48 protein-coding genes and 3 pseudogenes (2 of these 51 only partly in view) are annotated in these 57671 nt (G+C 66.7%); 29 read left to right on the top strand and 22 right to left on the bottom strand.

Annotation, left to right across the window (positions count from 1 at the left end; translation table 11 throughout):
• A protein-coding gene (locus ABID41_RS15935) for a helix-turn-helix transcriptional regulator (RefSeq protein WP_354298050.1) crosses the window boundary here: on the bottom strand, positions 1-793 show its 5' portion. Its footprint begins 338 nt before the window's first position; only the first 793 of its 1131 coding nucleotides appear in the window; the start codon lies at positions 791-793; its stop codon lies beyond the left edge, outside the window.
• Here ABID41_RS15935 and ABID41_RS15930 point away from each other — a divergent pair.
• The 3 genes from ABID41_RS15930 (at position 725) to ABID41_RS15920 (ending at position 4546) form a co-directional block, all read left to right on the top strand.
• Positions 725-4057 carry a TM0106 family RecB-like putative nuclease gene (locus ABID41_RS15930; RefSeq protein WP_354298049.1) on the top strand — a complete coding sequence of 1111 codons (3333 nt, stop codon included), beginning with the start codon at positions 725-727 and terminating at the stop codon, positions 4055-4057. The genes ABID41_RS15935 and ABID41_RS15930 overlap by 69 nt on opposite strands.
• A gap of 82 nt (positions 4058-4139) precedes the next feature.
• A complete protein-coding gene (locus tag ABID41_RS15925) occupies positions 4140-4328 on the top strand; it encodes a hypothetical protein (RefSeq protein WP_354298048.1) in 189 nt (62 codons plus the stop codon).
• Positions 4329-4348: 20 nt separating this feature from the next.
• Entirely contained in the window at positions 4349-4546 is a 198-nt protein-coding gene (locus ABID41_RS15920; RefSeq protein ID WP_354298047.1) for a hypothetical protein, read from the top strand.
• 605 nt (positions 4547-5151) lie between these two features.
• Here ABID41_RS15920 and ABID41_RS15915 read toward each other — a convergent pair.
• A complete protein-coding gene (locus ABID41_RS15915; protein ID WP_354298046.1) occupies positions 5152-5757 on the bottom strand; it encodes an HAD family hydrolase in 606 nt (201 codons plus the stop codon).
• Positions 5758-5910: 153 nt separating this feature from the next.
• Here ABID41_RS15915 and ABID41_RS15910 point away from each other — a divergent pair, with 153 nt between their 5' ends.
• The 3 genes from ABID41_RS15910 to ABID41_RS15900 all read left to right on the top strand — a co-directional run bounded on the left by ABID41_RS15910 (position 5911) and on the right by ABID41_RS15900 (position 7754).
• Positions 5911-6330: a cupin domain-containing protein gene (locus ABID41_RS15910; RefSeq protein ID WP_354298080.1), complete on the top strand. Its 420-nt coding sequence runs from the start codon at positions 5911-5913 to the stop codon at positions 6328-6330.
• 510 nt (positions 6331-6840) lie between these two features.
• Positions 6841-7209 (top strand): hypothetical protein, encoded by a 369-nt coding sequence (locus ABID41_RS15905; protein WP_354298045.1) that lies wholly within the window; start codon positions 6841-6843, stop codon positions 7207-7209.
• Positions 7209-7754 carry a DUF6036 family nucleotidyltransferase gene (locus ABID41_RS15900; protein WP_354298044.1) on the top strand — a complete coding sequence of 182 codons (546 nt, stop codon included), beginning with the start codon at positions 7209-7211 and terminating at the stop codon, positions 7752-7754. Before ABID41_RS15905 ends, ABID41_RS15900 begins: the two co-directional genes overlap by 1 nt.
• 353 nt (positions 7755-8107) lie before the next feature.
• Here ABID41_RS15900 and ABID41_RS15895 read toward each other — a convergent pair whose 3' ends face one another.
• Together ABID41_RS15895 and ABID41_RS15890 are read right to left on the bottom strand one after the other, a co-directional pair.
• Positions 8108-8560, bottom strand: coding sequence for a hypothetical protein (locus ABID41_RS15895; RefSeq protein WP_354298043.1), 453 nt, complete (start codon positions 8558-8560; stop codon positions 8108-8110).
• A gap of 237 nt (positions 8561-8797) precedes the next feature.
• Positions 8798-9331 (bottom strand): hypothetical protein, encoded by a 534-nt coding sequence (locus ABID41_RS15890; protein ID WP_354298042.1) that lies wholly within the window; start codon positions 9329-9331, stop codon positions 8798-8800.
• A gap of 235 nt (positions 9332-9566) precedes the next feature.
• Between ABID41_RS15890 and ABID41_RS15885 the strand changes: the two genes are divergently transcribed.
• A complete protein-coding gene (locus tag ABID41_RS15885) occupies positions 9567-9821 on the top strand; it encodes a type II toxin-antitoxin system ParD family antitoxin (protein ID WP_354298041.1) in 255 nt (84 codons plus the stop codon).
• Positions 9766-10106, top strand: a pseudogene (locus tag ABID41_RS15880) (type II toxin-antitoxin system RelE/ParE family toxin). The gene ABID41_RS15885 and the pseudogene ABID41_RS15880 overlap by 56 nt, the downstream one beginning before the upstream one ends.
• A 123-nt stretch (positions 10107-10229) precedes the next feature.
• Here the strand turns inward: ABID41_RS15880 and ABID41_RS15875 are convergent.
• Positions 10230-10697, bottom strand: coding sequence for a thioredoxin domain-containing protein (locus tag ABID41_RS15875; protein WP_354298040.1), 468 nt, complete (start codon positions 10695-10697; stop codon positions 10230-10232).
• Positions 10698-10896: 199 nt separating this feature from the next.
• The gene (locus tag ABID41_RS15870; RefSeq protein ID WP_354298039.1) at positions 10897-12009 is read right to left on the bottom strand and encodes a Fic family protein; all 1113 of its coding nucleotides are present in this window, start codon (positions 12007-12009) and stop codon (positions 10897-10899) included.
• Between the two features lie 640 nt (positions 12010-12649).
• Between ABID41_RS15870 and ABID41_RS15865 the strand changes: the two genes are divergently transcribed.
• From ABID41_RS15865 to pyrF, 8 genes and pseudogenes are all read left to right on the top strand, one after another.
• A complete protein-coding gene (locus ABID41_RS15865; RefSeq protein WP_354298038.1) occupies positions 12650-13063 on the top strand; it encodes an MbcA/ParS/Xre antitoxin family protein in 414 nt (137 codons plus the stop codon).
• Positions 13060-13785 carry an RES family NAD+ phosphorylase gene (locus ABID41_RS15860; protein WP_354298037.1) on the top strand — a complete coding sequence of 242 codons (726 nt, stop codon included), beginning with the start codon at positions 13060-13062 and terminating at the stop codon, positions 13783-13785. The genes ABID41_RS15865 and ABID41_RS15860 overlap by 4 nt, the downstream gene beginning before the upstream one ends.
• 536 nt (positions 13786-14321) lie before the next feature.
• A complete protein-coding gene (locus ABID41_RS15855) occupies positions 14322-14510 on the top strand; it encodes a hypothetical protein (protein ID WP_354298036.1) in 189 nt (62 codons plus the stop codon).
• A 292-nt stretch (positions 14511-14802) separates the two neighbouring features.
• A pseudogene (locus ABID41_RS15850) lies at positions 14803-15018 on the top strand (transposase); the annotation flags it as partial.
• A gap of 5 nt (positions 15019-15023) precedes the next feature.
• Positions 15024-16439, top strand: a complete 1416-nt coding sequence (locus tag ABID41_RS15845) for a tetratricopeptide repeat-containing sulfotransferase family protein (protein WP_354298035.1) — start codon at positions 15024-15026, stop codon at positions 16437-16439.
• 358 nt (positions 16440-16797) lie between these two features.
• A complete protein-coding gene (locus tag ABID41_RS15840; protein ID WP_354298034.1) occupies positions 16798-27201 on the top strand; it encodes an autotransporter-associated beta strand repeat-containing protein in 10404 nt (3467 codons plus the stop codon).
• Between the two features lie 394 nt (positions 27202-27595).
• A complete protein-coding gene (locus ABID41_RS15835) occupies positions 27596-28105 on the top strand; it encodes a transposase (RefSeq protein WP_354298033.1) in 510 nt (169 codons plus the stop codon).
• An 86-nt stretch (positions 28106-28191) separates the two neighbouring features.
• The gene (pyrF, locus tag ABID41_RS15830) at positions 28192-29031 is read left to right on the top strand and encodes an orotidine-5'-phosphate decarboxylase (RefSeq protein ID WP_354298032.1); all 840 of its coding nucleotides are present in this window, start codon (positions 28192-28194) and stop codon (positions 29029-29031) included.
• Positions 29032-29227: 196 nt separating this feature from the next.
• On the opposite strand, the gene ABID41_RS15825 is transcribed toward pyrF, so the two are convergent.
• The gene (locus ABID41_RS15825) at positions 29228-29446 is read right to left on the bottom strand and encodes a hypothetical protein (protein ID WP_354298031.1); all 219 of its coding nucleotides are present in this window, start codon (positions 29444-29446) and stop codon (positions 29228-29230) included.
• Between the two features lie 223 nt (positions 29447-29669).
• Here ABID41_RS15825 and ABID41_RS15820 point away from each other — a divergent pair, with 223 nt between their 5' ends.
• Together ABID41_RS15820 and ABID41_RS15815 are read left to right on the top strand one after the other, a co-directional pair.
• On the top strand, positions 29670-29945 hold the full coding sequence (locus tag ABID41_RS15820; protein ID WP_354298030.1) for a hypothetical protein: 276 nt from the start codon (positions 29670-29672) through the stop codon (positions 29943-29945).
• A 451-nt stretch (positions 29946-30396) separates the two neighbouring features.
• Positions 30397-30819, top strand: a pseudogene (locus ABID41_RS15815) (Na+/H+ antiporter NhaA); the annotation flags it as partial.
• Between the two features lie 38 nt (positions 30820-30857).
• On the opposite strand, the gene ABID41_RS15810 reads toward ABID41_RS15815, so the two are convergent.
• The 3 genes from ABID41_RS15810 to ABID41_RS15800 form a co-directional block, all read right to left on the bottom strand.
• A complete protein-coding gene (locus ABID41_RS15810; RefSeq protein ID WP_354298029.1) occupies positions 30858-31247 on the bottom strand; it encodes a DUF302 domain-containing protein in 390 nt (129 codons plus the stop codon).
• Between the two features lie 381 nt (positions 31248-31628).
• Positions 31629-33263, bottom strand: a complete 1635-nt coding sequence (locus ABID41_RS15805; RefSeq protein WP_354298028.1) for an amino acid ABC transporter ATP-binding/permease protein — start codon at positions 33261-33263, stop codon at positions 31629-31631.
• Positions 33260-34795, bottom strand: a complete 1536-nt coding sequence (locus tag ABID41_RS15800) for an ATP-binding cassette domain-containing protein (protein WP_354298027.1) — start codon at positions 34793-34795, stop codon at positions 33260-33262. The genes ABID41_RS15805 and ABID41_RS15800 overlap by 4 nt, the downstream gene beginning before the upstream one ends.
• A gap of 174 nt (positions 34796-34969) precedes the next feature.
• Between ABID41_RS15800 and ABID41_RS15795 the strand changes: the two genes are divergently transcribed.
• From ABID41_RS15795 to cydX, 3 genes are read left to right on the top strand one after another with little or no spacing between them, the layout of a single operon-like run.
• Positions 34970-36535 (top strand): cytochrome ubiquinol oxidase subunit I, encoded by a 1566-nt coding sequence (locus tag ABID41_RS15795; protein ID WP_354298026.1) that lies wholly within the window; start codon positions 34970-34972, stop codon positions 36533-36535.
• Between the two features lie 11 nt (positions 36536-36546).
• A complete protein-coding gene (gene cydB, locus ABID41_RS15790; protein WP_331927716.1) occupies positions 36547-37695 on the top strand; it encodes a cytochrome d ubiquinol oxidase subunit II in 1149 nt (382 codons plus the stop codon).
• 10 nt (positions 37696-37705) lie between these two features.
• Complete coding sequence (cydX, locus tag ABID41_RS15785; RefSeq protein WP_331927718.1) at positions 37706-37819, top strand: cytochrome bd-I oxidase subunit CydX; 114 nt, start codon at positions 37706-37708, stop codon at positions 37817-37819.
• A 281-nt stretch (positions 37820-38100) separates the two neighbouring features.
• Here cydX and ABID41_RS15780 read toward each other — a convergent pair whose 3' ends face one another.
• Genes ABID41_RS15780 through ABID41_RS15760 form a run of 5 tightly spaced genes read right to left on the bottom strand, consistent with a single transcriptional unit; the run spans position 38101 to position 43419 of the window.
• On the bottom strand, positions 38101-38433 hold the full coding sequence (locus tag ABID41_RS15780; RefSeq protein ID WP_354298025.1) for an ArsR/SmtB family transcription factor: 333 nt from the start codon (positions 38431-38433) through the stop codon (positions 38101-38103).
• 37 nt (positions 38434-38470) lie between these two features.
• Positions 38471-41680 (bottom strand): efflux RND transporter permease subunit, encoded by a 3210-nt coding sequence (locus ABID41_RS15775; protein WP_354298024.1) that lies wholly within the window; start codon positions 41678-41680, stop codon positions 38471-38473.
• On the bottom strand, positions 41677-42708 hold the full coding sequence (locus ABID41_RS15770) for an efflux RND transporter periplasmic adaptor subunit (protein WP_354298023.1): 1032 nt from the start codon (positions 42706-42708) through the stop codon (positions 41677-41679). The genes ABID41_RS15775 and ABID41_RS15770 overlap by 4 nt, the downstream gene beginning before the upstream one ends.
• 24 nt (positions 42709-42732) lie before the next feature.
• Positions 42733-43095 (bottom strand): rhodanese-like domain-containing protein, encoded by a 363-nt coding sequence (locus ABID41_RS15765; RefSeq protein WP_354298022.1) that lies wholly within the window; start codon positions 43093-43095, stop codon positions 42733-42735.
• Positions 43096-43104: 9 nt separating this feature from the next.
• A complete protein-coding gene (locus ABID41_RS15760) occupies positions 43105-43419 on the bottom strand; it encodes an ArsR/SmtB family transcription factor (RefSeq protein ID WP_354298021.1) in 315 nt (104 codons plus the stop codon).
• 149 nt (positions 43420-43568) lie between these two features.
• Between ABID41_RS15760 and ABID41_RS15755 the strand changes: the two genes are divergently transcribed.
• The 5 genes from ABID41_RS15755 to ABID41_RS15735 are packed head-to-tail and all read left to right on the top strand — an operon-like array spanning position 43569 to position 47054.
• The gene (locus ABID41_RS15755; RefSeq protein ID WP_354298020.1) at positions 43569-44849 is read left to right on the top strand and encodes an NAD(P)/FAD-dependent oxidoreductase; all 1281 of its coding nucleotides are present in this window, start codon (positions 43569-43571) and stop codon (positions 44847-44849) included.
• A gap of 4 nt (positions 44850-44853) precedes the next feature.
• Positions 44854-45321 carry a thioredoxin domain-containing protein gene (locus ABID41_RS15750; protein ID WP_354298019.1) on the top strand — a complete coding sequence of 156 codons (468 nt, stop codon included), beginning with the start codon at positions 44854-44856 and terminating at the stop codon, positions 45319-45321.
• Positions 45318-45521, top strand: coding sequence for a YgaP family membrane protein (locus ABID41_RS15745; protein ID WP_354298018.1), 204 nt, complete (start codon positions 45318-45320; stop codon positions 45519-45521). The genes ABID41_RS15750 and ABID41_RS15745 overlap by 4 nt, the downstream gene beginning before the upstream one ends.
• Positions 45518-46783 carry a TolC family outer membrane protein gene (locus ABID41_RS15740; protein ID WP_354298017.1) on the top strand — a complete coding sequence of 422 codons (1266 nt, stop codon included), beginning with the start codon at positions 45518-45520 and terminating at the stop codon, positions 46781-46783. The genes ABID41_RS15745 and ABID41_RS15740 overlap by 4 nt, the downstream gene beginning before the upstream one ends.
• Positions 46773-47054, top strand: coding sequence for an ArsR/SmtB family transcription factor (locus ABID41_RS15735; RefSeq protein WP_331929517.1), 282 nt, complete (start codon positions 46773-46775; stop codon positions 47052-47054). The genes ABID41_RS15740 and ABID41_RS15735 overlap by 11 nt, the downstream gene beginning before the upstream one ends.
• 579 nt (positions 47055-47633) lie before the next feature.
• On the opposite strand, the gene ABID41_RS15730 is transcribed toward ABID41_RS15735, so the two are convergent.
• The 3 genes from ABID41_RS15730 to ABID41_RS15720 form a co-directional block, all read right to left on the bottom strand.
• Positions 47634-48293, bottom strand: coding sequence for an RES family NAD+ phosphorylase (locus ABID41_RS15730; RefSeq protein WP_354298016.1), 660 nt, complete (start codon positions 48291-48293; stop codon positions 47634-47636).
• Positions 48223-48447 (bottom strand): antitoxin Xre-like helix-turn-helix domain-containing protein, encoded by a 225-nt coding sequence (locus ABID41_RS15725; protein WP_354298015.1) that lies wholly within the window; start codon positions 48445-48447, stop codon positions 48223-48225. Before ABID41_RS15725 ends, ABID41_RS15730 begins: the two co-directional genes overlap by 71 nt.
• Positions 48448-48533: 86 nt before the next feature.
• Entirely contained in the window at positions 48534-48710 is a 177-nt protein-coding gene (locus tag ABID41_RS15720) for a hypothetical protein (protein ID WP_331929511.1), read from the bottom strand.
• Between the two features lie 63 nt (positions 48711-48773).
• Here ABID41_RS15720 and ABID41_RS15715 point away from each other — a divergent pair, with 63 nt between their 5' ends.
• Positions 48774-49439: an XRE family transcriptional regulator gene (locus ABID41_RS15715; protein ID WP_354298014.1), complete on the top strand. Its 666-nt coding sequence runs from the start codon at positions 48774-48776 to the stop codon at positions 49437-49439.
• A 349-nt stretch (positions 49440-49788) separates the two neighbouring features.
• Here the strand turns inward: ABID41_RS15715 and ABID41_RS15710 are convergent, their stop codons facing one another.
• Together ABID41_RS15710 and selD are read right to left on the bottom strand one after the other, a co-directional pair.
• A complete protein-coding gene (locus tag ABID41_RS15710; protein ID WP_354298013.1) occupies positions 49789-52785 on the bottom strand; it encodes a TonB-dependent receptor domain-containing protein in 2997 nt (998 codons plus the stop codon).
• 230 nt (positions 52786-53015) lie between these two features.
• Positions 53016-54089 (bottom strand): selenide, water dikinase SelD, encoded by a 1074-nt coding sequence (selD, locus tag ABID41_RS15705; protein WP_354298012.1) that lies wholly within the window; start codon positions 54087-54089, stop codon positions 53016-53018.
• Between the two features lie 65 nt (positions 54090-54154).
• Between selD and mnmH the strand changes: the two genes are divergently transcribed.
• Both mnmH and ABID41_RS15695 read left to right on the top strand, forming a co-directional pair.
• Entirely contained in the window at positions 54155-55216 is a 1062-nt protein-coding gene (mnmH, locus tag ABID41_RS15700; protein ID WP_354298011.1) for a tRNA 2-selenouridine(34) synthase MnmH, read from the top strand.
• 69 nt (positions 55217-55285) lie between these two features.
• Positions 55286-56335, top strand: coding sequence for a permease (locus ABID41_RS15695; RefSeq protein WP_354298010.1), 1050 nt, complete (start codon positions 55286-55288; stop codon positions 56333-56335).
• Positions 56336-56392: 57 nt separating this feature from the next.
• Here ABID41_RS15695 and ABID41_RS15690 read toward each other — a convergent pair whose 3' ends face one another.
• Positions 56393-56794 (bottom strand): hypothetical protein, encoded by a 402-nt coding sequence (locus ABID41_RS15690; protein WP_331932690.1) that lies wholly within the window; start codon positions 56792-56794, stop codon positions 56393-56395.
• Between the two features lie 401 nt (positions 56795-57195).
• Positions 57196-57671 carry the 3' portion of a thermonuclease family protein gene (locus ABID41_RS15685; RefSeq protein ID WP_354298009.1) on the bottom strand. Its footprint extends 217 nt past the window's final position, so 476 of the gene's 693 nt are visible here — the last part of the coding sequence; its start codon lies off the right edge, out of view — the gene reads right to left on this strand; it ends in the stop codon at positions 57196-57198.

Raw genomic sequence — 57671 nt, 5'->3', positions numbered from 1 at the left:
CCTCGGCCTGCTCGATATCCTCTACGCGGAAGTGCCGCATCGCCGACCCGGGCTTCTGCACGTCCAGCGCCACGAGGTAGCGGCGCGCGCCCAGGAGCAGGCCATGCGGAGCGAGCAGCCGCTCGCGGCTAATGTTGTCGCGATGACCTCGATAGACGACCCGCAGGCGGTAGGGCCCCTTCAACGCTTCGAAGATCGCTGAATCGACCACCGCGTTCTCGACAAGCCGGGGCCCCGGACGCACGGCGTGGCCGAGCGCCTCCATTAGGGCTTCCTCGTCGACGTCAAGACGCATCTCCTGCTCCGCAGGGATCAGAGCGCGGACCTTGGCCTCCAGACGCCGGACGAGGTCGGCCTCGGAGGCCATGTTCTCGCGCTTCAGCGCCGCGACGCCGGCCGAAAGAGCGACGAGTTCGTCGGCCGAGGCGCTGAGCAGCTGCATGTCGGGACGCTGCGGCAGAATCCATCGCATGCGACGGTCTTCGTCCGGTCGCTGCTCGGTCGCCGGAAAGGCGCTCTCAAGCGCCACTGTCATACGCTGGGCTGTCCGGTGCGCGCAGCCGAACTCCTCACAGATTTCTGCGAGGGACACGCCGCGGCGGCGCGAGGCGAGGCAGGCAAGTTGGATGAGCTGTTGGGCCTTCGCAAACGACAAACGCAACCTCCGCATGACAGCTTTTGTCACTCCCGCCATAGTATAGCTTAAAAAGCTGAGGGATGTGACATGCAACGGATCGAAGGCGTGCTGCGCCTGTCGGCGTCGGACCTGATGCGCTTCAAGGGCTGCGCGCATGCGACCGCCCTGGACCTGCGACGCCTCGAGGTTGGAGACCTGAAGCCCGACGCCGACGGCGATGAGGCCGAGTTGCTCCAGAAGCAAGGCGACGCCCATGAGGCCGCGTTTCTCGCTAAGCTTAAGGCGGAAGGTCAGAGGGTGGCCGAGATCGCCAAGGAGGGGCTTGCCCTGGAGGCGTCTGTAGCGGCGACGCGTGAGGCGCTGGCGACCGGCGCGAATGTGATCTTCCAGGGTGCCTTTCTTGGCGGCGCCTGGGGCGGTTATTCCGATTTCCTCGAGCGGGTGGAGACGCCATCGCGGCTGGGGCCATTCTCGTATGAGGTGGTCGATACGAAGCTGAAACGCTCGCCGGACCCGAAGCATGTACTGCAGCTGGCGCTCTACTCGGATCTCCTGGCCGAGACGCAGGGCGTGGCACCGGAATTTGCGCATCTGGAACTCGGCGACGGCGCGCGCGCCAGTATTCGGATGTCCGACGTTTCGGCGTATGCCCGGCATGCCCGCGGAAGGCTTGAAGCGTTTCTGGAGGCGCGCCCCGAGACGCGGCCTGTTCCGGTTTCCGCCTGCGGTCTGTGCCGGTGGCGCTCCCATTGCCAGGGCGAATGGGAAGCCGCCGACAGCTTGAACCTGGTCGCCGGGATCAGCCGCAGCCAAGTGCAGAAGCTCGAGGCGGTAGGCGTCGCGACGCTGGGCGCGCTGGCGGCGCACGACGCGCGCGTGCCGCACCTGGCGGCGGAAACCCAGTCGCGCCTTCAGGTTCAGGCGCGACTGCAAGCGGCGCGCCGTGCTGGCGGCGGGCCCAGCTTCGAGCTGAGGCCTCCGGAGCTGGGGAAGGGGCTATCACTGCTGCCGGAGCCGAACGCGGGCGACATCTTCTACGACATTGAGGGGGACCCGTATTTTCCAGGCGGCCTTGAGTATCTCCACGGCGTGTGGATCCACGACGGCGGCGCATGGCGCTTCCAGGCGTTCTGGGCGCACGACCGGCAGGCCGAGGGGGAGGCTGTGGCGGGCCTTATCGCGTTCATCGTTGATCGTCTGCGCGTCTATCCCGGCGCACATGTCTATCACTACGCCAACTACGAACTGGCCGCCCTGCGCCGCCTTACGGCGGCCCATCGGGTCGGCGAGGCGGCGATGGACCAGCTCCAGCGTGAGGGCCGGTTCGTCGATCTGTTCCGCGTCGTGTCGGGCGGGATGGTCGCGTCCGAGCCAGGCTATTCGATCAAGGACCTAGAAGTCTTCTACATGGAGAAGCGGGCTGGCGAGGTGGCGACCGCTGGCGCGAGCGTCGTTGTTTACGAGCGCTGGCGGGAGACGCGAGCGCCCGAACTGCTTGAGGAAATCCGCGCTTATAACGAGACCGATTGCCGATCTACGCAGCTGCTGCGTGACTGGCTGGTCGCCTCAGTCAGGCCGCCGAAGATGGCATGGCGAGCCCCTGCAGCCGCGCCTGGGGCCGGCGCCCTGGCCAATGTCGCCGAGGAAGACGCTGAGGAGGCTGCCCTGCGCCTCCGTCTGGCACCGCTTGCAGCGCGGCTCGGACCCGAAGTCGGCGAACTGGTCGCCGACCTGCATGGATTCCACAAGCGCGAGGACAAGCCGGCGTGGTGGTCGATCTTTGATCGGCTGTCCGGCGAGGGAGAGGACCTGATTGACGACCTCGATTGCCTCGTCGGTCTCGAGGCGCTTGGGCCGGCGGAGAAGGTCAACGCCAAGTCCTACGAGCGCATCTACAGTTATCCGGCCCAGGAGACTAAGCTTAGGGCTGGGAAGAAGCCGTGTGTCAGGCCGGCGGCCCAGCCAGCGTCGGTTGATCTTCGCGAGCTCGATCCCGTCGCCCGCACGGTCCGCCTGCGCCGCACGCTCGAGAAGGGGGCGTTGCCGGATCGGCTGGACCTCATTCCGCCGATGCCGATCCAGAACGCCGTGCTACGCAATGCGATCGCGGCGGTGGGCACGGCGTTGGTCAACGCGCCAGGCACGCTACGCGCGGTGGAAGATCTCTTGGCGCGGCGTCCCCCGAGGTTCGTCGACGGCCCGCGACCCGGAGGAATCGCGACGCCCGGTGTCGACCTGCCCTCGGAAGTCAGCCGCGCCGTCTGCGACCTCAACTCATCGGTCATCGCGATCCAGGGACCGCCCGGCACTGGGAAGACCTACGTGAGCGCGCTGGCGATCGTCGACCTCGTCCGCGAAGGGCGTCGGATCGCCGTCGCGTCGAATAGCCACAAGGCGATCGGCAATCTCCTTAAGGCGACGGTCGCCAGGGCGCGCGACGTGGGTGTGTCCGTTCGGCTAGTTCAGAAGGCGTCTGACGACGGCGACGACGAAACCGATGGCGGGATCGTACTGGTCAGCGACAACGATGCGCCGGAGATCGGCCAGGCCCAGGTTGTCGGCGCCACCGCCTGGCATTTCGCGCGATACGCCGAGCCGGCGTTCGATGTGCTGGTGGTGGATGAGGCCGGACAGGTCTCCTTGGCCAATCTGCTGGCTATGGCCCGCTGCGCGCGCAGCATCGTCCTGGTTGGCGACCCGATGCAGTTGCCGCAGCCGCTGCAAGGCGTACATCCCGGTCAGAGTGGACAGTCCTGCCTCGAATATCTGATAGGCGACCATCGTGTCGTGCCGGCCGACCGTGGAATCTTCATGCCGGTTAGCCGCCGGATGCATCCTCGAGTGTGTCGTTTCATCTCCGAGACGGTCTATCAGGGACAACTGGAGAGCGACGACGGCGCGAGCGCCCAGTCGCTGGCCAGCGGCCCGGCGGATCTGCTCGGCGCGCGCCTGCAGCCCGTGTCGCACGTGGGCCGCGCCCAGACGAGCTCCGAGGAGGTGGCGGCGATTGTCGAGGCGGTGGGACATCTAACGACGGCGAACTATCGAAATCGTGAGGGCGCATCGCGGCGTGTCGGATTGGAAGACATCCTCGTGGTCGCGCCGTACAACGCCCAGGTGAACGCATTGCGGGCGGCGCTGCCGGCCGCGGTGCGGGTGGGTACGGTCGACCGCTTTCAGGGCCAAGAAGCGCTTGTCTGCCTCGTGTCGATGACCACCTCAAGCGGCGAGGAACTGCCGCGGGACATCGCCTTCCTGTTCTCATTGAACCGCATCAATGTGGCGGTGTCGCGGGCGCAAGCCGCGGCGATCGTCTTCGCCAGTCCGGCGCTGCTCGAGACCCCGTGCCGGACGATCGAAGAGATGACCCTGGTAAACGCGCTCTGCGCTTTGGACGCCTATGGCCGCCTTGGCAGATGACCACGACCGATTCTGACACCCTCAGGGGGTAGACCTTTCCAGGCGGCCAGCGGGTCGTGGCAAATACGAAAGGATCGCCGCCATGGCGAAGAATACGGGTGATGGTTTCCGTCGCGGGTCGGTGACAGGCCGGACGCAGTTCCAGCGGGCCGATGGCCTCTATCAGAAGCGCGACGAGCGAACGGGCACCTTTATGGAGGTCAAGCAGAGCCCGGGCAAGTTCAAGGGCGTGGCGTCCGAGCCGGATGGCCGCGACACGGATAACTCCTAAGAACTCGGCGGACTCATTCGATGCGCAAGCAGATCGAAGATGAATGGGAAGGGTGGGACGGCGACACGATCGTCCGGCTTACCGATGGATCTGTGTGGCGGCAGGCGGAGTACTACTACGAATACCGTTACGCCTACCGGCCGCAGGCGATTCTGGACGGCGACGCGATGTACGTCGATGGCATGCGCCGTGCCGTCCGCGTTCGCCGCATTGACTAGGAGGCGCGGATGCAGTCGCGGATTGCTGGGACATGGACGGCGATCCTGAAGCTCCCGTAGATGCACCTCGACCGGCCCGGTCCAAGCTTCTTCGACAAGCACCATGAGGCATGCGTCGAGCGCCTCGTCGAACGCTATGAAATTGACCGTAACCTCGCTCATGGCGGGAGATTGCACAGATACCAGCGGGTCGCCAAACCTGGCTCCAGAGGCTGCACAGAGGCGCGAAGCAGCTCAGACTCCTGGCATGACGCGGTATCGGAGGTCTATGTTTCGACGCTCTCGGGATCGCGTGCAGGTTACGGCTACCTGCTACTTCTCCGACGCGATCTCGAAGGGAGCTGGACGGGGGCATCCTTGATGGGTGTTTGGCTTTCCTAAAGCCGGTCCCGCGCCAGTGCATACCTGAAAACAGACCCACGCAACGTCGCCTACGGGTCGGATCCGGTTGATCGCGACTCTCCTGCTAGCAGACCTTCAAGGGAGTCCGCTTTCAGCCCCGCGGCCTATGTCTCCAACTGGCGCCGAGCGGTCGCTTCGGCGCGGACTAGGCGTCCTGCGGCGAAGCGGACACACCGAATGGCTCTGGGGGTTGGAACGCGGACCTAGAGGGACTCCTCGAAAGCCCTAATCATAGCCCTTAGTGCATTGCCTTTTTCCGCGTGCTCCTCTGCCACGAAGTGTAGCGTGTGAATCCCGAGGGCGCTTGCTGCAGCCAAATTGGCAGCGCGGTCGTCTACGAACAGCATGCGGGAAGGCTCGAACCCACACCGTTCAACGACGCGATGAAAGTAAGCTCCCATCGGCTTTTTGAGGCCGAGATCGCAGGAGTAGAACTCGGCATCGAACTTCTCGCGGTAGGAGAGTCCGACGGACATAGCCCTTGCTCTTCGGGCCTGTTGATTAGATGCGATAGCGCAATATTGCCCAGTCGCTCGTAAATCCTCGACCACGTCAAGCACCTCGGAATGGACATCGATCTGATGCCAAAGGTGGTTGAAAGGCTCTATTCCACCTTCAATCGACCAACGCGTGAGGACAGGTTCGGCACAAGCAAGGACGTCATTCTCACCGGTCAGCGCCATGGCTTCCGCCGCAAACAATTCCAGGATGAACGTGTCTGCGTGGTGCGGCGCAACACCTAATGCGTGTGCAAGTTGATTGGCGAGATCGATCGGAGGGCGTTGAAAGACGCCATCGGCATCGAACAAGATAGCGTCAATGCCGGGCAGCCTAGCCTCCGTCCGCAATGCCTGCGCTTTGATTCTTGGGGAAACCAAGTGACAGCACGCCCGCCCTTCATAGCTCATTGGTCCGAGTTGGAGTCACCTGAGCCGCATAGATACCAGGGCAGCGAAGAGCCGATGGGTTTGGACGCTTCACTCGGCCGCCGACTTGGCCTGACACGCATTGGCATACATCACGTTCGACTTCCGCCCGGCCGGCGTACCTCGTATCCTCACGCCGAGAGCGCCGAGGAAGAGTTCGTCTTTGTCGTGCAGGGACGACCGGATGCTTGGATCGACGGGGAACTCCACCCGCTGATGCCGGGTGACAGCGTCGCATTCCCGGCGGGCACAGGTATCTGCCACACCTTCCTGAATAACACCGAGGAGGAAGTCAGACTCATAGTTGTCGGGGAAAAGCGGAAACCCGAGAACCGTGGTCGGTATCCTCTGAATCCTGAGGTCGAGCGAGACAGTCCATATGCTTGGCATGACGCGCCAGCACGGCCGCTTGGCACGCACGACGGCCGGGCGCGATCGCCGTGCTCGGGCCAGTAGCGCTATACGCGCAACTGGCCCGTCTTGATCGAGCCGATCGTCCGCTAGGGGTCGGTAATGGCCGAGAAGTAGGTGCCAAATAGCGGACCTCAGCCAGAGCCCGCTTCTCGGCCTCGCGTCAATTTCCGCTGCTGGCGCCGAACCGACATCCTGCGCCGCGTCGGGCACGGGTCCCGGAAGCGGACCCCACGAACGACTGTGCGGGGTGGAAGGCGGAGCTCGCCGGGTTTAGCTTGGCCTTATGAAGCACCTTCCAGCCGCTTTTCTGACGATCGCGCTGTTGGCGGGGTGTGCTAGCGGCCCGCCCGGCTATGGAGAGACGCGTCACGAAGCGGACCCTACCGTCTGCGGCAAGCGGAATGGCGCTGAACGGAAAGTCTAGGGCATCGCCGGCGTGACGGCGGTTTTCTTGCATCTGTTCCCCGGAACCAAGCTTGTGCGGTCGGCGCCCCGTCGATGGTCTATGCGCTGCAATAGAGGGCGTTCATCAGTTCATGCTATGGTGCTCGCATGTGGACCCATTCGACAGATCTTGCTCAGATGGCGGGGCTCCAGGGTGTTCCCACGCCTAAGCACGACTTCCGAGACAGGTCGGAACTTCGCAGCTATGCGCGCGCGGTCCTTCTGGCAAAGCGCCTATTGGATGACCCAGGCCTGATTTCGAAAGGCCAGTCGTTCCTGGAACGCTTCGTTGCGACCGACCCGCAGCAGCGCCGCATCTACGATCTCTGGAGCAACGCAATGCAGTTGCCCATCATTGTCCTCATTAGCGATCTCCTATCCGACGATGAACGCGGCGCCTATCTGCGTGAAACAGCGCCGGTATTCACCGTTATTCCTGCTGAGGAGGTTCGTGGCCTGCTCGATCGGGCCGCCTGATGAAGCGTCAAGACCTTGATCACATATTGCGGGCCGCGGGTGACCTGACCGGTCACACCGAGTTCGTGTTGGTCGGTTCGAACGCGATCTTCGCGTGGCACGACAAGGTGCCTTCGCCGATGATGCTCAGCCGCGAGGCCGATCTATATGCGGCCGACGTAAGCGACGAGGAAGCGGAGGAAATCGCCGACCGCCTTGAGGACATAGGGCAGCTCTCGAACTTTGACGACACCCATGGCTATTACGTGGACGGTGTCGGGCCCCAGACAGCGGTCCTTCCGCCGGAATGGCGGGCGCGGAGTAAGAAATATCGCTCAAACGCAACGAATGGCGTCACCGCCATCGTACCTCATCCCCAAGACATCGCTGCGTCCAAGCTCTATGCTGGGCGCGAGAAGGACCATGATTGGGTAAGCGCTGCGCTTCAGGCCGGGTTCGTCGACGCGGCATCGCTTGCCGAGGTGATCCGCAACTGGGGTGAGCTTGCTGAAGATCGGCGTCAGCACATGCTCCAAGCCATCGTGCGCCTCCGCCGGGAACGCTAACGTCCAGTCGACCATGTGGGAGGGCCGCCAAGGCTTGCTCATAGCGCCGTCAGCCTATCATGGTCGTCGCTCGCTGTCGGATGCGCGTGCGGCTTCAAGGTTGAGGAAAGGCGTTCCTGGGGCCTCAGAATCTGTCGCTAGCCTCGACCTGGTGGACAGCGCCGGCTTAACGGCGACAGCGAAGCGGACAAGCTGAATGTCCGACATGGGGCGGATTCGGTCGAAGGCGATGTTCTCGCAAGCGGATGACCACCAGAGTCCGCTTTGGGCTCAGGAGCTTTGGTCTCCCTGTGGCGCCAGACCGTCATTCACCGACCGTCAGGCCTCCGACCCGATAGCTGACCGGTTGGACATCACTTTCCGGTGGGAGGCGGAAATCCGCCGGCGGCCGCGTAGCTGACGTTGACCCGCCCCACCTCTTCTTCAAAATCAATGCTCAGCGCGGCCTCGTCGCGGATGAGCACAAAGCCGTCTGGATAAACCGCCCGCAAATCCTTCTCCGATGCCGACAGCGACCGGGGGGGCACAAGCAGCGCTGGCTCTTCGTTGACGTCGAAATCGATCACTACGACGACGGATAGGTCATCGAGAAATTCAAGAATGACGCTTCGGAAATCGGTGATCGGGCGGTACTCCGAGTGACCCCAAGTTCTTAGCTGGGTGAGCAACTCGTGCTGACGCTCGTCCGAAAGCGGTGAAGCCGAAACTCCTCGCGTAGCCCATTTGTGGACGATGCCAGGTACGAGCCCTTTGCGGCGGTTCTTCCGAAGCAAATCGGCCGTGCGCTGTTTGTCAGCTTCGTTCATGCGCGGAGCTTAGCCGCGCGATGACTGGCCGCAAGCGGCCCCTGCCATTGTCGCCTCAGGGGCGGATCCGGTCGACCTTCCCGCGAGCGGACCTCATCTAGTGTCTGCTTCTCGGCTGTGGCCCAACTTCCGTTTCTGGCGCATTCGCCACCTGACACGTGAGGTTTGCCAATGACTGCGAGGGAGCGGTCGCGCTAGGCGTCCGCCAAGTTGAGAGGCCGTGCGTTACCAGCTCGCCTACTTCCGCATCTCCGAGACTGCGATGTACGGACCGTCGGTGTAGTGACAGTACCCCATGACCATCAGCGCACCGCGCGACAGCGTCTCGCAGTCGCCTACCACCCCAACTGCCGTCGCGCTTCGACCATGGGCGGGCGCGCTCTCCAGCAACTCATCTGGCAGGTAGAGGCCGACGCGACGAGGGCCAAGCTTGTCGTCGGACTGCGGATATCTGGCACGATTGAGATCGCCTGCGTTCAGGAAAAGCGCGCGTCCCGACCAAACCCCGTCAACTTTCACGCACCTTCCGATCCACTTTTCCCCGCCCCTTGTGAGGCTCTCGAGCTTGACGCGAGAAGCCGACTGAAGGTTGCAGTCCGATGGGTTGGCGGTGACGTTCAGGACTATCTTCGGCTCTTCCATGGCTCGATCTGCGGGCTGAGCTAAGGCTTCGGCAGCGACCTGCGCAAGCCCAGCAGCAAGGATGATCCGACCAAGAAGCAAGTAGCCTTTCATGCCGACACCCTCGCGCATCTGCTCAACTTCCGCCACGGGTAGGATCTGGTAGAAGACGACGTTCCCGCTAGCGGACGTTCAAGCGAGTCCGCTTTCAGCCCCGCTGCCAATGTCACCAACTGGCACCAGGCGGTCATTCCCGTTGAACGGCGGCGCGAGCCGATGAGCGGACTCCAGGCGACGTGCTTAGCCCTCGTTGAAGCACCGGGGAAGATGGCAAATATTGACAATCTTTGCCATCATTAGGGAGTATTGAGGCTGGAGGTGCCATATGGCGACCATGAATGTTTCGCTGCCAGACGCGATGAAGGACTGGGTGGAAGGCCGCGCGGAAACGGGCCGTTACAGCAACGCCAGTGACTATGTGCGCGATCTGATCCGCAAGGATCAGGAGCGGGAAGGAAAAGTCGCGGCGCTGCGTCTACTCATTGAAGAGGGCGAGGCCAGCGGCGTTAGCGCGCTGTCCGCAGATGACATCTGGGCGAACGCGCTCAAGCGCGCCGATACGCGCAAACGTGACTTATAGATTTAGCCGGAAAGCCGCCGAGGACCTTGAGGCCATGACGGCGTATGGGATCGAGGCGTTCGGAGTCGAACAGGCTAGGCGCTACTATACCGGACTCATCGACGTGCTGGCATTCCTCGCAGAGTACCCGCACGCGGCGAGAGCGAGGCCCGAATTGGGACCAATAACGCGCGGCCCCCTTACAAAGCCTATATGATTTTTTACCGCCCCGATGGCGCGGACATTCTCGTCCAGCGCATCCGCCATGGTAGTGAAGATTGGTTGGCTGGCGGCGCCGTGGAGTAGCGCAGCGTCACAACAAGGGGCGAGCGGTATCACCTTTGAAGACCGCTTGGTGCGCGTTGCGGAAACATCTCCGTCAGTTGACCGGAATGATCCATTCGAGCGCCGGCCAAAAATCAGCACCGATCACGGCTGAGCAGACTTTCTGAAGGTCGCACATCGGGCAAGGCCTGAAGCTTCCGCAAGCGGGTCTTTCCTATGTCCCCTAAGGGCGGATCGGCGCGATCGCGATGTCCCGGGAAGCGGACCCACAGAGGAGTCTGCTTCGCGCCTCGATCCCAATGGCTCCTGCTGGCGCAATCGCGACTGCGGCCAGTGTTGGGGAGTTCCTGTCACGTGCAAACGTTGGGAGCGTTCAGGAGGGTGGTTGTCCGTCTTCAGCGCAGCGGCTAGGACCGGCTCCATGCGCTTGCAGTAGCCGCAGTTGTAATCGGCATACATGACGATGATGACGTCGGCGTCCGATGCGCCCGCCAGCGGTGTGCCAGGATTGCGCAGCAAATCCCTAAAACCTAACTCGGCAGCATTGACCGGCGTGCAGAGGAGGAGGGCGAGGAGGCCGACCGCAAGGGCGGCGGCGCGGCGGAAAAGCATGAGGTACTCCAGGACGGAGGCTCAAAAGTCAGATTGAGGCTGCAACGGCAAGCGCCGAGCTGACCCCTGGAGGCCCGTCCTCGATGGCGGGGCGAGGCTTAGAGTCGTTGCAAAGCGGGCTGGAGTGCGGAACGTATCGTGAACCGTGGCCGTGTCCAGGAAGGCCACATGCGTATATTTGGACCGCGCTTCTCCGCGATCAGAAAACCGGACGGCCCTCGGCGATGTTAATCAGGCCGGGAAGTGCGTAGACCGAAGGGGTCTGGCCAGACCCTTCACGCACGCGCCGGATCAGACCGGCCCCCTCGAGCTGGCGCAGCATGTTGTTGGCGGTGACGCGGGTGTTGAAGCCCGCGACCTCGCGGAAATCTGGCGCTCGGATGATCGGGCGCGCGAAGAAAGCGTCGACGGCGTTGCCGGCGTACTGCGAATGGGTGACCTCCACGAACTCCCGCCGCATCCGCTCATAGAGGTCTCGCATCTGTTTGACCTTGGCGAGGTTGCTCTCGGCTTGCGCGATCACCGCGCCGACAAAGAACTCCGCCCAAGACTGCCAGTCGCCATGATTGGTGATCGCCAGCAAGTGGTCGTAATAGACGTCTCGATGCGCCTCCAGATATTCGGAGAGGTAGAACATCGGGCTTGAGAGCGCGCCGCGCTTGTAGAGCAGCAGGGGGATGAGCATGCGGCCGATCCGGCCATTGCCGTCCTTGAATGGGTGAAGGATCTCAAACTGCGCATGGGCGATGGCCGTCTGCAGGATCGGATCCTCATCCTCTGTCTGCAGGTAGGCTTCCCACTCCCCGAGCTTCTGGGTGAGGATCAACGGGCTGGGCGGAATGAAGCGCGCCTTCTCGATGGGATCGCCCTGGCGACCGATCCAGTTCTGATCTTCTCGGAAGGCCCCCGGCGCCTTGTCGCGACCTCGCACGCCGTGCATCAGCCGCTGGTGCACGCTCTTGATCAGGGAGAGAGAGATCGGGCGGTGGATGAGTTCAGCTTCGGCGTTTCCGACCGCGACCCGATAGTTGCTGATCTCCTCGATGTCGCCGCGGCGGCTCTCCGGTCCCTCGATGCCGGCGTCGCGCTCGAACACTTCCTCAAGCGTTGCTTGGGTGCCTTCGATGCGGGATGAAAGAACCGCTTCGTTGACCGTGATCGGGGAGAGCAGGACCGCCGGGTTCGGCAAGGTCTGCAGCATGCCGTCATAACGCGCGAGTGCGCCATTGGCGCGACCAGCGAGGGGCAGCAGCCTACGCCAGTCGAGATCGACGAGCGGAAGAGTTTCCGGGATGCAGGGTGTTTTCGACACGTTGCGCCTCTTTCGCGAGGCCTACGCGATATCGACTTTTTCCGGTTTATGAAAGGCGCATCGCATTATACTTTACACTATCACGTTCGTGATAAGCGAACTTTCCACTGATGATTTTGTGAGTCCTGGAAGTGCATTTCGCATTCCGATAGTGAATTTGTGAAACGCAAGCCTTCCGTTCCTGAGCGAACGTAACGCAATGACCGATGATGGATTTCACTACGGCGAACTGAACGCGGCTACAAATGCACTCATATGAGATGTGAGGTCGCTGACGTCCGCAATCGGCAAACCCGGCGCGGTTCACCTTTGGAAAGGGCTTAACTGGGCTTCCTTCAGCAAGTCGAACGTCCAGTCTTCGAGCCTCGCTCGCTTGCACGCTTTGGACTCCTGGCTGCAGCGGCGTCTTTGCGGCAATCTCATCGGACGTCGGGCGCCAGCAGCCAGACACCACCCCGTCGACGAGCCGCGCCTCATACGCTTCCCTGGCGTTCAACACCGCGCCGAAGCCCACCAAGTCGGCGGCGACGGCCAATCCCGAGCCGCGTGCGACATGCTCCAATCCGCCGTTGTATCTAGAGTTCCGGCCGCATTGCCATATGGCCGTGTTTTCTGTACATGTTGCCATGTGGAGATTGAGATGACGCTTCTACTTCCCATAGATACGGCGGTCCACGCCTTCCGGCCCGATCCGGTATCGGACGAGGAGGCGGCCGCTATGTTCCGCGCGGCGGTCAATCTTTTCGGGTGCTGGGAGATCACCGACGAGCAGGCCGCGACCTTGCTGGATATGCCCTTGCGCTCCTATCGGCGCTGGAAGGCCGGGGACCAGGGCCGCATCGACAGGGACGGAAGGGCCAGGCTCTCCAACCTGATGGGCGTGCACAAGGCCCTGAGGATTATCTTCCGCGAGCCCGAGCGGGGCTATGCCTGGATCAATGCGCCCAATTCGGCCTTTGGCGGCCGCTCGGCCCTGGAGGTGATGCTTGGCGGGGAGCTGACCGACCTCATGCGGGTCAGGCGCTATCTCGACGCCGAGCGCGGCGGCTGGTGATCGAGGCCGCCTCGATCTCCGGCGCCCAGGTTGCGTGGCGCGGGGCGGTGCGGATCATCCGCAGCGTCTTCCCACCGATCGATCTCTTCGAGGACATCGCCGATCCGGCCGACTGGGGCCTGCTGCTATCGGCCGAGCAGAAGACCAATCCGCGGCTCATGGAGAACGTCGGAAATCTCGATCTGGTGCCGGAGACACGGCGGGTCGGAGGGCCGGGGGCCAGCTATCTGATGGCGCCCTTCACCCATGTCAGCCCCGACCGGCCGAGCCGCTTCGGCGACGGGACTTTCGGAGTGCTCTACGCCGCCGACCGGTTCGACGTGGCGCTGCTGGAGACCATCCATCACCATGGCCGGTTTATGGCCCGCACGCGTGAGCGGCCTGGCTGGACCTCGCAGTTCCGGGAGATCGTCCTGAGCGTGAACGCTGAGCTGCACGACCTGCGCGGGGGGGCAGAGAAATTCGCCGCCGCCCTATCGCCGGAAGACTGTGCCGAGAGCCGCCGCCTTGGCGTGGCCCTGCGTGCGACCGGACCGGAGGGTGTGGTCTATCCGAGTGTGCGCAGACCGGGCGGCGAGTGTGTGGGCCTCTTCTATCCGGATCTGGCGTCGGATCCGGTCCAGGGCCGGCATCTCGACTATCACTGGAACGGTGAGCGCGTGGACCTTTACCGCGAGCCTGCGAGCGGTGCGGTGTTCCGGATTGTCGAAGACGGGAGCTGAGGCGCGCGCTTCGTCGGGCCTGCAGGACTTACAATGAGGGATTTGGGCACGGATTCCACGGCATCGTGGGCGCCCCTCGTTTGAGGGGGGACGGAGGCGAGACCGACAATCTGACCGGGGTAGGAAGCCCCTGTTGTTTGAGCAGGGCGCCTGATGCCGAGCGAGAGGTTGCCGATGCGACGCATACGCGAGCTAATACGTATGAAGCATGAGAACGGCCTGAGCACGCGGCTGATCGCGGCCTCGCTAGGGATCAGTAAGGGAGCTGTTGGCGACTACCTGCAGCATGCCCGGGTGGCGGGATTAAGCTGGCCGTTGTCGGAGGAACTGACCGACACCGTGCTGGAGCGGCAGTTGTTTCCGGGGCCTGCGAAACGACCCTGGTCCCGCGCCGGAGCCGAACTGGCCTATGTCGATCAGGAGCTTCGCCGGACCGGGGTGACAGGTCCCTGCTCTGGCAGGAGTACCGTGCCGAGCACCCCGAGGGCTATGGCTACGCCTGGCTCTGCGAGCATTACGAGGCGTGGAAGGGGCGGGTGTCGCCGACCATGCGCCAGAGCCATGCGGCCGGCGAGAAAGTGTTTGTCGACTATGCCGGCGACACCCTGGAACTCATCGATCCGGCGACGGAGCTGGTCCAGACGATGAAGCTCTTCGTCGCGGCCATGGGAGCTTCGAGCTACGTCTACGCTGAGGCGCGGCCCAGCGAGGGCTTGGCGGACTAGATCGGCTGTCACGTGGGGCTCTTCGCCTTCCTGGGCGGGGCCCCGGCGATCATCGTCTGCGACAATCTCAGGGCCGCGGTGACCAATCCCGACCGTTAAAACCGGGGATCAATCGCACCTGCCAGGACATGGCCCGTCACTATGGGACCAGTGTGATCCCGGTGCGGCCTTACAAGCCGCGGGACAAGGCCAAGGTCGAGCAATCGGTGCTGTTGGTCGAGCGCTGGGTGATTGATCCTCCCTCGTTTCGGTGGACACACATGCTAGCTTCGGAGCTGGAGAGGAGTGTCTGATGAGCGTTACCCGCCGGGTATTTCCTGAGGCGTTCAAGCGCGAGGCGGTTGAACGCGTGGCCACGAGCGGGCTTTCGGCCGGGGCTGTGGTCCGTGATCTGGGCCTGCACGAGACGGTGCTACGACGATGGATGATGCAGTTCGGGGCGCAGGCGACGGGGACGAGGTGCGAGCGAGAGGCGCGTCGCGTTCGGCGGAGGCGTCCGACGATGTCTAAGCCTTGAGCCAGCTAGCCGGTCCCGCCGCTTCGAGCGGGAAGGGAGATACCGCCGAGGCGCTTCTTCGCCGCGCGGTCGAGCTGGCGCCGGGCGACGCGCAGGCCCACGCTGATCTGGCCTCGCTTCTCATGCGCCTGGGCCGCGCTCACGAGGCGATCAGGCTGCTCGACGAGGCCCTCGTACGAACGCCCGCGGCCGTCTGGCCGCTTTCCTTGAAAGCGGCTGTGCTCGAGGGCGACGGCCGTCTCCGAGAGGCGCTCGACGCGCACCGGGCGTTGCTGGCGCGCGCGCCGCGGGCGGCTCTGCCCTGGACGAATTACGGCCGCGCCCTGGCTGCGGTTGGAGATTTGAAGGCTGCGATCGAAGCCTACCGAAATTCCCTCGCCTGGAATCCCAACCAGGGCTTCGCCTGGTTGGGACTGGCCAATCTCCGAACGCTGCGCCTCGATCCGCAGGACGTGGCCGCGATGGAGCAAGCGCTTCCCCGCGTCGCCGACAGCCTCAGCCGCACGCAGCTGCACTATGCTCTCGGCAAGGCGCTGGGAGACCAGGGACGGTTCGCCGCTTCATTCCAGCACTATGAGGCGGGCAACAGCTTGCGGGGCGGCCTCGCCGCCTATGACGCGGACTTGCTGAACAAAGAGGTGGATCAGGCCAGGGCGACCTTTACGTCGGCGTTCCTCGACGCGCGGCGGGGGCAGGGCTGTCAGGCGCCCGATCCGATCTTCATCGTTGGCATGCCGCGCTCGGGCTCCACCTTGGTCGAGCAGATCCTAGCCAGCCATCCGCTGGTCGAAGGCCTAGGAGAGTTGGCCGAACTGGGCGAAGTGGCGGCCGCCGCTGGCGCCGAGGCCGACGGATCAGACGCCGAGGCCCTCGGCGAGCGTTACCTGGCCGCGGCCGGTCGCCGCCGGCGGACCGAGCGTCCGTTCTTCACCGACAAGATGCCCGCCAACTGGCGACACGTGGGCCTCATCCAGCTCATCCTGCCAAAGGCGACGATCATCGACGTCAGGCGCGAGCCGATGGCGTGCTGCTTCTCCAGCTTCACGACCTATTTCAATCGTCACACCAGCTTTCCGGCCACGCTCCCCGATCTGGCCCGGTACTATCGCGACTATGTCCGCGCGATGGACCACTTCGACGAGGTGGCGCCTGGCCGGGTCCATCACGTGCAGTACGAGCGCCTGGTCGATGACCTGGAGGGCGAGACGCGGCGCTTGTTGGATCATGTCGGCTTGCCGTTCGCGGCAGAGTGCCTCCGCTTCCACGAGAATCCACGGGAGGTGCAGACCCCGAGCGCTCAGCAAGTCCGCGGGCCGATCAATCTAGACGGCCTGGATCGATGGCTCAGCTATGAGTCGTGGCTCGCCCCTCTCAAGCAAGGTCTGGAAGCGCAGGCGCCCGAATCGCGGTGAGCCACGGCCAGGTCTGTCTCCGCTCGAGACTGGATTTGCGTACGGCGCATGGTTGTGCACGTTACAGTTGTTTACATGGCGGCTGATTAACCAACTTTATCGCGCGATCTGTCTAATATTGCTCAACAATATACCTTCTGTATTGCGGAGTTATCTGGCTGCGTGCGTGTTGAAAGGCGATCTGCGGCCAATGTTAACCTTTTTTATTAGTCGTTTGCACACTCTCCCAACTACAGCTTCGCCGCGATTTACAACCGTAGATTAACGTAACGGCGGTGGGCCGTCGGCGAGTCCGCGTTCGCGCGCGGGCCCTGCCGAGTGCGGACGCAAGGCCGGTGTTTGGCGTGGTGGGACGTTCATGACCAGTGGTGCGACGGCGGCGGTAGCAGCTTACAATCTTCGTGCCCGGCGCGGTCATCGGCGTCTGCTGTGTGGCGTTTCGGTCGGGGTGCTGGCGCTGGCGAGCCTGCCGGCCGCGGCTCAGGACGCCACCCGCTACTGGGACGCGAACGGCGCCCTGACCGCCAGCGGCGGCAGCGGAAACTGGAACACCACCAGCCCACTCTGGACCCAGAGCAACAGCGACGTCCTCGGCCCCTACCAGGTCTGGAACAACGCGGGGCTGGACAACGCGATCTTCGGCGTCACGGCCGCCGGCACCACGACCACGGCCGGTACGATCACGCTCACCCAGCCGATCACTGTCCACAACATGACCTTCCAGAAGGTCAACGGTTGGATTCTGAACGGCGGCGTGCTCACGTTAGCGGGCGCAACGCCGACGATCGACACGCTCAGCAACACGACGATCAATTCGGTGATCGCCGGGACCGCGGGTCTGGTGAAGAGCGGCGCGGGCTCGCTCACTTTGACTGGAGCCAACACGTTCAGCGGCGGGATCACGCTCGCGGCCGGGACGCTTTCCGCCGCCGACGATAACGCCCTGGGGGCGCTGAGCAATGCGATAAATGTCACGGCCAACTCGACCCTGCTTATCAACGGCGCGGCTACGAGCCGCGCCGTTGACATCGCCTCCGGAACAGTTCTCGTCGTAGGCGGCACTGGCGCGGGCGGCGCCCTCTATACCGGCGGCGGCGGCATCAACTCGCGCACCGGCGTGCGGTACACCAATGATTTCAGCACCTACACGGGCTCAACGATCTTCCGCGGCGACAACGGCTGTAGCTGCAGCACCTTTTTCTCATCGGTTCGAAATCTGGGCGAGGCGAGCTCGCTAGGTGCGCCGACAGACGCCACGGCCGGGACCATCGTTTTCAACCAGCAGAGTCAGTATTCGGACAACATCGTCTACACCGGCGATGGCGACAGCTCGGATCGCAACTGGGACTTCAACGGCAACGGCGCCTACCTCAACAACCAGGGCGCCGGCGCGCTCAATCTGACCGGCGACATGGATATCTCCGTTGGCGGCGGGATCCGCGCCATCGGTGGGGACGTCAGCCTCGACGGCGTTCTCAGCGGCGGGATCTTCAGCTTCACAGCCAGCGCTGGTCGCAAGATCACAGTCTCGGGTCTGGCCAACACCTTCACTGGGGCGGCGGGAATCGGCGGCCTTGTCGAGGTCGCGACCCTCGCCGACGCCGGCGAGAACAGTTCGCTGGGCGCCGGCTCGACAGTGGTTCTGAACGCTGGGACGCTGAGCTATATGGGGGCGGCGGCGACCAGCGACCGCGGCTGGACCGTCAACGGCGTCGCCTCGCTCGCCAACAACGGGACCGGCGCGCTCGGGCTCAGCGGCGGCCTCGCCTTCGTGGCCGGAGGAGTGGCCGACTCCCTGACCTTCGGTGGTTCCTTCAGCGGCGAGAGCACCTTCTCGGGCGTCATCTCCGGCGCCGGCGATCTGGTAAGCGACGGCGCCGGGGCCTGGGTGCTAAGCGGCGCCAACACCTATGTCGGCGGCACGACTGTGACCTCCGGCACGCTGCGGGCCGGCGGCGCCTCCGCCTTCGGCACGACCGGCAAGATGACGGTCAATGGCGGCGTCCTTGACCTGAACGGCTTCAGCATCGCGGCCTCGGACCTTCACGGGTCCGGCGGCTCGATCGTCCTGGGCGCGAACCCTCTGTCCACCCTGACCGTGGACGGGACCTCGGCTAGCGACTACGCCGGCGTGATTACCGGCGCGGGCGGGCTGACCAAGCTCGGCACGGGTACGCTGACGCTCACGGGCGCCAACACCTATGCCGGCCCGACGAGCATCGGGGGCGGTACGCTGGCTCTGAACTTCGCCGCGGCGGGCGCGCCTGCGAATAACATCATCGCTAGCGGCTCAGCCCTGAGCCTAGCGGGCGGCAAGCTGCTGGTGACCGGGGCGGCCGGCGGCGCCAACGAGCAGACTTTCGCCAGCACCACCGTGGCCACGGGCGCCAACACCATCTCCGTGGAGTCCGGTGTGGGCGGGAGCGTGGACCTCAGCCTGGGCGCGATCTCCCGCACCAGCGGACTGGTCAATTTCGTTCTGCCGACAAGCGGGAGCATCACGACGTCGAACACCAGCCTGGGCGGATGGGCGACGGTCAACGGGACCGACTACGCCAAGGTCGTCGCCGGCGAAATCCTTCCGTTTGCCGAAACCGATTACACGGACAAGGACGAGGTCGCGACCTGGCTGGCGGGTGAATTCATCTCCGACAGCGACGGCGACGGCCAGGGCTACTTCGGCACGCTTCCCGGCAGCATGCAGCTTGGCGGCCTCCAATTCACTGAGGCCGCCGCTTCGAACGTCAACGTGGCCCCGGGCGACGTCCTCGGCGTCGACGGGACGATCATCGTCGCGCCCTCGGTCGGAAACTTCAGCCAGGCGATCAATGGAGGGTCCCTGCAAGGCGCCGCCGGCGGCGTGCTCGGCGTCCAGCAGAACGGTGGAGGCCTCTTCACTATCGGGTCGACCATCGTCGACAACGGCGGCGCCACAGGTTTCACCAAGGGTGGAACCGGCCGCGTCCTGCTTACCGGCGCCAACACCTATACAGGCGCGACGACGCTCAGCGCAGGGCGACTGGAAATCATCAATCTCGCCGACGGCGGCGCGGCCAGCAGCATCGGCCAGTCGTCCTCGGCCTCCGCCAATCTCGTTCTTCAGGGCGGAACGTTGGCCTGGACCGGCGCTTCGGACGCTTCGACCAATCGTGGCTTCACTCTGGTGAATGGCGGCGCGGGCGATCCCAAGATCGAGGTCGCGGCCACCCGCACCATCGAATTTTCGGGCCTTGTGACCAGCCCCGATGATGCAGGCCTGACCAAGACCGGCGCCGGCACGCTGGTCCTCTCCAACGCCGCCAACGATTATGTCGGCGTCACCCGCATCACCGGTGTCGGCGGCGGCGCCCTGGCCGTCAGCACCCTCACCGACGGCGGCCAGGCCAGCAGCATCGGCAGCTCGTCGGCGGCCTCGTCCAACCTCGTGCTGGAGACCGGCGGGCAGCTCACCTACACGGCCGCCACCGCCAGCACCAATCGCGGCTTCACCCTCGAGAACGGGGGCAAGATCGGCGTTGAGCAGGCCGCCACGACGCTGACCATCAGTGGCGTGGCGATTGGGAGCGGCGCCCTGACCAAGGAGGGCGCGGGCACGCTCGTCCTGGCGGGCGCCAACACCTACTCCGGGCCGACCGTGGTCAATGCAGGCATCCTGCGCGCGGGTTCGACCCAAGCGTTCGGCGGCTTCAACCTCATGACGCTCGCCAATACGGCGGGGGTGTCTCTCGACCTCGCCGGGCTCGACAACAAGATCGGCGGCCTTTCCGGAGGCGGCGCGGCGGGCGGCAATGTAATCCTGGGCAGCGCGACGCTAACGCTCGGCGGATCGAACGCGGTCTTCAACGGAACGATCGACGGTTCTGGCGGCCTGCGCAAGGAGAACACCAACTCCCAGACCCTTGCGAACTGCGACAGCACCTATACTGGGCCGACGACCCTTCTGGGCGGAACGCTCTCTGTCGCCTGCCTCGCCAACGGCGGGCAAGCCAGCAGCATCGGCGCTTCCGGCGCGGAGCCAGCCAACCTCACGTTCAATGGCGCAACACTGCTCTATACCGGCGGAAGCGTCACCATCGATCGCGGAATGCTGCTCCAAGGGAACGGCGCTCTCAATGTCCAGACTGCGGGCACGACCCTCGAGATCGGCGGAACGATCACCGGCGCCGGCAACCTCGCGAAATACGGCGACGGCGTCTTGGTGCTGTCAGGGGCCAACAACTATGTGGGCGGCACGAACGTCTACGGCGGCACGCTCCGTGTCCTTTCGCAGAGCGCCCTCGGAACGGGCGGCGTGCGAATGGGCCTGGCCGGCACGCGGCTGGACCTGTCTTCAGTCGCCGGTTCGGCGGTTTCGGTAGGCTGGATCGACGACAGCGCCGTGAGCGCCAACGCGGCAAGCGTCGGTGACATCGACCTCGGCGCCACCACGCTCACCATCACCCCGGGCGGCAATGCGAGCGGCGTAGGCGGTGCGGCGAACTATGCCGGCGTCATCAGCGGGATCGGCGGGATCATCAAGGCCGGCGGGAGCGTCCAGCAGTTCTCGGGCTGCAACAGCACCTATACCGGCGCGACGACGATCAACGGCGGCGTGCTAGCCGTCGATTGCTTGGTCGATGGCGCAGCCGCCAGCAGCATCGGCGCTTCGACCGCAGACGCGACCAGCCTGATCCTCAATGGCGGTACGTTGCGCTACGTCGGGACGGGCCATACGACCAACCGCCTCTTCACCCTCGGCGCCTCGGCGACGAGCGCCATCGACGCCTCGGGTTCGGGGGCGGTGGTGTTCTCCAACACCGCGCCGATCGCCTTCAGCAGCCCCAATACTACGCAGACGGTGACCCTGACCGGCGTCAGCACGGTGGATAACAAGCTGGGCCTCCAGCTCACCGACAACGGAACCGGCAAGACCGGCCTCTCCAAGACCAGTCTCGGCACGTGGATTCTCACGAACCCGGGCAGCACCTATACCGGGGTCACCTCGATCACCGGTGGCGTGCTGGGGGTGGACAAGCTCGCCGACGGCGGGCTGGCCAGCAGCCTCGGCCAATCCTCCAATCTCGCCTCGAACCTGGTGATCGGCAGCGGCGCCACGCTGCGCTACACCGGCGCAGGCGATACGACCGACCGCCGCTTCACCCTCGGCGTCGGGACGACCGCCATCGAGTCCTCCGGCTCGGGCGCGGTGGTGTTCGGCAACACCGGGGCGGTCTCCTACACCGGCAATGGCCTGCGGGTCGTCTCGCTGGGCGGGACGAATGCCGACGACAACGTCATGGGCGCGGCGATCGGCAACCAAACCGCCGCCAATCTCACCTCGCTGGCCAAGAACGCCGCCGGAAAGTGGATTCTGACCGGCAACAACACCTATACGGGCGTCACCAATATCAACGCCGGAACTCTGGTGCTCGGCGCGGGCGGGACGACCGGCTCGATCGCCAGCCAGACGGTCAACAATTTCGGGGTTCTGGGCTTCGACCGCTCCGACGCCCTGGCCTACGGCGGCGTCATCTCGCAGACCGGCTCGGTCGAGCAGCTCGGCGCGGGCGAGACGACCCTGACCGGGACCAACACCTACACCGGCGGCACGACGATCAGCGCCGGCACGCTGGAACTGGGCGCAGGCGGCGCGACCGGGTCGATCGTCGGAGACGTCACGAACGACGGCGTTTTCATCTTCAATCGGAACAATACCTACGCCTTCTCCGGCCTTGTTTCCGGCGTCGGCGAGCTGCGTCAGATCGGCGCCGGGACGACGGTGCTTTCCGCCGACAACAACTACCTCGGATCGACCGAGGTCACGGCTGGCACGCTGCGGATCAACGGCGACCAGTCGGCGGCCACGGGCCTGACGACGGTGTACGGCGGTGCGACGCTTGGCGGCTCGGGCGTAATCGGCGGCGATGTGCTGGCGCAGAACGGCGGCGCGATCTCGCCGGGTAATAGTCCAGGCGCCCTGACCATCAACGGCGACCTGGTCTTGAACGGCAGCTCCGCGCTGAACATGGAGTTTGGCCAGGCCAATGTGATCGGTGGGCCGCTCAACGACCTGATCGTCGTGAACGGCGATCTCACCCTCGACGGCGTGATCAACGTCGCCGTGCCGACGGGCGGCGCCTTCACCGCCGGCGTCTACCGGGTGATCAACTACGCCGGTGCCCTGACCGACAACATCCTGAACGTCGGAACGCTGCCGGGCGGCGCGAGCGCAACGGTCCAGACGTCGGTGGCCGGCCAAGTGAACCTGGTCAACACCGCCGGTCAGACGCTGTACTTCTGGGATGGGCCGACTGGCGGGAAGAACGACAGCGCTATCACCGGCGGAGCCGGTACGTGGCGCCTGGGCGGCGCCGCCGATGACTGGACCAACTCGGCCGGCTCGGTGAACAGCGACTTCGCGCCGGACGCCTTCGCGGTGTTCCAGGGTGCGTCCGGGCTGGTGACGGTGGATGGCGCCGGCGGCGCGGTCGGCGTGTCTGGGATCCAGTTCGCGGTCGATGGCTATACCGTGGCCGGGGCCGGTCTCACCCTGGCCGCGGGCCAGACGCCGATCCGTGTCGGCGACCTGACGGCCGCTAGCGCGGGCATGACCGCGACGATCAACTCCGTGCTCTCGGGCGGCGGCCAACTCGTCAAGGTCGACGACGGGACGCTAGTCCTTGGCGGAACCAACACCTACACGGGCGGCACGCTGGTCAACGGCGGCGTGCTGCAGATCTCGCAGGACGCCAACCTCGGCGCCGCGGTCAGCGGACTCACCCTGGACGGCGGGACCCTGCGGATTACCTCGAATATGAACTTGGGACGCGCGGTGACGTTGGGGGCGGCCGGGGGCACGATTACACCCAGCGTGAGCTCCACGGTCTCGGGCGCCATCACGGGCGTCGGCAAGCTCACCAAGGGCGGGGCCGGGATCCTTCGCCTGACCGGGACCAACACCTATTCCGGCGGCACGACGATCTCGAACGGGGCGCTGATCCTCGGCGACGGCGCCGCGGCGGGCTCGATCACGGGCGACGTCCTCAACAATGGGCAGCTGATCTTCAACAATCCCGGGGTGCAGACCTTCGATGGCGTGATTTCCGGCAGCGGACAGGTGCGGAAGTCGTTGGCCGGCACGGAGATTCTCACCGGGGCCAACACCTATTCCGGCGCGACGACCGTCTCGGACGGTGCGCTGCTGATCAACGGCGACCAGTCTGCGGCCACCGGCTTGACGACCGTTTCGGCCGGGACCCTGGGCGGGTCGGGAACCGTCGGCGGTGACGTGACGGTGGCGGCTGGCGCCACGCTCGCTCCCGGCGGCACGGCTGGCGCGCCCGGCACGCTAACCATCAATGGCGATCTTACCCTGACGGACCCCACGACCTCCCTGGCCTACGAGTTCGGCCAGGCCAACCTGCCCGGCGGCGCGCTCAACGATCTGGTCAAGGTCGGTGGCGACGTTTCGCTCGGTGGGGCGACGATCAACGTCGCTTCCAGCGCCCCGAGCTTCGGTCCGGGTCTCTACCGGGTGATCGACTACGCTGGGACCCGAACCGGAACCCTGACCCTGGGCTCGCAGCCGGCGGGCGCGACCTTCTCAGTGCAGACCTCGGTTGATAACCAGGTCAACCTGGTCAACACCGCGGGCCTGGCCCTGAATATCTGGGATGGCGATGCGGGCGGCCGCAACGACGGCGACATCGCCGGGGGATCGGGAATCTGGCAGGGCGGCGGCGCCGGCGGCAACGATAATTGGACGCTCGCCGACGGGTCGGTCAACGCGCCGTTCGCCGACGACGCCTTCGCTGTCTTCACCAAGACCGGCGGCGTGATCACGGTCGATGCGACCACGGCCGGCCCGATCAATGTCTCGGGCATGCAGTTCGCGGCTACGGGCTATGAGCTCAGCGGGGACGCCCTCAACCTGACCGCGGCTGAATCCAACATCTGGGTCGGGGACGGCACTGCCAATAGCGCCACCGTCACCGCGCTCATCAACGCCAACCTCGACGGCCCCGGCGGGTTGGTGAAGACCGACGCCGGAACGCTGCTCCTCTCGGGCAACAACACCTACGCGGGCGAGACCAAGGTCAGCGGCGGGACGTTGGTGATCGGCGGCGACCAGTCGGGCGCGACGGGCGCGACCTTCGTCAATGACGGCGGCGTGCTCCAGGGCAACGGCATTATCGGCGGGGATGTGACGGTGAATGCCGGCGGGACCCTGGCGCCCGGGTTCTCCTACGGACAGCTGAACATCAACGGCGACCTGCTCCTGACCTCCGACGCCATCCTGGCCATGGAACTGGGGCAGGCGGGCACGCCGGGCGGGGCGCTGAACGACCTGATCGTCGTGGGCGGCGACCTCACCCTGGACGGCACGCTGAATGTCGCCGAGAGCGCCGGCGGGGCGTTCGGGCCGGGCATCTACCGGCTGATCGACTATACGGGCGGGCTCACGGACAACACGTTGGACATCGGCGCGCTGCCGTCCAATTACGGAACGATCCAGACCTCTATCGCCCAGCAGGTGAACCTGATCGTCAGCGCCGTGCCGCCAGGCGGCGGGCCAGGTCCGGGGCCCGGACCCGGCCCGGGACCTGGCGAGCCGGGCGGCCCGGGCGAGCCTCCTTCGCAATACAATTTCTGGGACGGTGATCACGGCCTGGCCGGCGACAAGGTCGTCAGCGGCGGCGATGGGATCTGGCGGGCCTCGCCTTCAAACTGGACCACGCCGACCGGACAGGCCAACGGCGCCTTCACCCCGGCAAGCTATGCGATCTTCGCGGCCGAGGCGGGCAAGGTCACGGTGGACGTTTCCGAAGGACCGATCCGCGTCAGCGGCATGCAGTTCGCCTCGGACGGCTACCAGCTGCTGGGCGACGCCGTCTCGCTGGATGCTGCCGAATCCATCGTGCGGGTTGGGGACGGGACCGCGCTTGGCGGCGCCTTCACGGCCACTATCGGTTCGGCGCTCACCGGCGCGGGTCAACTGCACAAGACCGACGCGGGGACGCTCGTCCTGACTGGCGATAGCGACTATGCGGGGGGCACGCGAATCAGCGGCGGGACGTTGCAGCTTGGCGACGGCGGCGAAGTCGGCTCGATCGCGGGCGACGTCCGGAACGACGGGCGCCTCGCCTTCCACCGAGCCGACGACCTGGCCTTCACGGGCGTGATCAGCGGCGGCGGCGTCATCGCGCAGACCGGCGCCGGCGTCACGACCCTGAGCGCCGACAGCTCGACCTTCAGCGGCCGCACGGACGTACGTTCCGGAACCCTGGGCGTGAACGGCAAGCTCGGTGGCGCGGTCGAGGTCTTCGACGACGGCCGGCTCAGCGGCGACGGCCAGATCGGCTCCCTCCTCAACCAGGCCGGAGGGATCGTCGCCCCGGGAGGCAGCGTTGGGACGCTTACGGTGGCCGGCGACTATGAAGGCCGCGGCGGGACCCTGCAGATCGAAGCCGTGCTCGGCGCCGATGACTCGCAAGCCGATCGTCTGGTGGTCGCAGGCTCGACCTCCGGCTCGACGCTGGTGGAAGTCGCCAATCTCGGCGGCCTGGGGGCTCGGACCAGGAACGGCATCCTGGTGGTCGACGTCCAGGGTGCGTCGGACGGGGTCTTCACGCTGGCCAAGGGCGACTTCCGCCTGGGCGCCGAGAACGCCCTTGTGGCGGGCGCCTACGCCTATGTCCTTCGGCAGGACGCCCAAGGCGGCGACTGGAAACTGCGCTCCAATGTGAACGAGACCGCTGGACCGCCGCGGCCGGCCGATCCGGATGGGCCGGCCGGCGAGCCGGGCGCGCCCGTCGAGGCCGGCGAGCCTCAGCTTACGCTCTATCAGCCGGGCGTACCGGTCTACGAGGCCTACGCTCAGACCCTTCAGACCCTGAACGGGCTGTCGACGATGCGTCAGCGGGTCGGCGCACGGCAATGGTCCGGCGAAGCAGGCGCAAGCGTCTGGGGGCGGATGGAAGGTGGGCGCGTGAAGATCGAACCCGCGGTCTCCACGACGAACGCTAAGCTCCAAACAGATCGCTGGAAGGTGCAGTTCGGGATCGATCAGGCGCTTGCCGACGATGTGGCGGGCGGTCGTCTGGTCGGGGGACTCACCGCCCACTATGGCGAGGCGAGCACCTCGGTCGGCTCGCCCTTCGGCGGCGGATCGCTGGACGCCCAGGCCTTGGGCTTCGGCGCGACCCTGACCTGGACCGACGCGCAAGGCGCCTATGTGGACGCCCAGGCTCAGGCCAGCTGGTTCGAAACGGACCTGCGCTCGAGCATCCTCGGCGATCGCGCCGAAGACGTCGACGGAAAGGGCTACGCCCTCTCCGTTGAGGCGGGCAAGACCATGGCCGCAGCCGGCGCGTTCAGCTTCACGCCGCAGGCCCAGCTCACCTATTCCACGGTGGACTTCGACGGCTTCGTCGATCCGCTCGGGGCGAGGGTCGCCGCCGACGAGGGCGACAGCCTGATGGCCCGGGTCGGCCTCGCGCTCGACCGCGACTGGACCGTCACGAGTTCGGGCGGAGAAGGGCGGATCTACGGCCTCGTCAACTTCACCCACGAGTTCCTCGACGGTTCGCGGGTGGATGTTTCAGGAACGCCGCTTGCCAATCGCGCCGAGCGCACCTGGGGCGGTCTGGCCGCGGGCGCCAGCTACAGTTGGGGCGCCGGCCGTTATCTCGTCTATGGAGAAGCCTCGGCAGAGACCCCGCTCTCCGGAGTCAGCGACAGCTACGCCGTCTCGGGAACGGCTGGCTTCCGGATGCGGTTCTAGCGTGATCGAGAGGCGGCCGCCCGGCCGCCTCTCGAAAGCCGAAGTGACGAAGATCGTTCTGCGCCGGACTCGTAGGTCTGCTTCTCAGCCCTGAGACCAACTTCTGCTCCTGTTGAGGGTTTCGGATGCCGGCCCTCGCGCATGAGATTGGGCCGGCTGATGGGTCGGCGTTCGGAAGCCTTCAAGGGAGGAAGCCGCGGTCAGCTGGCAGAGCGCCGGGGCGGCTTGGCGCGGCTATGGGGATTACGGCTGGGGCTGGGGCCTGGCCGGCTCGCGTCTGGGCCCGTAAGGGCGCTCGCAGGCGCTCGCCCGAGCCGCCTGGACGGCGGCGGCGCGAGGTGAGCGGGCGGCCCTCGAGGTGGTCGGCGGCGTTGAGCGCGGCCGGTCGTGCGCCGTGGCCTGGAGGCGACGGCGGCGGCAGGCCGGGCCGCAGCATGGCGCGGACCTGCTGCCCGCCGCCTACTTCCCCGTGGTCTTCACCCCGCCGGCCCCGGTCGCGGCCGTCGCGTTCCAGAACAAGGCCGTGGTCTACGATCTGCTCTTCAAGGCCGCCGCCGAGACGCTGACGACCATCTCCGTCGATCCGAAGCGCCTGGGCGCCCGCATCGGCCTCATCGCCGTGCCGCACACCTGGGGCTCGGCGCTGACCCACCATCCCCATGTCCACTGCATCGCCCTGGGCGGCGGACTGTCGACCAACGCTGGATCGCCTGCCGCAAGGGCTTCTTCCTGCCTGTGCGCGTGCTCACGCCTCTTCCGCCGGCTCTTCCTGGAGAAGCTCGCCGCCGCCTACGCCCGCGGGCGCCTGAGCTTCTTCGGCGATCTGGCGGATCTCGCCGATCCCGAAGCCTTCGCCGCGCACCTGGCGCGGCCGCGCGCCGGACCACACAGCAGACGTATGTGAAGTTTTTGAACAAGCTGCCTCACTAATGTCGTTTGCCGCAACACGCTGCCGATGAGATGCAGGGTGACCCGCTAAGGGAGTTCACGATGCAGACCTTCGCCGAACGTTTTGCTGACTTGGCCCAGCGCCGCTCGCCGCTGTGTGTCGGTCTTGACCCGTCGGAAGACGTGTTCGCCCATTGGGGATTGCCGAGCGACGCCGCTGGCCTGCGCCGTTTCTGCGATGTCGTTCTCGATGCCGTCAGTGACCGGGTTGCGGTCGTCAAACCCCAGGCGGCCTTCTTCGAGCGATTTGGCCCACCAGGCATGACCCAGCTCGCCGAGGTCTGCCAGCGCCTACGTGAACAAGGCGTTCTAAGCCTGATCGACGCCAAGCGGGGCGATGTCGCCGGCACCATGATGGGCTATGCAGCCGCCATGCTGGGCGAAGGCAGCGGCTTTGGCGGCGATGCGATGACCGTAAACGCATATCTCGGTTTCGAGGCGTTGCATCCAGTCTTCGACCAAGCCGCCGCCTCCGGCTCGATGGTGTTCGTCGTCGTCCGCTCTTCCAATCCCGAGGGGCGCGCCTTGCAGTCCGCGCGGCTTGATGATGGACGGACGCTCACCGAGGCGCTCGCCGACGACGTGGTCGCCGCGCACACCAGGATGGCTGGAGCTGTAGGGGCCGTCGTGGGCGCCACGATCGGCTGGGAGTCCACGAAGCTGCTTGAGCGGCTCCCGCACACGCTGATCCTTGCGCCGGGCGTCGGCGCGCAGGGAGCTGAGTTGCAGGAAGTCGGCCGCAAGTTCGCAAGAGCTCGCGGTCGTGTCCTCCCGTCTGTGTCGCGCGACGTCCTGAGGCGGGGGCCCAGCGCCAAGTCGCTTGGCGAGGCCATTGATCGTTATCGTGATTTGGCCTGGTCGAACTGCGGCGCAGCCACTTGAGCCGTCGAGTTCTTCCTGGATGCGGGTCGTCTCATAGGTCCGCGTCCCGCCGCGGCGTCATGGTTTCCTCAGCAGCGGGCCCGGGGCGAATGAGCAGACCGCTTAAACGGCCGCGCAGGCGGTCTGATGAGGGGAGCGACCCCGTGACGCCCTCCGGAACGTCCTTCTTTTCGTGATCATCGGCCAGAGTGAGGCTCTAACCTGGATCGCGCCGGTCGATGGCTCCGGCGTCAAGGAGGGGCGCAGCGTCCATATCGCCGGCGCCCAGCATAGCGCCCAGCCGCTCAAGCGACGCCAAGATCATCGCCTGTTCCCAACTCGGCAGTCGCGCAAAACGCTCGCTGAACTGTTGCTGCAGGAGATCGGGCGCTGCCTCGAGCACGCTCAGCCCTTTGGGCGTGATCTGCAGCCTCACCTGCCGGCGGTCCTTGTCGCTGCGTTGACGAGAGGCGAGGCCCGAAAGTTCCAGGTTTCTTGAGACATCCGAGCGAGCCGACCTCAGCCGGATCGCCGTACTGAAGGATTATCTCGACGACGAGACGCGGGAAATCGATGCCTGGAACTCGGCCCGGCCCGGATGGGCGGTCGACCAGGTCAACGCCCGCAGGCCGACGAATGTCGGCGCCTTCCGGGCGTATGTGCTGGCCTATCTGAAAAGTCTGCCGGACATCTCTAAAGATATGACCCTCATCGTCAGGCGACTCGCGCCGACCGAAGCTGGCTTGCCGCTGGAAATCTACTGCTTCACCGCAACCACCGCCTGGGCCGATTATGAGCAGATCCAGGGCGATATATTCGATCACCTGATCGCTACCATGCCAGCCTTTTCACTGCGCCTGTTCCAACGGCCGAGCGGGCTGGATCTTTCAGGACTCGGCGCCAAGCACCTGCAGGATCTGAGACTTGCCCGTTGAGCGGGATGGCGTCACGGCGATGTCAGAGGACGTCCAGGATTTCATCGGCCTACGACGGAGCCTGGCGTGAAGTTGAGACGGGGGATGAGTTTTGAGCTCGGAAGCTGTTCTGCTGATCTGCAGCAATGAGGCCGCCTCTGTCGAGTTGTTGGAGCGGCTCTCGACCAATGGCCATGGCGTGGTCGGGCCGGCCGCTGACGCGAGGATGGCGCCGGCCATGGCCGCCCAGCACCCGGTGACCATCGCCCTTGTCGCCTCGCCGCCGACGGGGCGGCGAGGGGCGGTGGAACTGGCGCAGGCCTTGAAGCGAGACTGGGATATCGGCTCCATCATCCTCCCGGACGTCGAGGGGGGCCGCCAGACGGGGGCGAATGCGAATGGGCGCCGCGTCCCGGCCAGGTGGCCAGATTGCTTCACGCCCTCTCCAAGGCATGTGGTCGATTTCGCTCGAATGCCCGACGTGATCGGAACGCGACGGCTGTCCGTCCTTCGTGATTTTCTCGATAGCGGCGCCTCAGGCGGGATGCTCATGGGAGCGGCGGCAACGGCGTTGATCATCGCCAATTCGCCTTTGTCGGTCGCCTACGAAGCATTCCTGAACGCAGATTTGGCGGGAATGAGCATCCATGGCGGTCTTCTTCCTGCTGGTGGGCCTGGAGATAAAACGCGAGGCGCTCGACGGCCCACTCGCACGATGGGCCAACCGGGCCTTGCCCTGCATCGCCGCGGCCGGCGGTGGCGCCAGGCCTCATCTGGGCGTCCGTCAACGCGGCCGATCCGCTCGCCCTTCCGCGGCTGGGGCATTCCTACGGCGACCGACATCTTCTTCGCACTCGGCGTCGTGGCTCTGCTGGGCCCGTGTGTCCCCCGGTCCAGGTCGCATGCTGTCATTTTGAGCCTGGCGCGACCTGTTCAGAGACGGGCGATGACCGCCTGAAGCTTCTTGCTCACGGCCAAGGCCGCATTACGCAAATCAGGATTGGCTATGGCGCTCATCGAAGCGACCGGATCGACGGCGGCGACCTCGACGCCCTGGCCTTCAGGCAGGGCCTGAACCACAACATTGCAGGGAAGCATTGTCCCGACTTTGTCTTCGATCAGCAGCGCCTGGTGCGCCAGTGCGGGATTGCAGGCCCCCAAAATGAGGTATGGCCGGAAGTCCGCGCCGAGTTTGGCCCGCAGTGTGGCCTGAACGTCGATCTCGCTGATGACTCCGAACCCCTCGGCGGCGAGCGCCTGCCGCGTGGCGGAGACGACCTCATCGAAGCCACCGGCCACCTTCTTGGCGAAATAGTAGCTCATGCATCACTCCTGACGCCGTCGATTATAGCAGGCTGAGCCTCATCGAGCGGGCTGGCATTGAGCAAGCTCAAATCAAACGTCGCCGAGCCCCGCCATAGCGAAGTTCGCGTGCGGCGCTGAACTCCCCGCCAGCGCTTCAGATATGATCGAAAAGGGGCGCTGATCCAGGTGATCCGTTCGCCAGCTGCAGCGTCTCATCTCGATAGCGCTGGGGGCGAACTCACTGCGAGGTCGGGACAAGCGGGCTGAAGCGCGCAGGGACCTGTTCGTGATCAGCAGCCTCGACGGCGGAAGGCCTGGCGCGTGCGGCGTTCCGCTCATGGCTCGCCACATGTTGCTGGCGCGTCGCTTGTTCGCCTGCCTCGTTCTTGAGCTCGCCGCCTACGGTGCTTGGCGTTTGCTTGCGGACTGATGGCCCCGGACATCGATCTGCAGCGGTGTAAGGCGCAGCGGCGCGCGCCTGTGACTGATCAGGACGAGGCCTTGGCCGGTCCTGCAAAGGCGCTCATCGAGCGCCGCGACCACGGCGGCCTCGGTCGCGGGGTCCAGACCTTCCGTCGGCTCATCGAGCAGCAGCCAGGGCGCAGGGCGCAACAGCGCGCGGGCGAGCGCCAAGCGTCGGCGTTCGCCGCCCGAGAGCACCTCGCCGCCATCGCCGATCCAGGTGTGGAGGCCGTGAGGAAGCTGCATGATCCGCGCCTGAAGCTGCGCGTCGGAAAGGGCCTGCCAGAGCGCCGCCTCATCGGCGTCAGGCGCCCCGAGGCGCAGGTTGTCGGCGACCGATCCCGTGAGAAGCTGGGCGTCCTGCGGCGCATAGGCGAACAGAGCCCGGGCCCAGCCTGGATGGTCGAGCTCAACCGGACGATCATCGATCAGCAGCCGTTCCGGGGGCGCGGCCCGCAGACCGACCAGCGCTTCCATCAAGGTGGTCTTGCCGGCGCCGGCCGGGCCGACGAGCGCGAGCCGTTCGCCCGGCCGCAGGGCGAGGCCATCGATCTGCAAACGGCCTACCAGGCGCGCACGATCCTTACTTTCAGCCATATCAGGACCTACGGGATCGGAAATGGTCGCATTGAGCCGCGCGATCGCCGTCGATGCGCCGCCCTGCTCGCGCGAGGCGTGGACGAGCCCGGCGATTCCCTCCAGGCCCGCGAAGGCGCAGAGTACGGCCAAGGCGGCAAGCGGCAGGCTCGCGTCAGCCGAGAGCGCCGCTACGCCCACCAGGGTTAGGCCGGCCAGTACGGCCTGTACAAGGTCCAGCATCGCGTCGGCGTCGCGCCGCCGGCGGACCGCGGCCGACAGCTCCTCGTCGCGCGCCATGACCGCGTCGATCGCCTGTTCCATCAGACCAAAGCAGCGCAACTCCGCGACCGCCGGAACATAGGCGCCCAGCGCATCCTTCAGGCGGCCTGCGGCCGTGAGCTGTTCGGCCGACGGCGCGGCGGTCAGGGCCGCGCCCATGCTTCGGAGGGCGAGGACCTGCGCGGCCATACCGGTGATGAAGAAGGCGGCCGCCGGCGGTGAGGCCAGGAAGATCGCGCCGGCCCCGGCGAGCGTCGAAGCCGCCGCCGTCCAGGCCGATGAGCGACGCACGAAGAGCGTCTCGACCGCGTCGACGTCCTGGACGAGCCGGGCTGAGGCCTCGCCGCTCGACAGGGCCAGCGCTCGACCTGGGGGCAGGGCGGCGATGCCCGCGAACAACGCCGGGCGCAAGGCAGCCAGGGCATGCAAGGCCGCACGATGCGAAAAAAAGCGCTCACCGTAACGCCCGACCGTGCGGACGATGGCGAATGCGCGAAGGCCAGCGCTGGGGAGCAGGTAGTTGAACGCCTGGACTGCCACGAGACCGGCCACGCCGGCCATGGCGGCGCCGGCCAGAAACCAGCCCGACAGGCCGAGCATCAGCGTCGCGGCCGTCCCCCAGGCCGCGCCCGAGATCGCAGCGATCGCGAGATCCCCGTGTCGGCGACGGGCTTGATCACGCAGAAAGGCGTCGATGGGCGAGCGGCGTTTCATTCCAGCCTCAGGATCTGGTCGGCCGCAGCAGCCAGCTGCTCGGAGTGAGTGGCGACGAGCACGGTGCGCGACCCGGCCGCGGCCCGGATGATCGCGATGATCTCCGCCTCCGCGGCCGCGTCTAGATCGGCGGTGGGCTCGTCGAGCACCAGGAGCGGGGCTGGCTTGAGCAGCGCCCGCGCGAGGGCCAGCCGCCGCCGCTCGCCGCCCGACAGGCCCGATCCGCGCTCGTCCAGCACGGTCTCGACGCCGGCGGGCCGGGCCGAGATGGCGGCGGCGAGACCGACCCTTTCCACCATGTCCATGACGTCTTTGCAGCTGGCGCCCGGAGCAACGGCCTTGAGGTTGTCGAGGATCGATCCGGGCAGGAAGACCGGCGTCTGCCCGGCCCAGGCGGCGGTCTCAAAAGCTGGCGCGGACAAGTCGCCGGTCGTCCCCTCCAGGCGCACCATTCCGGTTTGGACCGGTTCGAGCCCCAGGATCGCGGCGAGCAGCGACGATTTTCCCGACCCCGTCGGCCCGACAACGGCCGTGACGCGCCCGGCCGGCATGACCGCATCCACTGGGCCCACGGTGACGTCGCCCAGGCGCAGTGAGACGCTTTGCAGCCGCACCTGCGGAGCCGTCGCGAGCGCTCGCGCGGCCGGCGCCGCCGGCGAGGGGACGTCCTTCAGGAGCCGCGTCAGCCGAGCGGCGGCGGCCTCTCCGAGCTGCTTTTCATGATAGGCCCCGGCAAGGCGGCGCAGCGGAGCATAGAATTCCGGGGCCAGCGCCAGAGCGATGAAGGCGCGGCGGAAATCAAGGGCCTCCGGCGCCGGGAACGGCAGCAGACCCAAGAGGGCGAAGCCGCAGTAGACCGCCACGAGCGCTACCGACAGGGCGGCGAAGAACTCAAGCGCCGCAGTGGAGATGAAGGCGATGCGCAGGACCTGCAGGGTGCGGCCGCTCACCTCCTGGGCGGCCACGGCGACGTGGCGCGTCTCGCGCGACTGCGCCTCGAAGGCCAGGATCACCGGCAGGGCGCGGATGCGATCCACGAAGTGGCCGGATAGGCGGCTGAGCGCCGCGAACTGCCCGCGCGAGGCCGAGGCCGCCGCCCCTCCGGCCAGGGCGAGAGCGGCGATGAGGGGAATGATGGTCGCCAGCATGATCGCTGAGGCGACCGGGCTGGCGAGGGCCGCAGCCGCAGCGACCGCGATCGGGGCGATCCGCGCCTCCAGCGCCGCTGGCGCGAAGCGACCGTAATAGCCGTCCAGGGCTTCGACCTCGTCGATGGCGATCGCCAGGGTTTCGCCCACCGCGCGGTTCGCACCGCGGCGCCGATTGAGTGTCGCGGCCACGGCCTGCCTGCGCAGCGCGCTGGTGACCCGGCGCGCATGGCGCGCGGCCAGCCGGGCGGCGCCCCAGGAGCCGGCGCCGCGCACCACCAAGGCTGCGATGATCAGTCCCAGCGCAGCGGGCGAGCGGGTCGTCAGGAACAGCGCCAGCCCCGCCGCGAAGCCGGCGGCGGCCGCCGAATTGACGAGGGTCAAGGCGGTCAAGCCGGGAAGGGGAGCATGTGCGGCCCGACCCCAGGACTTTAAGGCTGCTTGGATTTTTCCGTTGTCCGTGGCGGTCATTGTAATCTAATCGCGTATTTGCGCATCTTAGCATATATGAATGATGCGCTCCGCGTTGGTCGGGATGCCAAGCTAAAAGGTCGTGTCATGGACATGAGTGTCGTTGAGCTCTCGAGGCTCCAGTTCGCCCTCACGGCGATGTACCACTTCCTGTTCGTGCCCCTCACCTTGGGACTGTCGTTCCTGCTGGTGATCATGGAGAGCGTCTACGTGATGACCGGCCGCCCGATCTGGCGAACGATCACGCGATTCTGGGGCACGGTCTTCGGGATCAACTTCGTGCTCGGCGTGGCCACCGGCCTAACCATGGAGTTCGAGTTCGGGACGAACTGGTCCTACTACTCGCACTATGTGGGCGACATCTTCGGCGCGCCGCTCGCCATCGAGGGCCTCATGGCCTTCTTCCTTGAGGCCACCTTCGTCGGCCTCATGTTCTTCGGCTGGGACCGGCTCTCGAGGCTTGGGCACCTGGCCGTCACATTCATGGTGGCCCTCGGCTCCAATCTGTCGGCGCTCTGGATCCTGGTCGCCAACGGCTGGATGCAAAATCCGGTCGGCGCGGCCTTCAATCCTGAAACCATGCGCATGGAAGTGACCAGCTTCCGTGAGGTCCTCTTCAACCCCGTCGCCCAGGCGAAGTTCGTCCATACCGTGAGCGCCGGCTACGTGACCGCATCGGCCTTCGTGCTCGGGGTCTCGGCGCTCATGCTCCTGTGGGGCAAGTGGCCTCAGGTCGCCAAGCGCTCTTTCGCGGTCGCTGCGGCCTTTGGTTTGGCCTCGTCGCTATCGGTCGTCGTCCTCGGCGACGAGAGCGGCTATGCGCTGACCGACAACCAAAAGATGAAGCTGGCCGCCCTGGAGGCGATGTGGGAGACCGAGCCGGCCCCGGCGGGACTGACTGCGTTTGGGATTCCCAGCCTGGCCGACCGCAAGACCCACGCGGAGGTCAAGATCCCTTACGTCCTGGGACTGATCGCCACCCGCAGCATCGACAAGCCAGTGGCCGGCATCTTCGAGCTGGTCGCGGTCGCCGAAACGCGCATCGAAAGCGGGGTGAAGGCTTATGACGCCCTGGAGCGGCTGAAGGCCGACCCGTCCGACCTGGAGGCCCGCCAGGCTTTCGAGTTGACCAAGCGCGACCTGGGTTATGGCCTGCTCCTCAAGCGCTATGTCGCCGACCCGAGGACAGCCGATAGCGCGACGATCCAGAAGGCGGCGTGGGACACCGTGCCCAATGTCCCGGTGATGTTCTGGGTATTCCGCCTGATGGCCGCAATCGGGTTCCTGCAGGTGGCGGTCTTCGCCGCCGCGTTCGTGATCGCCTCCCTGCGGCGATACGAGACGAAGTGGCTCCTGTGGGCAGCCGTCGCCATGATGCCGCTCCCCTGGATCGCCGCGGAGTCCGGCTGGGCGCTCGCCGAACTCGGTCGCCAGCCTTGGGCGGTGGAGGGGGTGCTGCCCACCTTCCTGGGCGCATCCAGCCTGACCGCCGCCCAGGTGTGGATGACGATAATCGGGTTCACGGTCCTCTATGGAACGCTCGCGGTCATCGAGGTGAGCCTGATCGTGCGCACCATCCGCCGCGGGCCCTACGCTCAGCACGAACACCCTGAGCTCACGGCCGACGATGCCGCCCGGCTGGCGGCCCAATAGGACATCCGAACATGGACATTCCTCTCGATTACCCGACCCTCAGGGTCATCTGGTGGGGCCTTATGGGCGTCCTGCTCATCGGCTTCGCCGTCTCCGACGGTTTCGATCTCGGCGTGGCCTCGCTGTTGCCGTTCGTTGCGCGAACCGATGGCGAGCGGCGCATGGTGATCAACACCATCGGACCGACCTGGGAAGGCAACCAGGTGTGGTTCATCCTCGGGGGCGGGGCGATCTTCGCGGCCTGGCCGTTCGTCTACGCCGTCAGCTTTTCCGGCTTCTATCTGGCCATGTTCGCCGTGCTGGCGGCGCTGATCCTTAGGCCGGTGGGGTTCAAGTATCGCTCCAAGCGGCCATCGAAGGCCTGGCGTGCGGGCTGGGACTGGGCGCTTTTCGTCGGCGGATTTGCACCGGCATTGGTGTTCGGCGTGGCGGTCGGCAATGTCCTGCAAGGTATTCCCTTCCGCCTCGATAGCGATCTGCGCGCGACCTATGAGGGTGGTTTCTTCGGCCTCTTCACGCCGTTTACGCTGCTTAGTGGGTTGCTTTCGGTGGCTATGCTAGTGACCCACGGAGCCGCCTGGCTGACGCTGAAGGCCGAGAAGGGCCCAGTCCGTGAGCGGGCGAGGGCCTTCGGCACGATCAGTGCGCTCGCGGCGATGATCCTCTTCGCAGCGGGATACGCCTTCGCCGCACTGGGCGGTCTCGGTTACCGCCTGGAAGGCGCTGCGGACCTGGCCGGGGCCTCCAATCCGCTCCGCTCAAGCACCGTGGCCGCGCCAGGCGCCTGGCTGGACAATTTCGGCGTCTATCCCTGGATGTGGATCGCGCCGGCGGCTGGGTTCCTCGGGATGGCGGGCGCCCTCCTGGGGATTCGGGCCGGCCGCGAGGCCCCGGCCTTCCTCGGCTCTTCCGTCGCCGCCCTCGGCATAATCTCCACCGTCGGGCTCTCGATGTTCCCGTACATTCTGCCGAGCAGTATCGATCCGCGGTCCAGTCTTACGGTGTGGAACGCCTCGTCGAGCCACATGACGCTCTTCATCATGCTGCTGGTGACGATCGTCTTTCTGCCGATCGTGCTGGCCTATACCGCCTGGGCCTTCAAGGTCATGTGGGGCCGTTCGACGGTGGGCGCGCTCACCACCAACCCCGATCTCTACTGAGGAGAGGCGTATGTGGTATTTTGCGTGGGTCCTGGGCCTGGGCTTGGCCGTCAGCTTTGGCATCCTCAATGGGATGTGGCACGAGTTCCATCTCGCCGATCGCGAGGGAGAAGACGGCGCCTGAAGCTGCCCGCCGTCGCCGGTCGGGAGACGGGCGGCTACCAGAGTGGCGCGCGGCCGGCCAAGCGCCGTGACGGGTTCCGCGCCGCCCGCCGCGCCGTTCCGGCGACGGCTGCTCGTGGATCGCCGAGCATCTCGGCGATGTTTGACTCGCAAGCGGCGCGGCGAGGGCCTCGCCTGGAGGCTCATCCCAGCTGGCCAAGTCGGGCGGCGCTCGTGATGGTGGCCTCCCAGGGCCTGGCCGTTCGGGGGAGTGCCCGGTGCGAGGCCAGGTGCGCTGCGCCGTCAACAGGCGGCCGCGTTCCTCCGGTAGATGTCCGAGAGCGTCGTCAGCAACTGCACCGCGTCATCATCGTCGAGGCTATAGAAGATCGTCTGGGCCTCTCGGCGCGTGCGCACGAGGCCCTCGGCCCGCATTTTCGCCAGGTGCTGTGAGGCCGCCGACGGCGCCAGTCGGGCATACTCAGCCAGTTCGCCCACGGAGCTTTCGCCTTCCAGCAGCCGGCACAGGAGCAGCAGGCGCTGCTCGCTGGCGAGCAGCTTGAGCAGCCGCGCCGCGCTACGGGCGCAGGCCTCCAAGGCGGAGGCATCCTGTTGTGGGGGGGCGAGGGTGGCCATCATGTGGTTGATGTAGAATATGCGAAAGTGTTTGCAATCAGTCATCCGCCCGACTTGTCGCCGGGAGGCCGTCGTCCCGTAGGACCACATAGAGCGCCGGGATCACCAGCACCGTCAGCAGGGTCGACGAGGCCAGGCCGAAAAGCAGCGAGATCGCCAGGCCCTGGAAGATCGGGTCCGTGAGGATCACCGCAGCGCCGATCATGGCCGCCAGAGCGGTGAGCAGGATCGGCTTGAACCGGATAGCTCCAGCTTCGAGCAGGACGTCGCGCAGCGCCCGTCCTTCGGTCCGGGCGTGACGGATGAAGTCGACCAGCAGGATCGAGTTACGCACGATGATCCCCGCCAGCGCGATGAACCCGATCATGGATGTTGCGGTGAACGGCGCCCGGAAGAGCATGTGGCCGATCACGATGCCGACCAGGGTGAGTGGAACCGGCGTCAGGATCACCAGCGGCAGCCGGAAGCTTTTGAACTGCGCCACCACCAACACGTAGATGCCGACGAGGGCGACTGCGAACGCCGCGCCCATGTCCCGGAAGGTGACCCAGGTGATCTCCCATTCGCCGTCCCATAGGACGGTGGGCGCCAGCTCGCTCTCGGGCTGACCGTGCAGGCGGATGGCGGGCCTGGGGACGTTCTGCCAGTCGCCATCGCCGATCGCCCTGTTGATGTCGAGCATGCCGTAGATCGGCGCCTCGTATGCGCCGGCGAGCTCGGCCTGGACCATATCGACGTCGCGGCCGTCCCGCCGGAAGATGTGGGTCGCCCCTGGCTCCTGGCTCGCCACGACCACCTCGCCCAGTTCCACGAGGCGTCCGTCCCTGGCGCGCGCGACTGGCAGGGCGGCCAAGCCTTGCCCCCACGTGCGCGCCGATTGCGGCAGCCGCACCGTGATCTCCAGCGGGTCGCGGCTCTCGCCGCGATGCGCATAGCCCAGGACCTGGCCGTTGAGCGCCGCGCCAATGGAGTCGTAGACATCGCGCTCGCTCACGCCGAGCGCTTCGAGACGTTCGCGGTCCGGCGCAAGGCGAAGCCCGGGACGGGGTTGGCCCCAACTGTCGTCAACATCGACGACGAAGGGAATCTCGTGGAAGATCGCCTTCACCCGCTCGGCGACGGCGCGCCGGGTGGCCGCGTCCGGGCCGTAGACTTCCGCCAGCAGCGTCGCCATCACCGGCGGCCCAGGCGGGGCCTCGACGACCTTGATGGTCGACCCGGCCGGCAGCGCCAGGTCAGACAGGCGGCGGCGTAGGTCCAGCGCGATCTGGTGGCTGTTGCGGTCGCGGTCGGCCTTCGGCGCAAGGCCGATGGCGAGGTCGCCCATTTCGAGGCGGTTGCGCAGGTAGTAGTGGCGGACCAGACCATTGAAGTTGAACGGCGAGGCCGTGCCGGCATAGGCGTCGATCGCGGTCACCTCGGGCACGGCGCGCACGATGGTCGCGGCCTTGGTGAGCGCGCGCTGCGTATCTTCCAGTGACGAGCCTTCCGGCAGGTCGAGCACGACCTGCAGTTCCGACTTGTTGTCGAACGGCAGTAGTTTCACGGTCACGGTCTTGGTGGCGAACATCGCGCAGGCCGCCAGGGTCGCCAGGCCGACGCCGACGAGGAACCACAGGGCGCTGCGCCGGGTGGCGATCACACGTCCGGCCACACGGCGATAGAGGCGGCCGAGCAGTCCCTCGCCATGATCGCCGTGCGCCCCTGCGGCGAGCGTTCGGCGGGCGAAGCGAACCATCAGCCAGGGCGCGATCACCACGGCCACGAAGAACGAGAAGACCATCGCCGCCGAGGCGTTCACCGGGATCGGGGCCATGTAGGGGCCCATGAGCCCCGAGACGAACAGCATGGGAAGGAGCGCGGCCACCACGGTCAGGGTCGCCACGATGGTGGGGTTGCCAACTTCCGCCACCGCCTCGACGGCGGCGTCGATACGGCTGCGGCCGTCATTCATCGCCCAGTGGCGGGCGATGTTCTCGATCATGACGATCGCATCGTCGACCAGGATGCCGATCGAGAAGATCAGGGCGAAGAGGCTGACGCGGTTGATGGTGTAGCCCATCAGGTTCGAGGCGAACAGCGTCAGCAGAATGGTGGTGGGGATCACGACCGCCGTCACCCCCGCTTCCCGCCAGCCGATGGCGAAGCCGATCAGCACGACGATCGAGGCGGTCGCCAGCCCCAGGTGGAAGAGGAGTTCGTTGGCCTTTTCGTTGGCGGTCTCGCCATAGTCACGTGTGACGGCGACATCCAGGCTGGCGGGCAGCAGCGCGCCTTTCAGGCTCTCGACCCGCGCCAGCACGGCCTGCGAGACCACGACGGCGTTCGCGCCCTTGCGCTTGGCGATGGCGAGGCTCACGGCCGGCGCTTCGCTCCACGACTGGCCGACGCGCACCGAGCGCCAGGCCCGGGCCTGGTCTTCGCGCGGAGCGGTGACGACATCGGCGACGTCGCGCACGTAGACCCGCTCCCCCTTTGTCGAGGGGAGGGCCAGCAGGCCGATCTCCGTCGCGTTCGCCAGCGTGCGGCCTGCGGTGATGTCCAAGGCCTGGCCGTCGTTGCGAACCTGGCCGGCGGGAAAGGCGCGATTGGCCTGCCGCACCGTGTCCATCAGGGCCGTGAGCGAGACGCCGTGCATCGCAAGCCGGGCCGGGTCCGGCTCCACTCGGATCTCCTGCGCGCGCCCGCCGACGATAAACGTCAGGCCGACGTCCTCCACCTTGGCCACTTCCGTGCGAAGCTTGCCCGCGATCTCATAGAGCGCCTGGTCGGTCCACTGGCCGGCCGCGCCCGGCTTGGGTGAGAGCGTGAGGACCAGAGTGGGCACGTCATTGATGCCGCGGGTCTGGATGAGCGGTTCGGGAATGCCGGCTGGGATCCGGTCGTAGTTTGCTCTCACCTTCTCGTGGATTCTCACCGCTGCGGCGTCGGGATCGACCCCCACCTTGAAGCGAGCGGTGACCATGACCTGATTGTCGTCGGCGGAGGTGTAGACATGCTCCACCTCGGTGACGCTCTTGACGATCGCCTCGAGCGGCTTGCCCACCAGCTCGATCGCGTCCGGCGCACGAAGTCCGGGCGCGGCCACCATGATGTCGACCATGGGCACGCTGATCTGCGGCTCTTCCTCGCGCGGGATCGAGGTGAGGGCGAGCAGGCCGACGGCGATGGCGGCCAGTAGGAAGAGTGGCGTGAGGGGCGAACCGATCGTGGCGCGCGTCAGGCGCCCGGAGATGCCGAGGTTCATCGCGCCACCGCCGCAGGCGTGAGCACGTCGCCGGCGCGCACGCCGGACAGAATCTCCGCCGTGTCCGCGGTGGGCCCCTCGGCGGTCTGGACGGGGGCTTCCGAGACCGTCCCGTCCGCAGCCACCAGCCGCACGTAATCGACGCCGAAACGGGTGGAGATGTAGCGTCGAGGGATGATGATCGCCTTCCGCTCGCCGATCCTGACGCGAACCTGGACGCGCTGGCCCACCTTGTCCTGCGGCAGGTTGGCGGCGGTCACGTCGGCGATCACCTGGCCGCCGCTCACAGCGGGATAGATTTGCGAGATGGTTCCCTGCGTGGCGGCGGCGAAGGCCTCGCCGCTCAGCGTCACCGGGGCGCCGAGCTTCAGCGCCGCGGCGTTGGCCTCCGGCAACTCCACGCGCACCACCACGGGCCCGGCGGTGATCCTGGCGATGGTCTGGCCCGGCATGACGACCGATCCGACCGGAACGTCGGCGCTCAGCACGCGTCCCGCGGCGGGCGCTGCGACCGCCCCCTGGCCCGCGAGCTCGGCGCTTGCGCCTCGCTGCGCTCGGGCCGCAGCCAGGGCGGCGTCCGCCGTCTTCGCCTGGGCCTGCGCCTGTTCCAGCCTGGCGCGGGCGTAGACGCCGTGCTCGTAAAGGTCCTGGGTGCGGGCGAGGTCGGCTCGGGCGCGCTCGGCCTCGGCTGCGGCGGCCTTCACCTGGGCGGCGTAGGCGCCCGTCTCCAGATTCAGGCGATCATCGCGCACCTGGGCGATCATCTGCCCGCGGCGCACCATGTCGCCCTCCCTGATCGTCAGACTGACGAGCACGCCACCGATCCGAGCTCGCGCCTCGGCCATGTCGCGGGTGGTCAGGGTTCCAGGCGCCGGCTTCAGGTCAGCGATCATCTGGGTTTGCACGGTCAGGCGGCCGGCAGTCGGCGCGCGGGCGGCGACGCTTGCGGTCGGCTCGCTCCGGCCACAGCCGCTCAGCGCGAGGGCCGCAACTGCAGCCAGCCCCAGAAAATGGAAACGCCGAGCCATGGTGATGCTTCCTGTCGGGCCTGTTCAGCGCGGATCGCGCAGTTCGCCGGTCGTGGTGTCCAACGTGATCGTCGGAAGGCCCGCGGCCTTCCAGGCCATGATGCCGCCGGCCAGATGCGCGTCGATCGCGTGGCCGGCCTTCTGGCAGCGCTCGATCGCCATGGCCGAACGCTTGCCCGATCCGCACTGGAACACGACCAGGCGGTCGCCGGCGGCGGGCAGGGCCGCAGGCGCGAAGGTCGATAGCGGGAAGTTCAGCGCGCCATGGATACGCTCGGCGGCGAACTCCGCCGGTTCACGAACGTCGATCAGCAGAATTTCGTGGGCGTCCAGGGCGGTCTTCACCTCCTGGGGCGCGAGATCGCGAAGTTTTTGTCGATTGAACATGGCGGGCTCCTAGGAAGGCTCGGGCGGGTTGCAGAACTGATCAGCCGGGGTCTCGATGAGCGCGCGCGCCGGGCCACTCTGCAGGGCGTAGTAGATCGACTGGCCGTCCTGGCGAGCCGAGAGGATTCCATCGCCTCGCAGCAGGCCGAGGTGCTGTGAGGCGAGGGATTCACGCGCGCCCAGCGTCTGGGCCAAAGCTCCCACCGACGTCTCGCCTTCGACCAGCGCGCACACGATTAGCAGGCGATACGGATTGGCCTGCGCCTTCATCAGGGCGCACGCCTGCTCGGTCTCCGCCTTCATCGCGTCAGGACTAAAATTCATATTTGCGCATATGCGAGGATTGACATATTCAGTCAAGTATCAGCGATCACTTACCGCGGCGAACGACCGGGCGATGTGATCCAGATCAAGGCCGTTAAGCGTCTCCTGAGACAGCCTGACAGCGCCGGGGCCTTTTTGGAGAACGGCCGATGGGCAAACCGCGTATCGTCATTATGGGAGCCGGACTGGGCGGCTCAATCGCCGCCTTTGAGATCAAGGACGCCGTGGGCGATCGCGCCGACGTCACGGTCGTCTCGCAAGGCGACGTCTTCCACTTCGTGCCCTCCAATCCGTGGGTGGCGGTGGGCTGGCGTACGCGCGACGCGATCGAGGTGGCTCTGCCGCCCGTCTATCGAAAGCGGCGGATCGATTTCAACGGCGTGGGTGTGCGGCGGGTCCATCCCGACCAGAACCGCCTCGAACTGAACGACGGTTCCGAACGTTCCTATGACTACCTGGTGATCGCCACGGGCCCCGAATTGGCCTTCGATGAGATACCGGGCCTCGGGCCGAACGCCGGCCACACCCAGTCGATCTGCCATGTCGATCACGCCGAGGCCGCCAACAAAGCCTTTGAGCGCTTCACCGAGACCCTCGGCCCGATCGTGGTCGGCGCCGTTCAAGGGGCGTCCTGCTTCGGCCCCGCCTACGAATTCGCCATGATCCTCGACACCGAACTGAGGCGGCGGCGGTTGCGCGACCGGGCGCCGATGACCTTCGTCACGCCCGAGCCCTACATCGGCCACCTCGGGCTCGACGGCGTCGGCGACACCAAGAGCCTTCTCGAAAGCGAGATGCGAGACCGTCACATCAAATGGATCACCAACGCCAGGGTGTCCTCGACCGAGCCTGGCATGATGCATGTCGAGGAGGTCGCCGAAGACGGATCGGTGAAGGCCAAGCACGATCTGCCCTTCGCGTACTCGATGATGCTCCCGGCGTTCCGCGGGGTGGAGGCGGTTCGAGGGATCGAAGGATTGACTAACCCGCGCGGCTTCATCGTCGTCGACAAGCAGCAGCGCAACCCGGCCTTTCCGAATGTCTTCGCGCTCGGCGTCTGCGTGGCCATCGCCCCGACCGGTCCAACGCCAGTACCGGCCGGCGTGCCCAAGACCGGCTTCATGATCGAGAGCATGGTCAGCGCCGTCGCCGCGAACCTCCGCCAACTCCTCGAAGGAGCTACGCCGACGAACGAGGCGACGTGGAACGCCATCTGTCTGGCTGATTTTGGCGATGGGGGCGTCGCCTTCGTGGCTCAGCCCCAGATCCCCCCGCGCAACATCAACTGGTCGTCCAGCGGCAAGTGGGTGCACCTCGCCAAGGTGGGTTTCGAGAAATACTTCATTGGCAAGGTAAGGCGCGGCGAGAGCGAGCCGTTCTACGAGAAGCTGGCTCTCGAAGTGATGGGCGTTCCGAAGCTGAAGGGCTGATGACATGCGCCAGATCGTCTGTCCCGCCTGTAGCGCCGCCAACCGGATCCCGGACGAGAAGAACCCGAGCTCTGCAGGCTGCGGCCGCTGCCATGAGCCGCTCTTCGCCGGCCGTCCGTTCGAGGTGAACCGGGCGCAGCTAAACGCCCATCGCGCCTCCACGCGGGGGGCCGCCGTGCTGGTCGATGTCTGGGCGCCCTGGTGCGGCCCATGCCAGGCTATGGCGCCGCAGTTCGCAGCCTCAGCAGCCTTGCTCGAGCCCGACGTGCGCCTGCTGAAACTCGACTCCGACGCCGAGCCGCAGGCGGCGTCTGAGCTCGGCGTTCGAGGCATTCCGACCCTCATCCTCTTCCAGGACGGGGCGGTCGTGGGCCAGCGCTCGGGCTTGATGAGCAGCGATCAGATCGTCGCCTGGACGCGCCAGGCCCTTGCGCGGGTTTCCGCCCGCACCGCTCCGGAGAGTGAGAGATGACTGTGGATCGCGCCGTCCTGGCTTTTGCCGGCTGTGTCATATTGCTCAGCGTCGCGCTGGCTGCGTTCGTCCATCCCTGGTGGATCGCACTGGCCATCTTCGCGGGCCTGAACATGATCCAGGCGAGTTTCACCGGATTTTGCCCCGCCGCCATGCTGTTCAAGAAGCTGGGCGTGAAGCCGGGAGTCGCTTTCCGGTGAGTCTCTTGCGCCGCCTTGGCGCGGTAGCCCTCGCGGCCGGCGTCGTCCTACCGTCCGCCGCCTACGGCCTTTCGCTCGACGAGGCGATCGCGCTCGCCCTCAAGAGCAATCCGGGGCTCGCTCAAAGCCAGGCGCAGGCCGACGCCGCCGCCGCGCGCCTGCGACAGGCGAAGGCCGGGCGCGCGCCTACCGTCGCGCTCACGGGCGAAGTCGGGACGGGCGAGACCGACCTGGGCGGTTTCTTCGGCTTCGGTCGCGCCAACGTCGATCCCCGCGCCGCCGCGATCGAGGTGCGACAACCGATCTTCACCGGCGGCGCGATCTCGGCCTCGGTGACCCGGGCCCGCGAGGGCCAGGACGCCGCCTTGGCGCAGCTCGGAGGCACCCGCGCCCTGCTGTCGGCGCTGGTGGCGGAGGCCTATGTCGCGGTCCTGAGCGCGCGCGAACTCCTGGCGCTCCACGAAGCCCAGGTGGTCCAGATGCAGGAAGTCGCTCGGCAGGCGGACCTGCGCTTCACAGCCGGTGAAACGCCCAAGTCGGATCTCAGCCAGGCCCAGGCTCGCCTTGCCGAGGCCAATGCGGGGCTTGCGCGGGCGAGAGGCGAAGTCGCCCGCAGCCGCGCGCGCTTCGTGTCGGTGGTGGCAACTGACCCCGAGGCCCTTGAGCCGCTCCCGGCGGCGCCCTCCACGCCCGCCAGCCTGGACGAGGCCTTGTCCGAAGCGTTGCGTTCCAACGCGATGCTCAAGTCGGCCCAGGCCTCGGCCCGCGCCGCGGACGCCGGGGTCCGGTACGCCCAGGCTGGTCGCGCGCCCTCGATCGCTCTGGCCGCGAGCGCCTCCTCCGTCCGAGACAAGTTCTTTCCAGGTTACCACGCCCATGACACGACGGTGAGCGTGCAGGGGAGTTGGACCCTATTCTCCGGCGGAGCGATCAGCGCGCGCGTGTCGGAAGCCAAGGCCGACGCCCGATCCGCCCATGCCGCCGTCGAGGCCGCCGAAGCATCGGTTCGGGAGGCCGTCATCGGCGCCTGGTCCGACCTGACGACGACGCGCGCCATGCTGGTGGCCGCCGAGGACCAATCGGTCGCCGCCGTCAGTGCTCTGGAGAGCGTGCGCCACGAGGTGAGGGTTGGCCAGAAGCCCGCGCTGGACCTGCTGGACGCGCATCGCGAAGCGCTTGCCGCCCAAAGCGCGGTGGTCGCGGCCCGAGGCGGCGCCCTTACCGCGGCCTATCGCCTGCAGGCGCTGCTCCATGGCGCCTAAGCCAGCGTGCATCTTGCGAGCCCTGGCCAACGAGCGGCGGTTGGCCATCCTGATGCTGCTGAGTGGCGGGGAGCTGAGCGTTGGCGAGATAGAAGCGCGGCTCGGCGTCTCGCAATCGGCTCTCTCTCAGCACCTAGCTCGACTCCGCGAGGCCAGGCTGGTCCGCACTCGCCGGGAGGGCCAACATGTCCGGTATCGGCTTGCCGATCCAGGAGCCCTTGAGATCGCGGCAGCCTTGCTCGCGCTGGCTGGTCGGCAAGAGGCTTCCTGAGCTGGTCGTTTTGTGATCCGTCGCCTCGGCCAAGCATGCTGCAGGCGGCGGTTCCTGGCGACGCGGAAACAAATTGATGGCCACAGGCGTCGCGCATGAGCCGCCCGCGGAAGAGCCAGGCGCCTTGCCGGAACATCCGCGCAAGCGCCTGCTGCGGGATATGGCGGCGGCGCCTGGCGCTTCGGGGCGTCGTAAGGTCTTCGCGCAGGCGGACGATGGTTGGCGCCGACCCTGGCCTCGAGGCGGCGCGAATGGCTGTAGACTCGCGGAAGGCCCTAGAGTGCGAGGCCGCCGAGTGGGCGGTCGCCATGGATCGCGGCCTCACGCCGCACGAGCGGGTCTCGCTGGACCTCTGGCTCGCCGGGGACCCTCGCCGTCAGGGTGCGCTCGTCCACGCGGGCGCTGGAATGCATCGTCGGGGCGGCGCGCCGTCTGCAAGGCGCAGAAGCGCAGCTATGATCGCGTGGTGGCGGCCTGCCGGATCGGCGGAGTCTCCATCGGCGACCTGATGCGCGCCAAGGGCGTCGCCAAGGGCGGCGCCGGCCGATAAGCGAGCCGGAGACCGGTTGGAGCTGGAACCTAGCGGCGCACGAGCGTCAGCTTGACGATGCTGAGGGCGCCAGATCCGTTCCAGACATATTCGTAGTGGTCGCCCTGGGCGACGGGCAGGGCGATCGCCTTTGGCCGGAAGAGGCAGATATTGATCCCGCCCAGGTGACGCACGCTCTGAAAGACCAGGCCGTCTTCGCTAGGGTCAGCATAGGGCCAGCGACGCTCGCGGGCGAAGGCCTGGGCGGCGCTGTAGTCGTCCAGGTCATAGAGCTCAGGCCGGCTTTCTCGGGCGCCGCGCAGATCAAGCAGCTTGGCCTTGGTGCGGGCCGAAAGCTGGCGCATCTGGATCCGCGCGGGAAAGCCGGCCGCCGAGGCGCGCAGGCGCCGTTCGTGGTGATGCGCCGTCTCGGCGAAGGCCGTGGGAAGGTCGCCTGAGGCGAACCAAGCGCCCAGCTCGCCGTCGTTGAAGCGGCCGCCTTCGTCGCTGGCGTGCAGGAAGGCGGCCATCACGATCGAACCGCTCGGCCCGGCCGCCAGCTCGCCAGCCGGCAGGGCCGCGAGCCGCGCCTGGCTGGGCGGATTGGTGAGGTTCTCCAGCAGGAAGGCGACCCTAAGCTCATCCTCGCCTTCGGCGATGTCGTCGAAGACGCCAACCGTCGGAAAGCGAGATGCGCTCCAGCTGGTCACGGGTCAGGCTCGCCGTCCGGCCAGTCTTCCAGTTGTGATAGGTCTGCCGCGAGATCCCGCCCAGCAGCGCCATCCGGTCCTCGACTTTCAGGTCGAGCAGGTCCGCCGTCTTCAGAAACAGCGCCACAGCAGGCGCCGAGAGCCGCCGGCGCATCTCCGGATCCTTCAGCCCGCCGAGGCCGAGCGCCTCGGGTTCAGCAAGTAAAAATGTGGATGAGGTTCCGCAAGTTAGGCGGTCGGTCAGGGTCCGATCCCGCCGCCTAACCAGGCCTGGGCCAGGCCGAGCGCCCCCAGGAAGAGCAGGATCACGCCGATCACGAAGACGCCCCGGCCGGTGGCGCTGGCCTTGAACCAGCCGCCGAGCTCGACGGTGAGGGAGTCCCTGGCGGGCTCGGCTGGCTTCCTGGTCGTGGGCATGATTGAACTGTATAAACAATACAATTTTGTCGCAAGAAGAAATGTATGATAAATACGTCTCTCATGACGCCTCAGCACGCCCGAGCCCAGCGCCTCCGCGAGTCCCGCATCGCCGCGGGCTATCGGACGGGCCGTGACGCGGCCCTGGCCTTCGGTTGGAACCTGAACACCTACGCTTCCAACGAGAACGGCAATGCGCCGTTTTCCTATTCAAGGGCCAAGGCCTACGCCGAAGCCTTCGGCGTGCGCCATGAGTGGCTATATGAGGGCGAGAGTCCGACAGGTTCGGACGTAGCGGAACCGCGTCGCGACGCGCGGTTCGTGCCGGTGATCGGCAAGGTCGGGGCCGACCCCGAAGGCGCGGTGCTCTTCGCCACCGGCCAGGGGACCGGAGACCTCGTGCCATTGCCGCCGGGCGGGACGGAACGGGCGGTCGCCCTGCAGGTTGTCGGGCATTCCATGCCAGGGCTGGCCGATAATGGCGGCCTGATCTATTTCGAGGACCAGCGGACCCCGCCGACCCCTGACATGCTAGGCCAGGTGGTGGTGGTCGAGACCGATACCGACGAGGTGCTGGTCAAGCGGCTGTTGCGCGGCTCGCGCAGCAAGCTCTATGACCTCGAGAGTGTCAATGGGCCGACGCGCCGTGACTGCAAGCTGCGCTGGGCGGCCCACATCACCGCGATCATCCCGCCCCACCAGGCGCGCAAGATCCTCCGGCCGGTGTGACTAGCCGCTGATGGTGGAGGTTTCGACGTCACTCCGCAAGGCCGCGAGCGCCTGCGCGTGCCGACCGACCACCGGACCTATTCGCATCTCCGACCCGTTTGAGCGCAACCTTGTCGCCGGATCCTGGGACTGGCGCTGCGAAGATATCCAGCTGATCGGGGGGCGAGCCGACGCTTGTCATGGCGTCTATTTCGTCCAGAACGAAGACCAGGCAGCTAAAAGCCCTGGACGACGAGGTCGTATAAGTCCCCCGCTCGCGATGGGGCGGGCCAGAGCGCTCAAAAGAAAAGGGACGCCGAACCGCCGGCGTCCCTCGCTTCGCCCGGAGGCGAAAAGTCAGTGGTCGGGGTTAGAAATGCGCCTTCAGGCCCACCTGGAAGGTGCGGCCGAGGAAGTAGGCGTTGGTGTAGTCGTAGTTGTACTGGCTACGCGTGAAGGGCGGGTCCTTGTCGAAGATGTTGATGACGCCGGCCGTCAACTGGATGTCCTTCCAGGGAAGGATGCCGGTGTAGACCAGGTCGTGAGTGATCTCGTCCTTGGTCTTCAGAACGGAGGCCCCGACGATGTTGTCGGTCCCAGACTTGAAGTGCGTGGTCCAGCGCAGGTTGTGGCCTTCGCGGTTGAACTGCACGTAGCCGTTCGCCCGCCAGCGCGGGTACGAGTAGAAGGAGCTGAGCAGTTCGGACTTGCCGGCGCGGTCGAGCGCGGGGGCGATGGTGAAGCCGTCGAGCGTGACCAGGGCGCCGCGCTTGTATTCGATCGTGTAGGTGCCATCGACGCCGAAGGTCAGGTCGCCGTCCCAGCGGATGTCCGGGAAGACGTAGGTCGCCTGGAAGTCGACGCCCGAGGTGTCCACGCTCGGCCCGTTGATCAGGTTGGCCGTGACACCGAGCAGCCTGGCCGGCGTGCAGTCGTCCGTGGCGGGATTGCCGTCGTCCGCGAACTGGAAGCGCGCGCGGAACTCGGGGACATTGCACTTCCAGGTGGACGGCGTGGCGCTCGGGAACATCGTCGAGACGATCGCAGCCGATGTCTCGCTGGTCAGCTCATCTTTGAACTTGAACTTGAAGTAGTCGATGGTGGCCCGGAAGTTCCCGGCGTTGACGATCAGGCCGACATTGTAGGTGTCAGCCGTCTCGGGCTTCAGGTCCGGGTTGTTGTTGGTCAGCACCGGCCGGTAGAGCGAGCCCACGCCCGGCAGGTTGAACTGCGCCAGGCCGCGCACGAAGCCGGGCGTCACGTCCCGCTGTTGCGGGGCGCGGAAGGTGGAACCGGCCGAGCCGCGGACGGCGAGCCAATCGACCACCTGCCACCGGGCCGAAATCTTCGGGTTGGTGGTCGAGCCGACCGTGCCGCCGTACTCCTCGTAGCGGACCGCGCCGGTGACCTCGAAGTTGTCGGTGACCGGGATTTTGACCTCGGCGAACAGCGAGGCGACCGTGCGGTCGATATCGACCTCCTGCACCGCCGAGTAGAAGGTGTGCGCGCCGGTGCCGTTGGTGCAGATCGGCAGGCCGTCGCCGAAGGGCGGGCTGTCGACGCAGGGCGCCGAGTTGATGTCGTAGAAGTCCGGGACGTTCACTTGCAGGCGATCGTAGCGCCACTGCGTGCCGACGGCCCAGCCGATGCCGCCGCCCGGCAGCTCGATGGGCAACTCGCCGTTGAACACGATCTCGCCGACCGCCAGTTCGGTGAAGGTGTCGGCCACCAGCGGCTGGCGCATCCAGTTCAGCACTTCCTTGCTGTTCTGGACGTTCGAGTTGAAGAACGGGTTCGTCGCGCCGATCGCCGGATTGCCCTGATAGGCGTTGGCGAAGGGATTGAACCAGAGGCAGGAGCCCACCCCCGGCGTGCCGGTGGCCGGGTTGCAGTCCGGGCCGCCCAGGCCGCGCATGGCGAGCTGCAGGCGGGTGACCGAGATGTCGGGCCCGGCGCCGCCCTCACCATGGTTGCGCTGGTAGGTGGCCGCCATCGAGACGCCGATGTTCTCGAAGATCTTGCCGCGTAGCGATCCGCCGACGCGGAAGGCCGTCGCCTGGCGGCGCTGCTCGTCGGCGCCGTGTTCGAACAGCGGGTTGCCGCCGTAGCCTTCGGGCCGCCAGAGGGTCTGTGAAGTGATGACCCCGTTGGCGGCGGCGTTGGCGCAGATGGCTGCGGCCGTGCCGGCGCAGTTGGCGGGAACCGCCAGATAGGCCAGAAGGCCTGGGTTGTTGGCCGGCACGTAGAAGCGCGATTGCTGGTTCAGGCCGATCGCCGGATAGGGCGACGTGCCGCCGCCGGGCGAGCCGCCCGAAGCCATGATCGGCGTCGGGAACTGGGTGGTCGACTGCGCCGGCGAGACCCGCTCCTGATCGACCGTGTGGCGGGACCAGAGAACCTCGCTGTGGAAGTCCCAGTTCTCCGAGAGTTCGAAGTTGAGCTGGCCGAAGACGGAGTAGTGGTCCTCATCGTTCACCAGGTTGTCGAACTGGGTGAACTGGAAGCGGCAGCCCGAGGCTGGCGAAGCGGCGCTCACCAGCACGCCCCCCATCTCGGTGCATCCATTGTCCAGGAACGACTGCGTGAACCCGCCCGACGCGAGTTGGGCGGCCGTGCCGGTCTGGAACACACCCGGGTTCGAGGCGGTGGACCAGCCGCCGAAGGCGTTCTCGGTGAAGGGCCGGAGCGCCCAGTCGCGGTCGGTCGTGCGCAGTTCGCTGCGCCGACGGTAGGTTCCGGTCAGCAGGGCGTCGCCGCGGTCGAACTTCCAGCCGTGGGCGAGGCTGACGTCGTAGTCGCCTTTCGATCCGTCGATGGCGGTGTAGTTCGCAGTGGCTTCGAAGCCTTCGAGGTCGCGCCGGGTGATGAAATTGACCACGCCGCCGACGGCGTCCGAGCCGTAGGTGGCCGCCGCGCCGTCCTTCAGAATTTCGATCCGGCCGACAGCGATGTTCGGGATGAAGTTGATGTCCACCGACTCGATGGCCACAGCCGCCGGCGAATTGGCCATCCGCTGGCCATTGAACAGCACGAGCGTCCGGGACGAGCCGAAACCGCGCAGGTTGATGGTGGCCGCGCCAGCCGCCGTGCCCAGGAAGCGGTTGGATTCACCGATCGAACTCTGGGCCGCGGTGATGTTCTTGACCAGGTTCACCGTGGTGGGCGAGCCCTGCTTCTGGAGGTCCTGCGAGCCGATCACGTCGACGGGCAGGGCTGCGTCTTCTCGCGTCCCGGCGATGAATGAGCCGGTGACGATGACCTCCTCGACGGTGCTGCCGGTCTCTTGAGCGACCGCAGCGCCGCCACTTCCAAACGCCAGGGCCGCGGCAATAATCGACCCACTGCAGAAATATCTGCTCTTCAACATGAGTGTTTCCTCTTCCCCTCGTGAGCCGTCCCCCTCTGACGTGGAGACTCCCGACTCTCGAATGCGAGGATCATCTGACGCTGCGTAAGGCAGCGCTACTGTTTTTCAGGATTGCAACGTGACGTGAGCTATAGTGCCGCAGCGCCACAGGCGAGTTGCTGCGCTCGCTCCGCCTGCGAAGCGACGAGGGATAGGATGTCGATGCTGGAAGACGCCTGACGCCTTGCGGTTCAGACTCGGGCGTTCGCCAGTTCGATCTGCGCCGGGCCTTGCTTGAGGCGGCCGACGATGGCCGAGCGGTCGAAGCCGCGGGCGCGCAGGAGCGCGAGGGTGTCGGCGGCCGTGGCCGGATCGACCGCGATGAGCAGGCCGCCGCTGGTTTGAGGATCGCAGAGCAGGTCGCGCGTCCAGTCCGCGAGGCCTTCGGCGCCGCGGATCGAGCCGCCGTAACTGGCCCAGTTGCGGCCGCTGGCGCCGGTGCGCACGCCAGCCTTGGCGAGGTCTTCGACCCCGGCCAGAAGGGCGGGCGCGCCCGTGAAGATCTCGGCGGTGACGCCTGCGCCGCGGGCCATCTCCAGCGCATGGCCGAGGAGCCCGAAGCCGGTGACGTCGGTCATGGCGTGCACGCCGGCGAGGCCTGCGAGCTCCGGGCCGACGGCGTTCAATTGGGTGGTGGACCCGATCAGTTGCTCGTACCCGAGGACGTCCAGCCGCTCCTGCTTGAAAGCGGCGCTGAGCACACCCACGCCGAGCGCCTTGGTGAGGATCAGGACGTCTCCGGCGCGGCCGGTGCGGTTGGTCAGGACCTCGTCGGGTCGGACCAGTCCCACGGCGATCAGGCCGTAGATCGGCTCGACGCTGTCGATCGAGTGACCGCCGGCGACGGGGATGCCGGCTGCGGCGCAGACCGAGGCGCCGCCGGCCAGGATCGAACCGATGGTGTCCAACGGCAGGACGTTCACCGGCATGCCGACGATAGCCAGGGCGAACAGCGGCCGCGCGCCCATGGCGTAGATGTCGGAAAGGGCGTTGGTCGCGGCGATGCGGCCGAAGTCGAAGGGATCGTCGACCACGGGCATGAAGAAGTCGGTGGTGGCGACGACCGCCTGCTCGTCGTTGAGCTTCCAGACCGCCGCGTCGTCCGAGGTTTCAGCGCCGACCAGGAGGTTGGGGAAGGCTGCGGCGGCGGGAGTCTTGGCGAGGATCTCCTGCAGCACCGCCGGAGCGATCTTGCAGCCGCAGCCGCCGCCATGCGCCAGGCTGGTGAGCCGGACGGGCTGGGTAGGGGCGGTGACGTCGTTCATGGGAGCGCTCTGGGTTCGGATTTTGCCGGCGCGGTTATATAGCAGCCGCATGGGACGAGTCCGACATGGCTGAGATTCGCGTCGCGGAGGACGCCGAGCCTGCGACCCTCGGCGCGTTCGATATGATCATCGATGCGCGCAGCCCCGGCGAGTTCGCGGTCGACCACATTCCCGGCGCGGTGAACCTGCCGGTGCTTAGCGACGCCGAGCGGGCGGAGGTCGGGACGATCTACGTCCAGGAGTCGCGCTTCAAGGCCCGGCGGATCGGCGCTGCTTACGTCGCGCGCAACGTCGCGCAGCACCTGCAGACCGCGATGGCCGACTGGCCGGGTTCGCAGCAGCCGCTGGTCTATTGCTGGCGGGGCGGCATGCGCTCCAACGCCATGGCGGTGATCCTGGCGCAGGTCGGCTGGCGAACGGCCGTGCTGGCCGGAGGTTATCGCACCTATCGCCGCCGGGTCGTGCAGCGGCTCTACGAGGCGCACCCGGTCCCGAAGGTCGTGGTCCTCGACGGCCCCACCGGCAGCGGCAAGACCGAGGTGCTGGCGCACCTTGCGGCGCTGGGCGTGCAGGCGCTGGACCTGGAAGCGCTGGCCGCCCACCGTGGCTCGCTGCTCGGCGCGCTGCCGGGGACGCCGCAGCCCAGCCAGAAGCTGTTCGAGAGCCGGCTTCTGGCCGAGCTCGAGCGGCTCGACCTGTCGCGGCCGATCGTCGTGGAGGCGGAGTCCAGCAAGGTCGGCCAGCGCATGGTCCCTCCCGTGCTGTGGAGCGCCATGGACGCCGCGCCGCGTATCTCGCTCCTGGCGCCGCCGGAGGCGCGAGCCCGCTACCTCGCTCAGAACTATGGCGAACTCGGCCGTGATCCGGACGCCTTGATCCCGCTGCTGGCCCGCTTGCCCGACCGGCTTGGCCGCAAGCGGCTGGAGGCGTGGGCCGACCTGGCCCGTGCGGGCGAGACCGAGGCCCTGGCCGCGGACCTGATCGAGGCCCACTACGACCCGGCCTACCGGCGCTCCAGCCGCGAGCGCAATGGCCGCGTGATCGGGGAGGTGGCGCTGGGCCGGCTCGACGCGGAGGCCTTCGACGAGGCGGCCCGCAAGATCGCTGGGCTGGTCGGCGGCGCCTGATCGTCGCATCGGGCGGGCAGGCGCCGGCTTCGCCTTGATCGCCGCGCGCGTGCGGCCCAAAAGGCGCGAATGCGGCAGATTCGAACGATGAACCTCGCCTGGCGTGTGGCGACCTTCGTCGTCATCGCCGCCCTCGGCCTGCTCTACGTCAAGTGGCTGCCCTATTACGACCGCGCCTTCGTGGCCGCGGCCGACCACTCGATCGGCAAGTCCATCCTGATGGGAGAGGCGGCCAGCGCCCCGGCGCCGTCGATCGAGGCGGCGCTTGGCTATGCGCTGGCCTATGGCAAGGCGATCTGGAAGGCGATGGTGCTGGGGCTGCTGCTCGGCTCGGCCGTTCAGGCTCTGTTGCCTGCGGACTGGGTGGCGCGCCTGCTCGGCGGCAGACACTTCGGAAGCGCCCTGGCCGGCGGCGTGCTCGCGCTTCCCGGGATGATGTGCACCTGCTGCGCGGCGCCCGTCGTCGCGGGGCTTCGCCGGGCGCAGGCCTCGGCGGGAGCGGCCATCGCCTTCTGGCTCGGCAATTCGGTGCTCAACCCGGCGACCCTGATCTTCATCGGCTTCGTGCTCGGCTGGCGCTGGGCGGCGCTCCGGCTGGTGCTCGGCGTGCCGCTGGTGTTCGGGCTGGGCTATCTGGCGAACCGGATGACCTCGGCGCGCGAGGTCGCCCAATCGGAGGCGGTGTTGAGCGCGCTGGCGGTCGAAGCGCAGCAACCTTCGTTCCGGCGCTGGCTTGCGATCCTCGGCCGCATGACGCTGCGGTTGGTCCCGGAATACGTGATCCTGGTCCTGCTGCTGGGCGCTGCGCGCGCCTGGCTGTTCCCGACGATCGGGCCGAACGTCGACAATCACATCGGATGGATCATCGCCTTCGCCGTCGCTGGGATGCTGTTCGTGATCCCCACGGCCGGCGAGGCCCCGATCATCCAGGCCATGCTGTCGCTGGGCATGGGGGTAGGCCCGGCTGGCGCGCTGCTGATGACCCTTCCGCCGATCAGCCTGCCCTCGATGGCGATGCTGGCCCGCTCCTTTCCGCCGCGCGTCCTGGCGATGGTGGTGGCGGGTGTGGTGTTGTCGGGCGTCGCCGGCGGCCTGCTGGCCGTGGGCCTGCGGTTCTGAGGACGCAATCGCACTGGTGATCGCCCGGCTACAGGATCGGTTGCGACCTAGCAGGTCTCATTCGCCGCGATGCTGCGGCCGGCCGCGTTTAGGCGAGGTTTCCCCGCCCAGCCGCCCCGCGCGGGTCGCCAAGGCCCGGTCTTTTGAAAATGCTCGCTTGTCCGGAGCCACCGCGCCGCCGCCCATGGCTGCGACCTGCCGCCGCCGTTCAGGCGAGAGCCTGGCGAAGCCACGGTAAGCCTTGGGATGGACGATGGAGTGTCTCCGCCGGCCGTCGGGCGTGGGGGCGAAGCCTTCGCCGCCAAGTCCTGGCCCGCAGGAGCGGGCCAGGCCAAGCGCGACGAGCTCATGGTAGGCCGGCCGCTGCGCGAGCGTCGGCACGAAGGCGGCGCCTTCCGGAACGCCGGCGAGCATCACCAGCGCCTCGCGCTGCGCGTGGGTCAGCTTCACCTCGTCCAATGCAGGTCTCCAGGGTGACCGGGGCGGGGCTCGCCTCGGCGATCGCGAGCGACAGGCTAGCGCGCTCTTCGGGGATTTTGGAATGCGATCGACTTTCGGCCCGGCGCGGCAGGGCGCACGCGGCGCGGGTGAAAGGCGATCCTGAAGCGGTCTCATGCCCATGCCGCCTGGCCTGATCTCGGCCGAGGGAAGGGGGCAGGGCCCCCGGACATTCCTGGCAACGGTCGGATGTCGACGTATTTCCCTTGCCGCTGCGCGGTGGCGGTCGGATCTCTTGGCCGACGAAGACCGCATTATTGTTGAGAATGGGCGGTTAACGTCGCCAGTCGCCGTAAGGCTCTGCGATGGCAAACGCCCTGTCAGGTGATCTAGATCAAACCAACTCATTCCGGGACGCGCACCTAGAATCCCCGGCAAATCTCTGACTGCCGATTGAAATTGTCCCAGAGCAAGGTCGTACCAGAGCGAACCATTGCGCAGTTGATCTCCCGACCAGAGCTCGTCCAGCATATGGCGGTTACGCGGTCGTAACTTTTGCCGGTTCTCAAGCATTGGATGGTTTGGCCCCCCGCTAGGTGGTCGAGCGCTGCGCGCGCGCTTGTTGCCGAAGCGGCCGGGCATGGGTGACCAGGCGAGCAGGTCCCGTCCAGCTCACGCGCGGCCACGGCATGCAGGCGAACACGGGCGCCGTCAGCGCAGCGGAAGGTGTCGCCGTCATGCACTTCGGTGACATGGCAGCTGAACGTGAGGTCTTCTGAGGAGGGGGCGGCCGTCGACCCGGCCAGTCGGGAAGCCGTCTCGGCGCCTTTCGACGCCAGCTGCTGGAGACCCGCTGAGAGGGCCGGATGCAGATCTGACCAGAATAATGTCGCGCTGA

The organism is Phenylobacterium koreense, assembly GCF_040545335.1.
Taxonomy (GTDB): Bacteria; Pseudomonadota; Alphaproteobacteria; order Caulobacterales; family Caulobacteraceae; genus Phenylobacterium; species Phenylobacterium koreense.
Note: the sequence above shows the minus strand (reverse complement) of the source record. Positions and strands in the feature narration are given on the sequence as shown.

Excerpts from the sequence above, each read along its gene's own strand:
- ABID41_RS15930 (WP_354298049.1), top strand. The coding sequence starts at position 725 with ATGCAACGGATCGAAGGCGTGCTGCGCCTGTCGGCGTCGGACCTGATG.
- ABID41_RS15925 (WP_354298048.1), top strand. The coding sequence starts at position 4,140 with ATGGCGAAGAATACGGGTGATGGTTTCCGTCGCGGGTCGGTGACAGGC.
- ABID41_RS15920 (WP_354298047.1), top strand. The coding sequence starts at position 4,349 with ATGCGCAAGCAGATCGAAGATGAATGGGAAGGGTGGGACGGCGACACG.
- ABID41_RS15910 (WP_354298080.1), top strand. The coding sequence starts at position 5,911 with ATGGGTTTGGACGCTTCACTCGGCCGCCGACTTGGCCTGACACGCATT.
- ABID41_RS15905 (WP_354298045.1), top strand. The coding sequence starts at position 6,841 with ATGTGGACCCATTCGACAGATCTTGCTCAGATGGCGGGGCTCCAGGGT.
- ABID41_RS15900 (WP_354298044.1), top strand. The coding sequence starts at position 7,209 with ATGAAGCGTCAAGACCTTGATCACATATTGCGGGCCGCGGGTGACCTG.
- ABID41_RS15895 (WP_354298043.1), bottom strand. The coding sequence starts at position 8,560 with ATGAACGAAGCTGACAAACAGCGCACGGCCGATTTGCTTCGGAAGAAC.
- ABID41_RS15885 (WP_354298041.1), top strand. The coding sequence starts at position 9,567 with ATGGCGACCATGAATGTTTCGCTGCCAGACGCGATGAAGGACTGGGTG.
- ABID41_RS15875 (WP_354298040.1), bottom strand. The coding sequence starts at position 10,697 with ATGCTTTTCCGCCGCGCCGCCGCCCTTGCGGTCGGCCTCCTCGCCCTC.
- ABID41_RS15865 (WP_354298038.1), top strand. The coding sequence starts at position 12,650 with ATGACGCTTCTACTTCCCATAGATACGGCGGTCCACGCCTTCCGGCCC.
- ABID41_RS15840 (WP_354298034.1), top strand. The coding sequence starts at position 16,798 with ATGACCAGTGGTGCGACGGCGGCGGTAGCAGCTTACAATCTTCGTGCC.
- pyrF (WP_354298032.1), top strand. The coding sequence starts at position 28,192 with ATGCAGACCTTCGCCGAACGTTTTGCTGACTTGGCCCAGCGCCGCTCG.
- ABID41_RS15810 (WP_354298029.1), bottom strand. The coding sequence starts at position 31,247 with ATGAGCTACTATTTCGCCAAGAAGGTGGCCGGTGGCTTCGATGAGGTC.
- ABID41_RS15805 (WP_354298028.1), bottom strand. The coding sequence starts at position 33,263 with ATGAAACGCCGCTCGCCCATCGACGCCTTTCTGCGTGATCAAGCCCGT.
- ABID41_RS15795 (WP_354298026.1), top strand. The coding sequence starts at position 34,970 with ATGGACATGAGTGTCGTTGAGCTCTCGAGGCTCCAGTTCGCCCTCACG.
- cydB (WP_331927716.1), top strand. The coding sequence starts at position 36,547 with ATGGACATTCCTCTCGATTACCCGACCCTCAGGGTCATCTGGTGGGGC.
- cydX (WP_331927718.1), top strand. The coding sequence starts at position 37,706 with ATGTGGTATTTTGCGTGGGTCCTGGGCCTGGGCTTGGCCGTCAGCTTT.
- ABID41_RS15780 (WP_354298025.1), bottom strand. The coding sequence starts at position 38,433 with ATGGCCACCCTCGCCCCCCCACAACAGGATGCCTCCGCCTTGGAGGCC.
- ABID41_RS15775 (WP_354298024.1), bottom strand. The coding sequence starts at position 41,680 with ATGAACCTCGGCATCTCCGGGCGCCTGACGCGCGCCACGATCGGTTCG.
- ABID41_RS15770 (WP_354298023.1), bottom strand. The coding sequence starts at position 42,708 with ATGGCTCGGCGTTTCCATTTTCTGGGGCTGGCTGCAGTTGCGGCCCTC.
- ABID41_RS15765 (WP_354298022.1), bottom strand. The coding sequence starts at position 43,095 with ATGTTCAATCGACAAAAACTTCGCGATCTCGCGCCCCAGGAGGTGAAG.
- ABID41_RS15760 (WP_354298021.1), bottom strand. The coding sequence starts at position 43,419 with ATGAATTTTAGTCCTGACGCGATGAAGGCGGAGACCGAGCAGGCGTGC.
- ABID41_RS15755 (WP_354298020.1), top strand. The coding sequence starts at position 43,569 with ATGGGCAAACCGCGTATCGTCATTATGGGAGCCGGACTGGGCGGCTCA.
- ABID41_RS15750 (WP_354298019.1), top strand. The coding sequence starts at position 44,854 with ATGCGCCAGATCGTCTGTCCCGCCTGTAGCGCCGCCAACCGGATCCCG.
- ABID41_RS15745 (WP_354298018.1), top strand. The coding sequence starts at position 45,318 with ATGACTGTGGATCGCGCCGTCCTGGCTTTTGCCGGCTGTGTCATATTG.
- ABID41_RS15735 (WP_331929517.1), top strand. The coding sequence starts at position 46,773 with ATGGCGCCTAAGCCAGCGTGCATCTTGCGAGCCCTGGCCAACGAGCGG.
- ABID41_RS15725 (WP_354298015.1), bottom strand. The coding sequence starts at position 48,447 with ATGCGCCGGCGGCTCTCGGCGCCTGCTGTGGCGCTGTTTCTGAAGACG.
- ABID41_RS15720 (WP_331929511.1), bottom strand. The coding sequence starts at position 48,710 with ATGCCCACGACCAGGAAGCCAGCCGAGCCCGCCAGGGACTCCCTCACC.
- ABID41_RS15715 (WP_354298014.1), top strand. The coding sequence starts at position 48,774 with ATGACGCCTCAGCACGCCCGAGCCCAGCGCCTCCGCGAGTCCCGCATC.
- ABID41_RS15710 (WP_354298013.1), bottom strand. The coding sequence starts at position 52,785 with ATGTTGAAGAGCAGATATTTCTGCAGTGGGTCGATTATTGCCGCGGCC.
- selD (WP_354298012.1), bottom strand. The coding sequence starts at position 54,089 with ATGAACGACGTCACCGCCCCTACCCAGCCCGTCCGGCTCACCAGCCTG.
- mnmH (WP_354298011.1), top strand. The coding sequence starts at position 54,155 with ATGGCTGAGATTCGCGTCGCGGAGGACGCCGAGCCTGCGACCCTCGGC.
- ABID41_RS15695 (WP_354298010.1), top strand. The coding sequence starts at position 55,286 with ATGCGGCAGATTCGAACGATGAACCTCGCCTGGCGTGTGGCGACCTTC.